This is a genomic window from Burkholderia latens (assembly GCF_001718795.1).
In the GTDB taxonomy this organism is placed as follows: Bacteria; Pseudomonadota; Gammaproteobacteria; order Burkholderiales; family Burkholderiaceae; genus Burkholderia; species Burkholderia latens_A.
Map to the genome: position 1 here is coordinate 342,991 of NZ_CP013437.1, position 57,671 is coordinate 400,661.

General features: G+C 67.9%; 44 protein-coding genes, 1 pseudogene and 2 riboswitches (2 of these 47 only partly in view). Of the genes and pseudogenes, 21 read left to right on the forward strand and 24 right to left on the reverse strand.

Going from position 1 to position 57,671, the window contains the following annotated elements:
- The 5 genes from WK25_RS17165 to WK25_RS31750 form a co-directional block, all read right to left on the reverse strand.
- Nucleotides 1-708: the 5' portion of a 3-hydroxybutyryl-CoA dehydrogenase gene (locus WK25_RS17165; RefSeq protein ID WP_059546007.1), read on the reverse strand. Its footprint begins 147 nt before the window's first position; only the first 708 of its 855 coding nucleotides appear in the window; its start codon is at nucleotides 706-708; its stop codon lies beyond the left edge, outside the window.
- Between the two features lie 38 nt (nucleotides 709-746).
- Nucleotides 747-1,940, reverse strand: a complete 1,194-nt coding sequence (bktB, locus tag WK25_RS17170; protein ID WP_038570730.1) for a beta-ketothiolase BktB — start codon at nucleotides 1,938-1,940, stop codon at nucleotides 747-749.
- Between the two features lie 48 nt (nucleotides 1,941-1,988).
- Nucleotides 1,989-3,617 carry an electron transfer flavoprotein-ubiquinone oxidoreductase gene (locus WK25_RS17175; protein WP_413169633.1) on the reverse strand — a complete coding sequence of 543 codons (1,629 nt, stop codon included), beginning with the start codon at nucleotides 3,615-3,617 and terminating at the stop codon, nucleotides 1,989-1,991.
- Nucleotides 3,618-3,696: 79 nt separating this feature from the next.
- The gene (locus tag WK25_RS17180; RefSeq protein WP_069242190.1) at nucleotides 3,697-5,487 is read right to left on the reverse strand and encodes an acyl-CoA dehydrogenase; all 1,791 of its coding nucleotides are present in this window, start codon (nucleotides 5,485-5,487) and stop codon (nucleotides 3,697-3,699) included.
- On the reverse strand, nucleotides 5,477-5,695 hold the full coding sequence (locus tag WK25_RS31750; RefSeq protein WP_144245301.1) for a hypothetical protein: 219 nt from the start codon (nucleotides 5,693-5,695) through the stop codon (nucleotides 5,477-5,479). The genes WK25_RS17180 and WK25_RS31750 overlap by 11 nt, the downstream gene beginning before the upstream one ends.
- A 446-nt stretch (nucleotides 5,696-6,141) precedes the next feature.
- Here WK25_RS31750 and WK25_RS17190 point away from each other — a divergent pair, with 446 nt between their 5' ends.
- Both WK25_RS17190 and pntB read left to right on the forward strand, forming a co-directional pair.
- Nucleotides 6,142-7,743, forward strand: coding sequence for a Re/Si-specific NAD(P)(+) transhydrogenase subunit alpha (locus tag WK25_RS17190; protein WP_038570742.1), 1,602 nt, complete (start codon nucleotides 6,142-6,144; stop codon nucleotides 7,741-7,743).
- Nucleotides 7,744-7,756: 13 nt separating this feature from the next.
- On the forward strand, nucleotides 7,757-9,169 hold the full coding sequence (gene pntB, locus WK25_RS17195; RefSeq protein WP_038570745.1) for a Re/Si-specific NAD(P)(+) transhydrogenase subunit beta: 1,413 nt from the start codon (nucleotides 7,757-7,759) through the stop codon (nucleotides 9,167-9,169).
- 435 nt (nucleotides 9,170-9,604) lie between these two features.
- Here pntB and WK25_RS17200 read toward each other — a convergent pair whose 3' ends face one another.
- The gene (locus WK25_RS17200; protein WP_226209381.1) at nucleotides 9,605-10,795 is read right to left on the reverse strand and encodes an AraC family transcriptional regulator; all 1,191 of its coding nucleotides are present in this window, start codon (nucleotides 10,793-10,795) and stop codon (nucleotides 9,605-9,607) included.
- 72 nt (nucleotides 10,796-10,867) lie between these two features.
- On the opposite strand from WK25_RS17200, the pseudogene WK25_RS31325 reads away from it, so the two are divergent.
- Nucleotides 10,868-11,175: pseudogene (locus tag WK25_RS31325) on the forward strand (helix-turn-helix domain-containing protein); the annotation flags it as partial.
- Nucleotides 11,176-11,243: 68 nt separating this feature from the next.
- On the opposite strand, the gene WK25_RS17205 reads toward WK25_RS31325, so the two are convergent.
- From WK25_RS17205 to WK25_RS17215, 3 genes are all read right to left on the reverse strand, one after another.
- A complete protein-coding gene (locus WK25_RS17205; RefSeq protein ID WP_069242192.1) occupies nucleotides 11,244-12,737 on the reverse strand; it encodes a sensor histidine kinase in 1,494 nt (497 codons plus the stop codon).
- Nucleotides 12,737-13,456 carry a response regulator transcription factor gene (locus WK25_RS17210; protein ID WP_038570751.1) on the reverse strand — a complete coding sequence of 240 codons (720 nt, stop codon included), beginning with the start codon at nucleotides 13,454-13,456 and terminating at the stop codon, nucleotides 12,737-12,739. Before WK25_RS17210 ends, WK25_RS17205 begins: the two co-directional genes overlap by 1 nt.
- Nucleotides 13,457-13,712: 256 nt before the next feature.
- A complete protein-coding gene (locus tag WK25_RS17215) occupies nucleotides 13,713-15,059 on the reverse strand; it encodes an MFS transporter (protein WP_069242193.1) in 1,347 nt (448 codons plus the stop codon).
- A 300-nt stretch (nucleotides 15,060-15,359) separates the two neighbouring features.
- Between WK25_RS17215 and WK25_RS17220 the strand changes: the two genes are divergently transcribed.
- The 3 genes from WK25_RS17220 (at nucleotide 15,360) to WK25_RS17230 (ending at nucleotide 19,715) form a co-directional block, all read left to right on the forward strand.
- Nucleotides 15,360-16,397, forward strand: a complete 1,038-nt coding sequence (locus tag WK25_RS17220) for a LacI family DNA-binding transcriptional regulator (protein ID WP_080294420.1) — start codon at nucleotides 15,360-15,362, stop codon at nucleotides 16,395-16,397.
- A gap of 321 nt (nucleotides 16,398-16,718) precedes the next feature.
- Nucleotides 16,719-18,500 carry an IlvD/Edd family dehydratase gene (locus WK25_RS17225; RefSeq protein ID WP_038570759.1) on the forward strand — a complete coding sequence of 594 codons (1,782 nt, stop codon included), beginning with the start codon at nucleotides 16,719-16,721 and terminating at the stop codon, nucleotides 18,498-18,500.
- Between the two features lie 33 nt (nucleotides 18,501-18,533).
- Nucleotides 18,534-19,715 carry a fumarylacetoacetate hydrolase family protein gene (locus WK25_RS17230; RefSeq protein ID WP_069242194.1) on the forward strand — a complete coding sequence of 394 codons (1,182 nt, stop codon included), beginning with the start codon at nucleotides 18,534-18,536 and terminating at the stop codon, nucleotides 19,713-19,715.
- Between the two features lie 9 nt (nucleotides 19,716-19,724).
- Here WK25_RS17230 and hutC read toward each other — a convergent pair whose 3' ends face one another.
- From hutC to WK25_RS17295, 13 genes are all read right to left on the reverse strand, one after another.
- Nucleotides 19,725-20,480 carry a histidine utilization repressor gene (gene hutC, locus WK25_RS17235; protein ID WP_038570764.1) on the reverse strand — a complete coding sequence of 252 codons (756 nt, stop codon included), beginning with the start codon at nucleotides 20,478-20,480 and terminating at the stop codon, nucleotides 19,725-19,727.
- A gap of 40 nt (nucleotides 20,481-20,520) precedes the next feature.
- Nucleotides 20,521-22,014, reverse strand: coding sequence for an HAL/PAL/TAL family ammonia-lyase (locus tag WK25_RS17240; protein WP_059545783.1), 1,494 nt, complete (start codon nucleotides 22,012-22,014; stop codon nucleotides 20,521-20,523).
- A gap of 7 nt (nucleotides 22,015-22,021) precedes the next feature.
- A complete protein-coding gene (locus WK25_RS17245) occupies nucleotides 22,022-22,813 on the reverse strand; it encodes an ABC transporter ATP-binding protein (RefSeq protein WP_069242195.1) in 792 nt (263 codons plus the stop codon).
- 28 nt (nucleotides 22,814-22,841) lie between these two features.
- Nucleotides 22,842-23,588, reverse strand: coding sequence for an ABC transporter permease (locus tag WK25_RS17250; RefSeq protein ID WP_038570773.1), 747 nt, complete (start codon nucleotides 23,586-23,588; stop codon nucleotides 22,842-22,844).
- Between the two features lie 12 nt (nucleotides 23,589-23,600).
- Nucleotides 23,601-24,323 carry an ABC transporter permease gene (locus tag WK25_RS17255; protein ID WP_069242196.1) on the reverse strand — a complete coding sequence of 241 codons (723 nt, stop codon included), beginning with the start codon at nucleotides 24,321-24,323 and terminating at the stop codon, nucleotides 23,601-23,603.
- Between the two features lie 89 nt (nucleotides 24,324-24,412).
- Nucleotides 24,413-25,303, reverse strand: coding sequence for a transporter substrate-binding domain-containing protein (locus WK25_RS17260; RefSeq protein WP_264162697.1), 891 nt, complete (start codon nucleotides 25,301-25,303; stop codon nucleotides 24,413-24,415).
- A 147-nt stretch (nucleotides 25,304-25,450) separates the two neighbouring features.
- Nucleotides 25,451-25,717: a hypothetical protein gene (locus WK25_RS31330; protein ID WP_156789055.1), complete on the reverse strand. Its 267-nt coding sequence runs from the start codon at nucleotides 25,715-25,717 to the stop codon at nucleotides 25,451-25,453.
- 274 nt (nucleotides 25,718-25,991) lie between these two features.
- Entirely contained in the window at nucleotides 25,992-26,903 is a 912-nt protein-coding gene (locus WK25_RS17270) for an ABC transporter ATP-binding protein (protein WP_069242197.1), read from the reverse strand.
- A 45-nt stretch (nucleotides 26,904-26,948) separates the two neighbouring features.
- Entirely contained in the window at nucleotides 26,949-27,923 is a 975-nt protein-coding gene (locus tag WK25_RS17275; protein ID WP_069242451.1) for an ABC transporter permease, read from the reverse strand.
- Between the two features lie 62 nt (nucleotides 27,924-27,985).
- Nucleotides 27,986-29,857 (reverse strand): allophanate hydrolase, encoded by a 1,872-nt coding sequence (gene atzF, locus WK25_RS17280; protein ID WP_069242198.1) that lies wholly within the window; start codon nucleotides 29,855-29,857, stop codon nucleotides 27,986-27,988.
- A complete protein-coding gene (gene uca, locus WK25_RS17285) occupies nucleotides 29,854-33,456 on the reverse strand; it encodes an urea carboxylase (RefSeq protein WP_069242199.1) in 3,603 nt (1,200 codons plus the stop codon). The genes atzF and uca overlap by 4 nt, the downstream gene beginning before the upstream one ends.
- A 79-nt stretch (nucleotides 33,457-33,535) precedes the next feature.
- The gene (locus WK25_RS17290) at nucleotides 33,536-34,192 is read right to left on the reverse strand and encodes an urea amidolyase associated protein UAAP2 (RefSeq protein ID WP_006413541.1); all 657 of its coding nucleotides are present in this window, start codon (nucleotides 34,190-34,192) and stop codon (nucleotides 33,536-33,538) included.
- Between the two features lie 11 nt (nucleotides 34,193-34,203).
- Nucleotides 34,204-34,959, reverse strand: a complete 756-nt coding sequence (locus WK25_RS17295; RefSeq protein ID WP_038570788.1) for an urea amidolyase associated protein UAAP1 — start codon at nucleotides 34,957-34,959, stop codon at nucleotides 34,204-34,206.
- A 57-nt stretch (nucleotides 34,960-35,016) separates the two neighbouring features.
- Nucleotides 35,017-35,148, reverse strand: a riboswitch (guanidine-I (ykkC/yxkD leader).
- Nucleotides 35,149-35,581: 433 nt separating this feature from the next.
- Nucleotides 35,582-35,703: riboswitch (guanidine-I (ykkC/yxkD leader) on the forward strand.
- Nucleotides 35,704-35,844: 141 nt separating this feature from the next.
- Between WK25_RS17295 and WK25_RS17305 the strand changes: the two genes are divergently transcribed.
- Nucleotides 35,845-36,867: an ABC transporter substrate-binding protein gene (locus tag WK25_RS17305; protein WP_038570797.1), complete on the forward strand. Its 1,023-nt coding sequence runs from the start codon at nucleotides 35,845-35,847 to the stop codon at nucleotides 36,865-36,867.
- Between the two features lie 146 nt (nucleotides 36,868-37,013).
- Here WK25_RS17305 and WK25_RS17310 read toward each other — a convergent pair whose 3' ends face one another.
- Nucleotides 37,014-37,655: a TetR/AcrR family transcriptional regulator gene (locus tag WK25_RS17310; RefSeq protein ID WP_156432159.1), complete on the reverse strand. Its 642-nt coding sequence runs from the start codon at nucleotides 37,653-37,655 to the stop codon at nucleotides 37,014-37,016.
- A 494-nt stretch (nucleotides 37,656-38,149) separates the two neighbouring features.
- Between WK25_RS17310 and WK25_RS17315 the strand changes: the two genes are divergently transcribed.
- The 6 genes from WK25_RS17315 to WK25_RS17340 all read left to right on the forward strand — a co-directional run bounded on the left by WK25_RS17315 (nucleotide 38,150) and on the right by WK25_RS17340 (nucleotide 47,764).
- On the forward strand, nucleotides 38,150-39,316 hold the full coding sequence (locus tag WK25_RS17315; protein WP_054315819.1) for an efflux RND transporter periplasmic adaptor subunit: 1,167 nt from the start codon (nucleotides 38,150-38,152) through the stop codon (nucleotides 39,314-39,316).
- Nucleotides 39,313-42,483, forward strand: a complete 3,171-nt coding sequence (locus WK25_RS17320; RefSeq protein WP_069242201.1) for an efflux RND transporter permease subunit — start codon at nucleotides 39,313-39,315, stop codon at nucleotides 42,481-42,483. The genes WK25_RS17315 and WK25_RS17320 overlap by 4 nt, the downstream gene beginning before the upstream one ends.
- A complete protein-coding gene (locus tag WK25_RS17325; RefSeq protein WP_069242453.1) occupies nucleotides 42,483-43,949 on the forward strand; it encodes an efflux transporter outer membrane subunit in 1,467 nt (488 codons plus the stop codon). Before WK25_RS17320 ends, WK25_RS17325 begins: the two co-directional genes overlap by 1 nt.
- Before the next feature lie 134 nt (nucleotides 43,950-44,083).
- Nucleotides 44,084-45,421 (forward strand): PqiA/YebS family transporter subunit, encoded by a 1,338-nt coding sequence (locus WK25_RS17330; RefSeq protein WP_069242202.1) that lies wholly within the window; start codon nucleotides 44,084-44,086, stop codon nucleotides 45,419-45,421.
- A 40-nt stretch (nucleotides 45,422-45,461) separates the two neighbouring features.
- Entirely contained in the window at nucleotides 45,462-47,057 is a 1,596-nt protein-coding gene (locus tag WK25_RS17335) for an intermembrane transport protein PqiB (protein WP_069242203.1), read from the forward strand.
- Complete coding sequence (locus WK25_RS17340) at nucleotides 47,054-47,764, forward strand: PqiC family protein (RefSeq protein ID WP_069242204.1); 711 nt, start codon at nucleotides 47,054-47,056, stop codon at nucleotides 47,762-47,764. The genes WK25_RS17335 and WK25_RS17340 overlap by 4 nt, the downstream gene beginning before the upstream one ends.
- A gap of 63 nt (nucleotides 47,765-47,827) precedes the next feature.
- Here WK25_RS17340 and WK25_RS17345 read toward each other — a convergent pair whose 3' ends face one another.
- Complete coding sequence (locus tag WK25_RS17345; protein WP_038570824.1) at nucleotides 47,828-48,592, reverse strand: TetR/AcrR family transcriptional regulator; 765 nt, start codon at nucleotides 48,590-48,592, stop codon at nucleotides 47,828-47,830.
- Between the two features lie 179 nt (nucleotides 48,593-48,771).
- Here WK25_RS17345 and WK25_RS17350 point away from each other — a divergent pair, with 179 nt between their 5' ends.
- From WK25_RS17350 to WK25_RS17385, 8 genes are all read left to right on the forward strand, one after another.
- The gene (locus WK25_RS17350; RefSeq protein WP_012218165.1) at nucleotides 48,772-50,415 is read left to right on the forward strand and encodes a bifunctional 3-(3-hydroxy-phenyl)propionate/3-hydroxycinnamic acid hydroxylase; all 1,644 of its coding nucleotides are present in this window, start codon (nucleotides 48,772-48,774) and stop codon (nucleotides 50,413-50,415) included.
- Between the two features lie 13 nt (nucleotides 50,416-50,428).
- Nucleotides 50,429-51,499 carry a VOC family protein gene (locus tag WK25_RS17355; RefSeq protein WP_059545764.1) on the forward strand — a complete coding sequence of 357 codons (1,071 nt, stop codon included), beginning with the start codon at nucleotides 50,429-50,431 and terminating at the stop codon, nucleotides 51,497-51,499.
- Nucleotides 51,500-51,531: 32 nt separating this feature from the next.
- Nucleotides 51,532-52,488 carry a fumarylacetoacetate hydrolase family protein gene (locus WK25_RS17360; protein ID WP_069242205.1) on the forward strand — a complete coding sequence of 319 codons (957 nt, stop codon included), beginning with the start codon at nucleotides 51,532-51,534 and terminating at the stop codon, nucleotides 52,486-52,488.
- On the forward strand, nucleotides 52,485-54,437 hold the full coding sequence (locus tag WK25_RS17365; protein WP_069242206.1) for an acyl-CoA synthetase: 1,953 nt from the start codon (nucleotides 52,485-52,487) through the stop codon (nucleotides 54,435-54,437). The genes WK25_RS17360 and WK25_RS17365 overlap by 4 nt, the downstream gene beginning before the upstream one ends.
- Nucleotides 54,438-54,629: 192 nt before the next feature.
- Entirely contained in the window at nucleotides 54,630-55,376 is a 747-nt protein-coding gene (locus WK25_RS17370; protein ID WP_069242207.1) for an OmpW/AlkL family protein, read from the forward strand.
- An 82-nt stretch (nucleotides 55,377-55,458) separates the two neighbouring features.
- A complete protein-coding gene (locus WK25_RS17375; RefSeq protein ID WP_069242208.1) occupies nucleotides 55,459-56,025 on the forward strand; it encodes a TetR/AcrR family transcriptional regulator in 567 nt (188 codons plus the stop codon).
- 32 nt (nucleotides 56,026-56,057) lie between these two features.
- On the forward strand, nucleotides 56,058-56,819 hold the full coding sequence (locus WK25_RS17380; protein ID WP_054316319.1) for a response regulator: 762 nt from the start codon (nucleotides 56,058-56,060) through the stop codon (nucleotides 56,817-56,819).
- 134 nt (nucleotides 56,820-56,953) lie between these two features.
- Nucleotides 56,954-57,671 carry the 5' end (the start) of an ATP-binding protein gene (locus WK25_RS17385; protein ID WP_083253037.1) on the forward strand. It continues 1,034 nt past the right edge of the window, so only the first 718 of its 1,752 coding nucleotides appear in the window; its start codon is at nucleotides 56,954-56,956; the stop codon falls past the right edge of the window.

Here is a 57,671-nt window from a genome sequence, read left to right on the forward strand (position 1 = left end):
CCCGACGAGGTCGGCCAGCGCGAGCGGCCCGATCGGATGGTTCGCGCCGAGCTTCATCCCCGCGTCGATCTCCTCGGCCGACGCGATGCCTTCGGCCAGCACGAAGAACGCTTCGTTGATCATCGGCACGAGGATCCGGTTCACGACGAAGCCCGGCGCATTGCGCACGCCGATCGGCGACTTGTCGAAACGCTCGGTCAGCGCACGCACCGCGGACGCGGTCGCGTCGCTCGTCTGCAGCCCGCGGATGATCTCGACGAGCGGCATCAGCGGCACCGGGTTGAAGAAGTGCATGCCGACGAAGCGCGACGGGTCGGCCAGCAGCGCAGCGAGCGCGGTGATCGAGATCGACGACGTGTTGGTCGCGATGATCGCGTCAGGTCGCGCGACCGACTCGATCTGCTTCAGGATGCGGCTTTTCAGCTCGACGTTTTCGGTCGCGGCTTCGATCACGATATCGACCGTGGCGAGCGTTGCGTAATCGGTCGACGTCGCGATGCGCGCAAGCGCGGCATCGCGTGCATCGGCCGCGAGCTTGTCCTTCGACACGAGCCGCTCGAGGCTGCCCTTCAGTGCGGCGACGCCCTTGTCGAGCGCCGCGTCGCTGACGTCGATCATCACGACGTTCAGTCCTGCAACGGCGGCGGTTTGCGCAATGCCGTTGCCCATGGTTCCGGCGCCCACGACGCCGACGGTTTCGATGGCCATGACGATTCCTGTGTATGCGGATACTGAGCGGTCGATTATCAGATGTTCTCGAAGATCGCCGCAATGCCCTGGCCGCCGCCGATACACATCGTCACGAGCGCGTAACGCCCGCCAATGCGCTTCAGCTCGTACAGCGCCTTGACCGTAATCAGTGCGCCCGTCGCGCCGATCGGGTGACCGAGCGAAATGCCGGAGCCGTTCGGATTGACCTTGGCCGGATCGAGGCCGAGTTCCTGCGTGACCGCGCATGCCTGCGCCGCGAACGCCTCGTTCGCCTCGATCACGTCGAGATCCGCGACCTTCAGGCCGGCGCGCTCGAGCGCCTTCTGCGTGGCCGGCACCGGGCCGATGCCCATGTAGGCCGGATCGACGCCCGCATGCGCATACGCGACGAGACGCGCGAGCGGCTTCACGCCCTGCGCGCGCGCGGCATCCGCGCTCATCATCAGCACTGCAGCAGCTGCGTCGTTGATCCCCGACGCGTTGCCGGCCGTTACCGTGCCGTCTTCCTTCACGAACACCGGCTTCAGCTTCGAGAAGTCGTCGGGGCCCGCATCGTGACGCACGTGCTCGTCGGTGTCGAACGCGACCTCGCCCTTCTTCGTACGGATCGAGATCGGCAGGATCTGATCCTTGAAGCGGCCTTCGGCGATCGCGCGCGCCGCGCGACGATGCGATTCGAGCGCGAGCGCGTCCTGCGCGTCACGCGAAATGCCGTATTTCTTCGCGACGTTCTCGGCGGTCACGCCCATGTGGATCGTCTGAAACGGATCGTGCAGCGCGCCGAGCATCATGTCGACGAGCTTCGCGTCGCCCATGCGCTGGCCGAAACGCGCGGACGGCACGCTGTACGGCGCGCGGCTCATGCTCTCCGATCCGCCGCCGATCGCGACGTCGGCATCGCCGAGCATGATCGTCTGCGCGGCCGACACGATTGCCTGCAGGCCCGAGCCGCACAGGCGGTTCACGGTCAGCGCCGGCGTGTGCTGCGCGACGCCGCCGTTGATCGCCGCGACACGCGCTAGATACATGTCCTTCGGCTCGGTGTTCACGACGTGGCCGAACACGACATGACCGACCGCATCGCCCGGCACGTTCGCGCGCGACAACACTTCGCTGACGACCTTCGCCCCGAGATCGGTCGGCGAGAAATCCTTCAGGCTTCCGCCGAAATCGCCGATCGCGGTGCGGACACCGCTCACCACCACGACTTCCTTCGCTGCATTGCTCATCGTCTCACTCCGGTTCGTTCGCGCCCGCGGGCGCAGGATGCGTTTGCGTTACATGTTCGGGTAATTCGGCCCGCCGCCGCCTTCGGGCGTGACCCACACGATGTTCTGCGTCGGGTCCTTGATATCGCAGGTCTTGCAGTGCACGCAGTTCTGCGCGTTGATCACCAGCCGGTCGCTGCCGTCGTCGTTCTTCACGAACTCGTACACCGCCGCCGGGCAGAAGCGCGCCTCCGGCCCCGCGTACGTGCGCAGGTTCACGTTCACCGGCACGCTCGCGTCCTTCAGCGTCAGATGCGCGGGCTGGTTTTCCTCGTGGTTCGTGTTCGAGATGAACACCGACGACAGCCGGTCGAACGTCAGCTTGCCGTCCGGCTTCGGATACGCGATCGGCTCGCACTGCGACGCCGGCTTCAGCATCTCGTGATCCGCGTGCTTGTGGTGCAGCGTCCACGGCACGTTGCCGCCCATCACCTTCTGCTCGAGCCCGACCATCAGCGTGCCGAGATACAGGCCCTTCGCCATCCATTGCTTGAAGTTGCGTGCGCGGTACAGCTCCGTGTACAGCCACGATTGCTTGAATGCGTCGGGATACGCGTTCAGTTCGTCCGACTGGCGGCCGGCCTGCACCGCGTCGAACGCTGCATCGGCCGCGAGCATGCCGGTCTTGATCGCCGCGTGGCTGCCCTTGATCCGCGATGCGTTCAGGAAACCGGCGTCGTCGCCGATCAGCGCGCCGCCCGGGAACACCGTCTTCGGCAACGACAGCAGGCCGCCGGCCGTGATCGCGCGCGCGCCGTACGACACGCGCTTGCCGCCTTCAAGGAACGCGCGGATCGACGGATGCGTCTTGTAGCGCTGGAATTCCTCGAACGGCGACAGGTACGGGTTCGTGTAGCCGAGGCCCACCACGAAACCGACCACGACCTGGTTGTTGTCCATGTGGTACAGGAACGAGCCGCCGTACGTGTCCGACTTCAGCGGCCAGCCGGCCGTGTGGATCACGAGACCCGGCTTGTGCTTGGCCGGATCGATTTCCCACAGTTCCTTGATGCCGATCCCGTACGCCTGCGGATCGGCGTTCGCGTCGAGCTTGAACTTCGAAATCAATTGGCGGCCGAGGTGGCCGCGGCAGCCTTCGGCGAACAGCGTGTACTTCGCGTGCAGCTCCATGCCGAGCTGGAAGTTCTCGGTCGGCTCGCCGTCCTTGCCCACGCCCATGTTGCCCGTGGCGACGCCCTTCACCGAGCCGTCGTCGTTGTAGAGAATCTCCGCGGCCGGAAAGCCCGGGAAGATCTCCACGCCGAGCGCTTCGGCCTGCGCCCCGAGCCAGCGCGTGACGTTGCCCAGCGAGATCACGTAGTTGCCGTGATTCTTGAAGTTGTCGGGCAGCGCCCAGTTCGGCGTCTGCACCGCGCTCTTTTCGGACAGGAACAGGAAGCGGTCTTCCGTCACCTCGACGTTCAAAGGCGCGCCTCGTTCCTTCCAGTCGGGGAACAGCTCGGTGATCGCGCGCGGGTCCATCACCGCGCCCGACAGGATGTGCGCGCCGATCTCGGAACCCTTCTCGAGCACGCACACGCCGATCTCGGCGCCTTTCTCGGCGGCCAGCTGCTTGAGCCGGATCGCCGCCGACAGCCCGGCGGGGCCGCCGCCGACGATCACGACGTCGTATTCCATCGATTCGCGCGGGCCGTACTGCGCGAGCAAGTCCTGTGTGGTCAAAATCCTGTCTCCTCCTGCGCCCCGACCGTTACGGTCAGAACTGGTCTTCCGTCAATGCGAGCACGCTCTCGTTGCCCTTCGCGCCGACGATCGACGTTTCGAGCGCGCCTGCCTGCACAAGCACGTGCTCCGCATAGCATTGTGCGACTGCGATCTTCGCGTCGAAGAACGCCGTGTCGCTCGCGCGGTTCGCATGCGCGGCCAGCAGCGCGCGGGCCATCTGCCATCCGCACAGCACGACACCCGCGAGTTTCAGGTACGGCACGCTGCCCGCGAACACCGCGTTCGGATCCTGCTTCGCGTTTGCGAGCACGTAGTCGACCACCGTCGACAACGCGCGCGCACCGTTCTCGAGCTGCGTCTTCATCGATGCAGCCGCTGCGCCGTCGATCTTGCCGAGCGCCGCGACCGTATCGCCGATCTCCGCGATCAGCGCCTTCGCGACCGCGCCGCCGTCGCGCAGCGTCTTGCGGCCGACCAGATCGTTCGCCTGGATCGCGGTCGTGCCTTCGTAGATCGCAAGGATTCGCGCATCGCGGTAATACTGCGCGGCGCCGGTTTCCTCGATGAAGCCCATCCCGCCGTGCACCTGCACGCCGAGACTCGCCACGTCGTTCACCATCTCGGTGCTCCAGCCCTTCACGACCGGGACCAGATATTCATAAATTGCCTGATGACGCGCGCGCGTCGCGTTGTCCGAATGACGGTGTGCGATGTCGCTGTGCGCGGCGGCCACGTACGCGAGTGCGCGCGCGCCCTCGGTCAGCGCGCGCATCGTGCCGAGCATCCGGCGCACGTCCGGGTGATGGATGATGGTCACCGACTGCTTCGCCGATCCGTCGACCGGGCGGCTTTGTACACGCTCCTTCGCGAAAGCCGCGGCCTTCTGGTATGCACGGTCGGCGACGCCGATTCCCTGCATCCCGACACCGAAGCGCGCGGCGTTCATCATGATGAACATGTATTCGAGGCCGCGATTCTCTTCGCCGACCAGGTAACCGATCGCGCCGCCGTGGTCGCCGTATTGCAGCACCGCGGTCGGGCTCGCCTTGATCCCGAGCTTGTGCTCGATCGATACGCAGTGCACGTCGTTACGTGCGCCGAGCGAGCCGTCTTCGTTGACGAGGAACTTCGGGACGATGAACAGCGAAATGCCCTTTACGCCTTCCGGCGCATTCGGCGTGCGCGCCAGCACGAGATGGACGATGTTGTCCGCCATGTCGTGCTCGCCCCACGTGATGAAGATCTTGGTGCCGAACACCTTGTACGTGCCGTCGCCCTGCGGCTCGGCGCGCGAGCGCACCAGCGCGAGGTCCGAGCCGGCCTGCGGCTCGGTCAGGTTCATCGTGCCCGTCCATTCTCCCGAGATCAGCTTCGGCACGTAACGCTGCTTCTGTTCGTCGGTGCCGGCCGTCAGCAGGGCCTCGATCGCGCCGTCGGTGAGCAACGGACACAGCGCGAACGACAGGTTCGACGCGTTCAGCATCTCGATGCACGGCGTCGCGATCAGCTTCGGCAGCCCCTGGCCGTCGTACTCGACCGGATGCTGCAGGCCCTGCCAGCCGCCTTCGACGAACTGGCGGAACGCGGCGCCGAAGCCCGGCGTCGCGGTCACGACGCCGTCCTTCCAGCTGCTCGGGTTGCGGTCGCCTTCGACGTTCAGCGGCGCCAGCACTTCGCCACAGAACTTCGCGGATTCGTCGAGCACGGCCTGCGCGGTGTCGTAGCCGGCTTCCTCGAAGCCCGGCAGCTGCGCGACGGTGTCGATGCCCGCGAGTTCCTTCAGCACGAACAGCATGTCCTTGACAGGGGCGTTATAGCTCATGGTCGATGTTCCAAATCAGGCGGTGAATGAGGCGCGCGGCCCGGGCCGCTGCGGCAAAACCGGCCAGCGCCAGGCGACGTCGTAGCCCATCGTAATGCCGAACCGGCCGATTTCCATTGTCATATCCGGCCCAGATGGTGACAAAATCGGCCACCAGATGTGCGGGCGATCCGCCAAAAGCCCGGCCGGCTGCGGGTTTGGCCGTCACCGGTTTCGGCGAATGCGGCGGCAACCGCACGCACCGCGCGTACCGGCCGGCGCGGGCCGACGGCACTAACGCGCCGCCGGATCGCGCAATCGCGCCGGAACCGTTTCCAGCGCCCGGACGGCACGTTGAAGATACGCCGCCGGTTTCGCGCGGCGCCGCGCAGCGCGACCGGCCTGCACGCGCATGGTCAGCAACCGCTCGACAGGATGCTGCGTGCGCGTCGATAAAACACAACAGTGCAACGGAGGATGTGCTCGACGCGACCGCGTGCTGCCCTTCCCCGACACGCGCGCGCATCGCGGCGAAAGCATCATCCGCGCACTACGAACGACCGTGCATTTTTGTTATGCAATCATGCAGCCTGTGCACAAAACACCCGCATGATTCTGGTAACTTGACGCACCGGCCCGCGCGCTTCGCGATGGCCATCACCCATCTTTCATACTATGACATTACAGATTGGGATTCCTGTGGAGACAGCCACCGGCGAACGGCGCGTTGCGACCGTTCCCGAAGTGGTCGAGAAACTGATCAAGCTGGGGTTTGCGGTGGCCGTTCAAAGCGGCGCCGGTGCCGGCGCGAACTTTGACGACGACGCGTATCGCGCGGCCGGCGCCAGCATCGCCGCGACCGCGGCCGAGCTGTGGTCGGGCAGCGACATCGTGTTGAAGGTGCGCCCGCCGAGCAGCGACGAAGTCGCGCTGATGCGCGAAGGCGGCACGCTGATCGGCTTCGTGTGGCCCGCGCAGAATCCCGAACTGATGCAGCAGCTCGCGGCGAAGCGCGCGACCGTGCTCGCGATCGATTCTCTGCCGCGCACGCTGTCGCGCGCGCAGAAGATGGACGCGCTCACGTCGATGGCCGGTATCAGCGGCTATCGCGCGGTGATCGAGGCCGCGCATGCGTTCGGCCGCTTCCTCAACGGGCAGGTCACCGCGGCCGGCAAGATCCCGCCGGCCAAGGTGTTCATCGCCGGCGCCGGCGTGGCGGGGCTGGCCGCGATCGGCACGGCCGCAAGCCTCGGCGCGATCGTGCGCGCCAACGACACGCGTGCGGAAGTGGCCGATCAGGTCAAGTCGCTCGGCGGCGAATTCGTCAAGGTCGACTACGAAGAGGAAGGCTCGGGCGGCGGCGGTTATGCGAAGGTGATGAGCGAAGGCTTCCAGCAGGCGCAGCGCGCGATGTACGCGCAGCAGGCGAAGGACGCCGACATCATCATCACGACCGCGCTGATTCCCGGCAAGCCGGCGCCGAAGCTGATCACCGCCGACATGGTGCAGTCGATGAAGCCCGGCAGCGTGATCGTCGACATGGCCGCCGAACAGGGCGGCAACTGCGAGCTCACGGTTCCGGGCGAGGCCGTCGTGCGCCACGGCGTAACGATCGTCGGCTATACCGATCTCGCATCGCGTCTGTCGCGGCAGTCGTCGACGCTGTACGCGACGAACCTGCTGCGCGTGATCGAGGAGCTTTGCAAAGGCAAGGACGGCACGATCAACGTCGATTTCGACGACGACGCGATCCGCGGCCTCACCGTAATCAAGGAAGGCAGCGTCACGTGGCCGCCGCCGCCGCTCAAGCAGCCGGCCGTCGCGCCCAAACCGGCCGCGGCCGCACCCGCGGCAGCCGCGCCGGCGAAGTCGAAAGGTCACGGCCACAGCGGCGAGCCGATGTCGGCGAAGGCGCTCGCGATCGTGTTCGCGATCGGCGCAGTCGCATTCCTGCTGGTCGGCCAGTTCGCACCGGCCAGCTTCCTGTCGCACTTCACGGTGTTCGTGCTCGCGTGCTTCGTCGGCTACATGGTCATCTGGAACGTCACGCCGTCGCTGCACACGCCGCTGATGAGCGTGACCAACGCGATCTCGTCGATCATCGCGATCGGCGCGCTCGTGCAGGTCGCACCGCCGCTCGGCGAGCTGGCTAATGCCGGCGATCGTCCGTCGGGGCTGATCCTCGGCCTCGCGGTCGGCGCGCTGACGCTCACGGCCGTCAACATGTTCGGCGGCTTCGCGGTCACGCGCCGCATGCTGGCGATGTTCCGCAAATAAGGGGACGACAATAATGACTTCCAACCTGACTACCGTCTCCTATATCGGCGCCGCGATCCTGTTCATCCTGAGCCTCGGCGGCCTCGCGAACCCCGAAACCGCGCGCCGCGGCAACCTGCTCGGCATGATCGGCATGCTGATCGCCGTGCTGGCGACGGTCGCCGGCCCGCGCGTGTCGGCCGCCGGCATTCCGTACGTGGTCGCCGCGCTGGTCGTCGGCGGCGCGATCGGCCTCTACGCCGCAAAGAAGGTGCAGATGACGCAGATGCCCGAACTGGTCGCGCTGATGCACAGCCTCGTCGGTCTCGCGGCGTGCCTCGTCGGTTTCGCGAGCTACATCGACACGTCATTGCCTTTCACCGGCGCGGAGAAGGCCATTCACGAGGTCGAGATTTATGTCGGCATCCTGATCGGTGCCGTGACGTTCGCGGGCTCGATCATCGCGTTCGGCAAGCTGTCGGGCAAGATCGGCGGCAAGCCGCTGCTGCTGCCCGCACGGCACTGGCTGAATCTCGCCGCGCTGCTGATCGTGCTGTACTTCGGCCGCGCGTTCCTGCATGCGGAGACGATCCAGGACGGCATGCTGCCGCTCGTCGTGATGACCGTGATCTCGCTGCTGTTCGGCGTGCACATGGTGATGGCGATCGGCGGCGCGGACATGCCCGTCGTCGTGTCGATGCTCAACAGCTACTCGGGGTGGGCCGCGGCCGCGACCGGCTTCATGCTCGGCAACGACCTGCTGATCGTGATCGGCGCGCTGGTCGGCTCGTCCGGTGCGATCCTGTCGTACATCATGTGCCGCGCGATGAACCGCAATTTCATCAGCGTGATCGCGGGCGGCTTCGGCAGCGGCGCCGGCGCGCCGGCGGCTGCCGGCGGCGGTGCGCAACCGGCCGGCGAAGCGGTCGCGGTCAGCGCGGCGGAGACGGCCGAGCTGCTGCGCGAGGCGAAGCGCGTAATCATCGTACCCGGCTATGGGATGGCCGTTGCGCAGGCCCAGCACACGGTATTCGAACTGACGAAGCTGCTGCGCGAGAAAGGCGTGGACGTGCGCTTCGCGATCCATCCGGTCGCGGGCCGCATGCCCGGCCACATGAACGTGCTGCTGGCCGAAGCGAAGGTGCCGTACGACATCGTGATGGAGATGGACGAGATCAACGACGACTTTCCCGAAGCCGACGTGTCGATGGTGATCGGCGCGAACGACATCGTGAACCCGGCCGCGCAGGACGACCCGTCGAGCCCGATCGCCGGGATGCCGGTGCTGGAAGTGTGGAAGGCGAAGACGTCGATCGTGATGAAGCGCAGCATGGCGTCCGGCTACGCGGGCGTCGACAATCCGCTGTTCTACAAGGACAACAACCGGATGCTGTTCGGCGACGCGAAATCGATGCTGGACGAGATCTTCGGTGCGCTGAAGGCCTGAATCCGGCCGCGCGCGGGAGCCGGCCGCCAAGCCGCTCCGGCGCCGCGCACGCGCCGAACCATCATCGCGGATGCCCGGGCCGGACGCGTTGTCCGCACCCGGCATCCACCCGTCTGCGTCGCACGTCGTAGCAACCCTCTCCCACCCTCGCCGCACCGCCGCACGCGGACGATAAACGCGGCGGCGCACGTTCACATCGGTTGGCGCGGTGGGCGCGCTACCGGCTTCGAGAAAGCCGAACGACGATGATCGACGAACCGCTTCGTGATTTCTCCGCGCCTGCGCATCATGCTGGCTGCTCGCGGCGTGCGCGTCGCCGAACGCCGGTGCGCGCCGTGCATTGACGAGCGGCCCCGACGGGAGCCATCCATGGGAGCGCGCGAAGGATGCCGGTTATGGGAACAAGTTCGACGCGGGCAGATTCCGCCCGCCGCGTTACGCACGCCGCCGGTAAGTCCCCGGCGTACTGCCCGTCCAGTGCCGGAATGCGCGATGAAACGCGCTCGGATCGTCGAAGCCGATATCTGCGCCGATCGCCGCGATCGTGTCGAGTGTGTCGGTCAGCCGCTGGATCGCGATGTCGCGCCGCAGTTCGTCCTTGAGCGCCTGGAACGTCGTGCCTTCCGCGGCGAGGTGACGACTCAGCGTGCGCACCGAGCAATGCAGGTGCTCGGCGGCCTGATCGATCACCGGCAGGTCGGGCAGCGCCGCCGACAGGTACTGCCGCACGCGATGACACACGAGCTGCTCGCTGAACGATTCGAAGATCCAGTCGCCCGGCGCGCGTGCGAGAAACTTGCGCAGGTTTCGCTTGCTCTGCCGGATCGGCGCGTCGAGGTAGTCGGCGCTGAAGCGCATCAGCGTACGTTCGCAGTCGAACTGCACGGCCCCCGTGAAGAAGTACAGGTGCTCGACCGCGTGGCGCGGCCGCGGACACGCGAGCTCGATCTTCAGCAGCGGAATCTTCTGCCCGATCAGCCACGAGCACACGCCGTGCACGAGCTTGAGCATCAGCTCCTGGCCGAGCGCGCCGATCGGGCCGACGGCCGGGTTCGGGCGCAGCAGCACCTGCGCGACCAGACCGTCGCGCTTCGATTCGACGAAGAAGTCGTCGAGCAGGATATGGAAGAACTGGCCGAAACGATGCAGCGCCGTTTCGAGGTTGCGCGCATCGAGCAGGCTCAGGCACAGATACTTCAGCGTGCCGCCGCGCAGCGGGCGCGAGAAGATGCCCGGCATCTCGTCGTCGAGATCGATCGCGAGCGTGCGATACAGCGTCGAGAACTGCTCTTCCGTCACGCGTGCATGCGGCTCGCCGAGCAGCTCGAGCGGGATGGCGGCGCCGCGCAGGTAGCGCTCGACCACGTCGCGTTGCACGCCCGCGCTCGCGAGAAACCCGTTCACGAGCGAGATCGGCACCGTCGCGCTCGGCGAAGGCAGCGCTCGCCCGGGCCGGGCGGCAGGTGAGTCTGAACCGGTCATCGCATCCCCGTCGATCGAACCGCTCGCATTGTACTTGAGCGGCCGATGCAGGGCTGTCGGTGCGCTCGCGGCTGCGGCCGAGGCTTTACCGGTTGTCCGCGCATCGGCCCGCGCGCCGGTGAGCACCCGGCGCTTCGGCGCCATCAGTCGACGCGGCCGGGCTCGCGGCGCAGGATCTCGCCGACCATCGACTTCGGCAGACGACGCTCGACCGCGCGGCGGCGCGTGTATCAGGAACTGACTCGCACGCTGGGGCCATTCGCCCACATCGACGCCATCGCCGACACGCTGCGCATGACGTCGCGCCCGCTGCGCCGCAAGCTCGACGCCGGAGGCACGTCGTACAGCGAGTTGTGGACGAGCGTGCGCAGTCGCTCGCAATCGACTATCCGGGCACCACCACGCTCCGCACCGAGGACATCGCACTGACGCCCGGCTTCAGCGACACGGTCGGATTCCGCCATGCGTTCAAGCGCTGGACCGGCATGACGCCGAGCGACGCGCGGCGCAGGCGCGGCGGGTAGTTCGCCGCGCGTTGAGCTTTGAGCTTTGAGCTGGGAGGGAGCTGGCAGCCGGGAACCCGCGCGCAGTTTCACCGCCCCTCGCCCGCCGCCGGCTGCGCGACCGGCAACGCGAACTCGAACACCGCACCGCGCCCGTCCCGCTCGACGAGCCGGATCGCGCTGCCGTTCAGCGCGAGCATCCGGTGCACGATCAGCAGGCCGAGGCCGCCGCTCGTCGCCGTGCCGACGTTCATCGGCCGCTGCGGACGCTGGAACAGCCCTTCGCGCCGCGCCGGCGGAATCCCTTCGCCGGTGTCGGACACGGTCACGACCACGCGATCGTCGCGCGGCGTCAGCGCGACTTCGACTTCGCCGTGTTGTGGCGTATGCCGCAACGCGTTGTCGAGCAGGTTCGTCAGCACGCGCTCGATCATCGCGAGATCGGCCGATACGGCCGGCACGCGCGACGGAATTCGCGCATGCAGTGCGATGCCGCGCGACTGTGCGGCCAGTTCGAACTTCTGGAATACGTCCTGCACGAGATCGACGAGCGAGAACGGCTCGCGCTCGGCCTGCACGCCGCCCGACTCGAGCCGCGCGAGCTCGAACAGCGCCTGCGCGAGCCGGCCGACCTTCGCGCTCTGCGCGAGCGCGATCGACAGATAGCGGCGGCGTTCGGCCTCGGCGAGCGTGTCGGACTTCAGCGACAACGTTTCCAGATAGCCGTGCAGCGACGTCAGCGGCGTGCGCAGATCGTGCGAGATGTTCGTGATCAGTTCGCGGCGCTGCTGGTCCTGGCGCGTCAATGCGCGCCACTGGTCGCCGATCCGGTCGGCCATCTGCGCGAACGCGGATTCGAGCACCGCGATGTCGTCGCCGCGCCGCCCTGGCGGCGAACGCGGCACCGGCGGCTGCGTGTCGGGCGCACCGTCCGCGTCGAAGCGGCGCATCGCGTCGGTCAGCCGGCGCAGCGGGCGCGTAATGAAGCTGAACGCGGTCAGGCCCGCGAGCAGCCCGAGCAACGCGACGACCGCCATCGACCATAGCGTCGTGCGCAACACGTTGCCGGCGTCGAAGCGCGCGGCCAGCCGGTCGTGCGCTTCGCCGAGCAGCACCACGTAGATATAGCCCGAAGGCGGCTGCCCTGCACGCTGCAGCGGCGCGGCGCTGAACACCTTGCGTGCGTCCGGGCTGCGCGGATCGTCGCCGAGGATCGGCAGCGGGTCGCCCGCGATGAAGCGCTGCACCGGAGCGAGATCGACACGGTCGCGCTTCACGTGGCCCGGCGGCGCGTCGTCGCCCTTGATGCGCCCCGCGTTGTCGAGCAGGTACACCTCCACGCTCGGGTTCACGCCCATCAACTGGCCGAACAGCGTGCGCACGGCGTCCGGGCGCAGCCCGTTCGCGTCCATCAGCGGCGTGCTGCCCGCGATATGCGCGGCGAGATCGCGCGACAGGTTCTGCACGACTTCCTTCTCGCGCATGTCGTTCGCACGAATCTGCAGCCACGCGGACGCGCCCGAACATGCGAGGAGCAGCACCGCGAACACGCACGACACCCGCTGGGTGAGAGTCAGTTTCATCACCCGTCCCGCTGGCCCGGCGCGGCGAGCTTGTAGCCGCGGCCCCATACGGTGAGGATCCGCACCGGCTCGGCCGGATCGGCCTCGATCTTCGCGCGCAGCCGGTTGATGTGGGTGTTCACCGTGTGTTCGTAGCCTTCGTGCTGGTAACCCCACACGGCGTTCAGCAGGTCCATCCGCGAGAACACCTTGCCCGGGTGCCGCGCGAAGAAATACAGCAGGTCGAATTCGCGGGGCGTGAGGTCGATGCGCGTGCCGTCGACGCTCGCTTCCCGCGCGATCGGGTCGATCGACAGGCCCGCGACGTCGAGCGTGCCCGCATCGATCCGCGAGTCGCGCGCGAGCGCGTCGACACGCCGCAACAGCGCCTTCACCCGAGCGACGAGTTCGAGCACCGAGAACGGCTTCGCGAGGTAGTCGTCGGCGCCGAGCTCGAGCCCGAGGATCCGGTGCACCTCGCTCGAGCGTGCGCTGGTGATGATGATCGGCGTGTAGCGCGCCATCGCGCGGGCCCGACGGCAGATTTCGAGGCCGTCGACGCCCGGCAGCATCAGGTCGAGGATCAGCGCGTCCCAGTTGCCCTGTTCGAGCAGGCGCAGGCCTTCGGTGCCGTCCGCGCTATGCACGACCTCGTAGCGCTCGTCGCGCAGGTGCAGGCTGAGCACATCGGCGATGTCCGCGTCGTCTTCGACGATCAGGATGCGTTTGGGGTGGTCCATGGTGGCGGCAAGTCGTGCGGCGGTACGGTCTGGGAAGCCGGAAGGCAGTTCCGGACGGCCCGGCGCCGATTACCGACGACCGGGGACGAATCGCGGCAGCCACGCCGCGTTACCGCCATTGTGCGGAATTTCGCGCCGGAAAGGGATCACGTTTCGTTTAAGTTTTGGATCGCGCAATTCGCCGTTTTCCCTGCGGCTTCCCCGCTGCCGCGAGCTCGTGCGGGCTCTTCCCGGCGGCCGGCACGTTCGCTTCCTGCTACCGGTCGGCCGGCGGCCGCAGGATGCTGCGCGGAATCGACAGGATCAGCACGCAGCTGACCAGCAGGCAGGCGCCGAGCGCATAGGTGCCGTTGTTGATGTTGCCGGTCATTTCCTTCGCGATGCCGGTGATCATCGAACCCGTGAAGCCGGACAGGTTGCCCACCGAGTTGATCAGCGCAATGCCCGCAGCTGCTGCCGTGCCCGACAGGATCTGGCCGGGGAACGTCCAGTAGATCGGCATCAGCGCGAGGATCCCGCAAGTGGCGACGGTCAGGAACACGATCGACAGTGCGACGTTCTGCGCGCACGCCGCGCTCAGGATCAGCCCGACACCGCCGATCAGCGCGGGAATCGCCGCGTGCAGGCGGCGCTCGCCGGTCTTGCGCGCGTGCGATGCATTCCACACCATCGCGAAAATGGCCGTGAGGTACGGAATCGCGGTCAGCAGGCCGATATGCACCGGGCTCTTCACGCCCGACGCGCGAATGATCGACGGCAGCCAGAACGCGAGCCCGTAGAAGCCGGTATTGAACGTGAGCAGGATGAAGGTGAGCAGCCATACGCGCGGGCTGCGCAGCGCGGCGCCGGCGCTGTGCGACTTGTGCGTGGCCTCGCGTTCGAGATTGCGCGACAGCACCGCCTTCTCGTCGGCCGACAGCCACTTCGCCGATTGCGGACCGTCGCCGAGGCAGGCGAGCACGATGAACGCCACCACGATCGACGGCAGCCCTTCGAGCAGCAACATCCATTGCCAGCCGCTCATGCCCGACAGCCCGTGCGTCTGTTCCATCAGCCAACCTGAAACCACGCTGCCGAGCGTGAGACTCAACGGGATCGCCACCAGGAACCCCGACATGGCCACGCTCTGGCGCCGCGCAGGGAACCAGTAGTTCATGTACAGGATCACGCCCGGAAAGAAGCCGGCTTCGCACAGGCCGAGCAGGAAGCGCAGCGTGTAGAACATGGTGGACGTCTGCACGTGGAAGAACTGCGCAAGCGGCACGATGAAGGCCATCGACGACGACACGATCCCCCACGTGATCATGATCCGCGCGATCCAGAAGCGGGCGCCGTAGCGGTGCAGCAGCAGGTTGCTCGGCATCTCGAACAGAAAATAGCCCCAGAAGAAAATGCTCGCGCCGAGCGCGTAGACGCCGTCGCTCAACCGCAGATCGTCGAGCATTTGCAGCTTCGCGAAACCCACGTTGACGCGGTCCAGATACGCGACGACGTAACAGAGCAGCAGCAACGGCAGGATGCGCCGCATCACCTTCCGGTAAAGGGCGTCCTCGGACGGGTCGGCCGCGGCCGACGCGGCAGCGGTCTGGGCAATGGATGGCATCGGTGTCGTCTCCTGATCGTATAGGTCTTCTTCGTACCGGCGGGTTCGGTCATGCGCATATGTTACCGATAACATTCCGACGCGAAAAAAAACCGCCGACGGGACGACGGGAGCAACCGGCGCTCTGATACCGATAACATCAATCAAGGTAGCATGCCGGGACGGACGCGTACAAGGCCTGCAACCCGCGTGGTTTCCCTAGTGCAAGGGTCGCGGCAGCGGACGGGCGGCAGCCGGCCTGCGCGGCATCGGGCGCCGGTATGATGTAGCCTTCCCGGCTTTCTCCCGATTGCGATTCCGATGCCCAGTCCTACCGCCGTCCGGCCCGCCGGACCGCCCCGCATGTCCGACGTAGCGCGCCTGGCCGGCGTATCGAAGATGACGGTGTCGCGCGTGCTTGCCGGCCACAGCGTGGCCGCCGACACGCGGGAACGCGTGTGCCGGGCCATCGATCAGCTCGGCTACGTGGCCGACGCCGCGGCGGGCGCCCTGTCGTCGGGGCGCTCCGAATTCGTCGCGGTGCTGGTGCCGTCGCTGTCGAGCTCGAACTTCTCCGACACGGTGCGCGGCCTGACCGACGCGCTGGAGCCGCACGGCCTGCAACTGCTGCTCGGCGACACCGACTACGACCTCGAACGCGAAGAACGGCTGGTGCGGTCGATGTTGCGTCACCAGCCGCGCTGCGTCGCGTTGACCGGCGCGCAGCATACCGATGCAACGCGCAAGTTGCTCGCTCGCTCGTCCATTCCGGTGGTCGAGATGTGGGATCTGCCCACGCGTCCGATCGATACCGCCGTGGGTTTTTCCAACGTGCGCGCCGCGCGTGCGATGGTGCGGCACCTCGCCGAGCGCGGTTACCGGCGCATCGGCTTTCTCGGCGGCGCCAGCGAACTGGACCGCCGCGGCCTGGACCGGCTCAAGGGATACCAGGCGGAGATCAAGGCACTCGGACTGGGCGCGCCGCGCGTCGTGCGGCTTGGCGATTCGCCGATCACGATGAGCCACGGCGGCCCCGCCATGGCAGCCATGCTCGAGCAGTGGCCGGACATCGACGCGGTGATGTGCGTGAGCGACATGTCGGCGTTCGGCGCGATCATGGAATGCCACCGGCGCGGGCTGTCGGTGCCGACGGACGTGGCCGTGGCCGGCTTCGGCAACTTCGAGGTCGCGAGCTGCTGCCACCCGACCATCACAACCGTGTCGGTCGATGCCTATGGCATCGGCCGACACACGGGCGAGGCGCTGCTGGCCGCGCTGCAGGCGCGCGATGACGGTGAGCCGTTTGACTCGCGCAGCATCCGCATCGATTACACGATCGTCGCGCGGGAAAGCGCCTGAGCCACTGAATTCCTGCTGCCGGATGGAGCGTTAACGGCCGCGTGCCGGCGCGCGGCGTGCGCGCGTTCACGGGCGCGCATCGCGTCGCTCCGCCCCTCCGACACACGCACGCACGAACGGCGCGCCGCGCATGTGGATCCGGCCGGTTCGATGTCATGCGAACCGGCGCATGGATGCGGCACGCGCTCGCGCCCCAGGCAGCACGCGTACGCAAAATCGTCCTTCCTCGACGCGAAATCTCCGTGCTAACATCGACCCGTATGTTACCGGTAACTATCCGGTACGAAAAATCGGCCACGGCCCCATTCGGAGACAGCCCCCATGTCACAAACCGCTCGCCGCCTGCGCAGCCAGGAATGGTTCGACGATCCCGCGCACGCCGACATGACCGCGCTTTATGTCGAGCGCTTCATGAACTACGGCCTCACGCGCGAAGAACTGCAGTCCGGGCGTCCGGTCATCGGCATCGCGCAGACGGGCAGCGATCTGGCGCCATGCAACCGCCACCATATCGAACTGGCGGAGCGCACCAAGGCAGGCATCCGCGACGCGGGCGGCATTCCGATGGAGTTCCCCGTGCATCCGCTCGCCGAGCAGAGCCGCCGGCCTACGGCCGCGCTCGATCGCAATCTCGCGTACCTCGGGCTCGTCGAAGTGCTCCATGGTTTTCCGCTGGACGGTGTGGTGCTCACCACCGGCTGCGACAAGACCACGCCCGCGTGCCTGATGGCCGCGGCCACGGTCGACATGCCAGCCATCGTGCTGTCGGGCGGCCCGATGCTCGACGGCTGGCACGAGGGCAAGCGCGTCGGCTCGGGCACGGTGATCTGGCATGCCCGCAACCTGCTGGCGGCCGGCGACATCGACTACGAAGGCTTCATGCAGCTGACCACCGCATCGTCGCCGTCGATCGGCCACTGCAATACCATGGGCACCGCATTGTCGATGAACAGCCTGGCGGAAGCGCTCGGCATGTCGCTGCCGGGCTGCGCGAGCATTCCCGCCGCGTACCGCGAGCGCGGCCAGATGGCGTACGCGACGGGCAAGCGCGCAGTCGAACTGGTTCGCGACGACGTGCGCCCGTCGAAGATCATGACGCGTGCGGCGTTCGAGAACGCGATCGTCGTCGCGTCCGCGCTCGGCGCATCGACGAACTGCCCGCCGCACCTGATTGCGATCGCGCGCCACATGGGCGTCGAACTGAGCCTGGACGACTGGCAGCGTTTCGGCGAAGCCGTGCCGCTGCTCGTCAATTGCATGCCGGCCGGCGAATACCTTGGCGAGAGCTTCCACCGCGCGGGCGGCGTGCCCGCCGTGCTGCGCCAGCTCGATGCGGCCGGCCTGCTGCGGCGCGACTGCCTGACGGTATCCGGCCGCGCGATCGGCGAGATCGCCGACGCCGCGCCGGACGCCGACCGCGACGTGATTCGCACCCCCGACGAACCGCTCAAGCATGGCGCGGGCTTCATGGTGCTGTCGGGCAACTTCTTCGACAGCGCGATCATGAAGATGTCGGTGGTCGGCGACGCTTTTCGCCGGACCTACCTCGCCGAGCCCGGTGCGGAGAATACGTTCGAGGCGCGCGCGATCGTGTTCGACGGCCCCGAGGATTACCATGCCCGCATCAACGATCCCGCGTTGCAGATCGACGAACGCTGCATCCTGGTGATCCGCGGCTGCGGCACGGTCGGCTACCCGGGCAGCTCGGAGGTCGTCAACATGGCGCCGCCGGCCGAGCTCGTGAAGCGCGGCGTGACGTCGCTGCCGTGCCTGGGCGACGGGCGCCAGAGCGGCACGTCGGCGAGTCCGTCGATCCTGAACGTGTCGCCGGAAGCCGCGGTGGGCGGCGGCCTTGCGCTGCTGCGCACGAACGATCGCATCCGCGTCGACCTGAATCGCCGCAGCGTGGACGTGCTCGTCGATGCAGACGAGCTCGCACGCCGACGCGACACGGCAAGCTACGCCGTGCCGCAGGCGCAAACGCCGTGGCAGGAGCTTTATCGCCGTTTCGTCGGCCAGTTGTCCACCGGCGGCTGTCTCGAACCGGCCACGCTGTACCTGAAGGTGATCGAGCAGCGCGGCAACCCGCGCCACTCGCACTGACCGAACCGCCCCACGACCCTTGCCGAGCTGACCATGCGTAATCTATCCGCTTCCGATTGCCTGCCGCACGACCTCGCCCAAGCGCTGCTGATCGGCCGCGTCTGGCGACACGACGGCGCTCATGCGGGCCCGAGCGTCGTCGCCGTGCGCGACGGCGAGCTGTTCGACATCACCCGCACCGTGCCGACCACCGCTGATCTGTTCGACCGCCCCGATGCGGTCGAAATCGCGCGTGCGGCGCCGGGCGAACCGCTCGGCCGCGTCGAGCCGCTGCTGCAGGCGGCGCTCGACGGCACGCCTGGCGCCATGCATCTGCTCGCGCCATCCGACGTGCAGGCGATCAAGGCGTGCGGCGTCACGTTTGCGGTCAGCCTGATCGAACGCGTGATCGAGGAACAGGCCGGCGGCGATCCGGCCAAAGCGCGCGCCGTGCGCGAAACGATTGCCGCGACGATCGGCACCGATTTGTCGAAAATCGTTCCCGGCTCGGAAGCGGCGATGCGCCTGAAGGCCGAGCTCGAGCGCCGCGGCGCGTGGTCGCAATACATGGAGGTCGGCATCGGCCCCGATGCGGAGGTGTTCTCGAAATCTCAGCCGATGTCGGCGGTCGGCTTTGGCGCGGACGTCGGGTTGCTGCCGGCATCCGTGTGGAACAACCCGGAACCGGAGATCGTGCTGGCCGTCAGCAGCGACGGCCGGCCGGTGGGCGCGGCGCTCGGCAACGACGTGAACCTGCGCGATATCGAAGGCCGCTCCGCGTTGCTGCTTGGCAAATGCAAGGACAACAACGGCTCGTGCGCGATCGGTCCGTTCGTGCGGCTGTTCGGCGACGGTTTCACGCTGGACAGCGTGCGGCAGGCGAGCGTATCGCTGCGCGTCGAAGGCGCGGACGACGGCTTCGTGCTCGACGGCGTCAGCCACATGCGCGAGATCAGCCGCGACCCGGCCGAGCTCGTCGCGCAGACCTGCGGCGCGCATCATCAGTACCCGGACGGCTTCATGCTCTTTCTCGGCACGATGTTCTCGCCGATCCAGGATCGCGACACGCCCGGCGGCGGCTTCACGCATCACCTCGGCGATCGCGTGACCATCTCCACGCCCGCGCTCGGCGCGCTCGTCAATACCGTGCGGCTGTGCACGGAGATCGCGCCGTGGACTTTCGGCGTGCGCGCGTTGTATGCGAATCTGGCGGTGCGGGGGCTGCTGCGCGCGTGATGCGGGGCGCTACATCGTCCCTGCCAGATGAAACCGCGACGCCGGATGCCACAGCCGGACCGACGTCGCGACGTGCTCGCCGACCCACGTGCGGCGCGTCAGCACCAGGCATGGTTCGCCGATTTCCATCACGAGATGGCGGCGCACCTGCGCATTGGGTTTCTCCGCGTAGATCCGGAACTCCGCGCGCTGGATCGGCGCGAGCCGCACCATGTAGTGGTTCGGGGTCTCGACCGTGAAGTCCTGCTCCAGATAGTCGGGAAACAATGCCGGATTGACGTAGCGATCCTCGAACTGGATCGGCTCGTCTTCCTCGAAATGCACGATGCGCGAGTGAAACACGGGCCCGGAACGCAGTCCGAGCGCTTCGATCGCTTCCGCGTCGACGCTGCGCTCGATCAGCAAGACGCGCGCACTGTGCCGATGACCGCGCTCGGCGATCTCGTCGGCGATATTGCGGATTTCCAGTACCGTCGATTCGTAATGCCGGCGCTCGACGAACGTGCCGGCGCCCTGGATGCGGGTCAGTACGCGTTCGGCTGTCAGTTCGCGCAGCGCGCGCGACACCGTCATCCGCGCGACGCCGAATTCCTTGACCAGCTCGGCCTCGGTCGGGATCGCGCCGCCCGGCTTCCAGTCGCCCTTCGCGATCCGTTCGACGACGTAGCGCTTGATCTGTTGATAGGCTGGCAGTGCGCGCGCCGGCACGGCATCGGCCGATGCGATCGCCGGCCGGGCGGAATGTCGTCGTTCCGTTTCGTTCATGCGCCCTCGACCGAATGAATGATGGATGAGCCGCCCGCCGTCACTGCAACGGCGGCGCTTCGCCCGCGACGATGCGCGACGCGACCGCGATGTCGTCCGCAAGCGGCCGGTCGTCGCGATACACCGGCACGCGTTCGCGGACATGCCGCCACAACGCGTCGGTCGATGCGGCCCTGCCCGCTGCATTCGTCTGCAGATCGTAGGCCTGCGCGGCGGCAAGCAGCTCGATCGCGAGCACACGCGTCGCATTTTCGATGATGTCGAGCGCCTTCAGCGCGGCCGGCGTCGCGTGACACAGATGGTCTTCCTGCAGCCCGGACGTGATACCGCCGTCGAGGCTCGCGGGCGCCGCGAGCCGCTGGTTCTGCGCGACCAGCGCAACCGCCGTGTACTGCGCGATCATGAACCCCGAGCACGTGCCGCCCGGCGCCGCAAGGAACGCGGGCAGCCCGCTCACGAGCGGATTGACGAGACGGTCGAGCCGCCGCTCGGCGATGGCCGCAACCTGCGCCATCGCGGCGGCGAGACTGTCCATCGCCAGCGCGATGCCGGCGCCGACCGCGTGCGCCTGTGAATAAACGACCGGCGCGTCGCGCGTGCCGGCCACGATCGGGTTGTCGGTCACGGATGCAAGCTCGCGATCGACGACCTCCGCCGTAACCGCGAACACGTCGCGGGCCGCGCCATGCACGTGCGGAATCGTGCGCAGGCTGAGCGGATCCTGCGTATGCCGGCCGTTGGCCGCGGCAAGCATCGGGCTGTCGGCGAGCATCGTCCGCAAGCGCGCACCGACGTGCGCGATACCCGGCGAAATCCGCAGCGCGAGCGATGCCGGGTCGAACGCGGCAAGCTGCCCGCCAAGATTCTCGAAGCTGGCCGCCGCGATCCAGTCGGCCCAGTCGAGCAGCCGTTCCGCGCGGGCGAGCGCGAGTGCCGCGAGCCCGGTCACGCAGGGCGTGCCGTTGACCAGGCTCAATCCCTCCTTCGCGCCGAGCGCGAGCGGTTCGCGGCCGATGCGCCGCAGCGCCTCGTCGCCGCAAATGCGTTCGCCGCGATGGCGCGCATGGCCATGCCCGATGCAAACGAGCGCGACGTGCGCCATGTGGGTCAGATAGCCGACCGAGCCATGCGCGGGCACCTCCGGCAGGCAATCGTGGTCGAGCAGCGCGACGAGCTGGTCAACCACGTCGGCTCGCACGCCCGAATGTCCGTGCGCGTAATTGTTGATCGCCGCCGCGATGATCGCGCGCGTTTCGGCCGCGCCGAGCGGCATGCCGACGCCGACCGCATGGCTCATCAGGATGCTGCGCGACAACGCGCTCTGCTGCGCCGGCGACACGATGACGTCGCACAGCGCACCGACGCCGGTATTGACGCCGTACGCGCGAATCCCGCGCGCGACGATCGCGTCGACGAGTTCGCGAGCGGCAACGACGCGCTTGCGCGTGTCGTCCGACAGTTGCAACGGCTCGCCGGCCGCCACTGTCGCCACCTGTCGCCAATCGAGCGGCCGGGTTGCACGGAATACGGTCATCGCGGCCTCAGTTCGTGGTGCGGTCGTGGTGGCTCGACACGAATTGCCGGAAGCGCTCGGAGGTGTGGCCGCCGAACACGTCGTCCGGCGTTCCGTCCGTGTCGACCTCGCCCTGATGCAGGAACATCACGCGATTCGACACGTGACGTGCAAAACCCATCTCGTGCGTGACGACCAGCATCGTGCGCCCTTCTTCCGCGAGCGAGCGCATCACGCGCAGCACCTCGCCGACCAGCTCGGGGTCGAGCGCGGACGTCGGTTCGTCGAACAGCATCACCTTCGGATGCATCGCGAGCGCGCGGGCAATCGCGACGCGCTGCTGCTGGCCGCCCGACAGATGAGCCGGATAGTAGCCGCGCTTGTCGGCGAGGCCGACGCGCGCGAGCAGCGCCTCGGCCTCCTCGACCGCTTCCGCGCGGCTGCGCTTCTGCACGCGCAGCGGCCCCTCGACGAGATTGTCGAGCACGGTCATGTGCGACCAGAGGTTGAAGTTCTGGAACACCATCCCGAGCTGGGAGCGGATCCGGTCGACCTGGCGCCGATCGCTCGGATGCAGCTTGCCGTCGCGCGCGCGCTTCATCGCCAGCTCCTCTCCGCCGAGCGCGACGGAGCCGTCGTCGGGCGTCTCGAGCAGATTCAGGCAGCGCAGGAACGTGCTTTTTCCCGATCCGCTCGCGCCGAGAATCGAGATGACGTCACCCTCGTGCGCGTCGAGCGAAATGCCCTTCAGAACGTGGTGATCGCCGAACGACTTGTGAATGTTCCTGACCGACAGCGCAACGGGAGCAGCGGTGTTCATCGGATTCTCCTGGAAAGAACGGGCGCGCTCATGGCGCGACGCGTTGAGGATTGCGCGTCGCCGCGGCCGGCGCACCGGATGGCTTCGGCGCACGCAGGTGGCCGGATAGTCGCCATTCGAGCGCGCCGAGCACGCGCACGACGATGAAGTTCAGGCCGAGATAGATGAGGGCCGCGCAGATGAACACCTCGGTCGTCCGATACGTTTGCTGGATGATCTGCTGCGCGACGCCCGTCACTTCCCATACGGTGACGAGGCTGGCCAGCGCGGTCGACTTGACGAGCAGCACGGCTTCGGTCGAATACGCGGGCAGGCACTGGCGCAACGCGATCGGACCGATCACGCGACGCAGCAGCGCCAAGCCCGACAGCCCGATCGAATATCCGGCCTCGATCTGGCCAACCGGCACGGCCATCAACCCGCCGCGCAGAATCTCGGCCGTGTAGCCCGCCGTGCACAGCGCGAGCGAGAGCACCGCGCACACGTACGGCTCGCGCAGCAGCGGCCACATGAAGCTCTCGCGGATCACGCCGAACTGACCGAGCCCGTAATACACGAGGAACATCTGGATCAGCAGCGGCGAGCCGCGAAACACGAGGATGTAGGCCCGCGCAAAGCGGTTCGGCAACCAATGCGGCGACACGCGCATCGCGACGATCACGAGCGACAGCAGGCCGCCGAGTACGAGCGATGCGGAGAACAGGCCAAGCGTGGTGGGCACGGCCGCGAGGAGCTGGCGCAGCGTATCGACGAGAAAGGCGAAATCGATGGACATGCTGGTTCTCCGTCAATTGCGCGCGAAATTGCGGCGAAACGATCGGCCGACGATCGCCTCGGCCCGGTTGAACACGCGGTTCGACAGCCCCGTCATCAGCAGATACAACGCACCGCCCGCGACGAAGAACACGAAATACTGGTGCGTCGAATTCGCGGCGATCTGGCTCGTGCGCAGCAACTCGGCGAGGCCGGTGACCGAGATCAATGCCGAGTCCTTCAGGCTCAGTTGCCACACGTTGCCGACACCCGGCAATGCGAAGCGCAGCACCTGCGGAATCAGGATGCGGCGCAGCACCATGCTGCGCGGCATGCCGATCGAGCGCGCCGCTTCCAGCTCACCCTTCGAAACCGCGAGCACGGCCGCGCGATACACCTCCGCCTGGTACGCACCGGAGATCATGCCGACCGCGAGCGCGCCGATCACGAACGGCGGCACGCCGATGAAGCCTTCCGCACCGAACCATTGGCCGACGGCCGTAACGAGCGTCGAGCCGCCGAAATAGAACAGGTAGATGACGAGCAATTCGGGCACGCCGCGAAACACGGTCGTGTACAGGTCGCCGAGCACGCGCGCGCTGTGGTAGCGCGACAGCTTCGCCGCCGCGATCGCCGCGCCGATGACGGCGCCGACCGCCAGCGCGGCCAGCGTCAGCGCGACGGTCATCAGCGCGGCGAGCAGCAGCACGCCACCCCAGCCTTCGGCGCCGAAGCCGAGCATTTCGAGAATCGCCATGCGTGCCTCCTGCAAGCGTTGAATGAATCGTCAGGCGCATGCCGCCGCGCGCGTGCGAGCCGCTTGCGCGGCGGCGGCAGATCACCCGCTTACGGCGTGACGTCGGTCTTGAACCATTTGTCGGCCAGTTTCTTCACCGTGCCGTCCGCGAGTGCCGCGCCGATCGCCGTATCGAACTTCGTCTTCAGGTCGGCATCCTGCTTGCGGAACGCGAGCCCTTCGCCGGGCCCCCAGATCGGTCCGCCGAGCTTCGGCCCCGCGAGTACGATCGATGCGTTGTCCTTCTTCGCATTGTTCGCCGCGTAGTACGTGACATCGTCGAACGACGCATCGATACGCCCCGCGACGAGGTCGAGATCCCGCTCGGGCGACGTCTTGTACACGCGGATCGACGCGATGTCCTTGAAGCTGTCGTTGATGAACTTCGTATAGACCGTGCCCGACTGGATGCCGATCGTCTTGCCCTTCAGCTGCTTGCGCAGCGCGTCGACGGTCGGCTTGTCGGCGTTCGCATCGCCGGTCAGCTTGACGATCGGGGCGCCGGGCGCCGCCTTCGGCAGGATCTTCGTATCGGTGACGGCGAAGGTCGCCGGCGTCGCCGCATACGGACGCGAGAACAGCAGGATCTTCTCGCGCTCCGGCGTGATCGAGATCGCGTCCATCAGGATGTCGAACTTCCCGGCCTGCAGGCCGGGAATCATCCCGTCCCAGTCCTGCGCGACCATGTTGCACTGCACCTTGATCCGCTCGCACACATTGGCAAGCAGCTCCGGTTCGAAGCCGCCCAGCTTGCCGCCCGGCAGCGTGAGGTTCCACGGCGCGTAGCCGCCTTCGAGCGCGACCGTGACGGTCTTCCACTCCTTCGCCTGTACCGGTGCAGCAAGTGTTGCCGCCGCAGCCGCGACGAAGCCGATCGTCCTGATTGCCCAGTTGATGCGCTTGCCGTTCACGAGATTTCTCCTTGCGTTGAAGTTCGCCATCCCTTCGGAGCAGCAAGCTGCCTCAGGAATTTGTCTATACAAGCATGCAAGAAGAAAAACGGCCCGACAAGCAGTGATCAAAAAAAACCGGCAAAGCGCGGGAAATCCCCTAATTTCGGGGCGCAGCAGCGCGTCTCGGCAGCGAATTCAGGCACGGAGTTGGTGCACGCCGAGCGATCGAATCCGCAGGATGACTAGACAAATCCGGGATTCGATCAGACGCGAGAGGATGCCGGGTGTCTGCTCGCGTGCGGCTTCCTGTCCGAAACAGACGTGCAGCAGGTGCCGGCGCCGGTGGAAGCCGAACGGATCGACGTCCAGCGCAAGATGCAACTGGACCTGCGGGCGCGCTTCTCGCGCGTGACGCCGCCGCATCGGAGGCCGCTCGGATACGCTGCCGCTGTCGCGGCGCATCGCGCTGCTCGACTGGAACGACAAGACGTCGGCCGGTTCGTCGAAGACGACTTCGACAGCGGGTAGCGCTATCTCGACCGCCCGCTGCCGGCGTTGAAAAATCTCGAGCGGCGCGATCGCGTGATCGCGTGATCTATTCCAGCGCGCTACAGCAAGGCGATGTGTCCGGGTTTGCGGCTCGCATGCGCGGTCGTGCCGCAGCGCACGGCAGAGTGCGTCGAGCGCGTCGCGTGCGGTATGAACCCCGGCGCTGCACGCTCCAAGCTACACGCCGCTATTCGACGTTATCCGCAACGTCCGTCATCCGGATCATGTGCGGCTTGATCCCGTCATCTTCGACCGGCGCGGCCTCCTTCGGATGAATCAGCGCTTCGAGTCGCGCCTTCGTCGCGATGAATTCCGGCGTATTGACCTGCGAATAATCGCGCGGCCGCGGCACCGGCACCTCGATCAGTTCCTGCACGCCGCCCGGATTCGCCTTCAGCACCAGGATCCGGTCGGCCAGAAAGATCGCCTCGTCGAGGTCGTGCGTGATGAACAGGATCGTCACGTCGATGTTGCGCCAGATGTCGAGCAGATGTGTCTGCATCTTCGCACGCGTTTGCGCATCCAGCGCGCCGAACGGTTCGTCCATCAGCAGGATGCGCGGACGGTTCGCGAGCGCGCGCGCGATCGCCACGCGCTGCTTCATGCCGCCCGACAACTGGTGCGGATACACGTCGGCGAAGCGCGTCAGCCCGACGAGATCGAGCCACTGCAGCGCCTCGCGCTCGGCCACGCTGCTGCTGCTGCCGTTCATGCGAAGCCCGAACATTACGTTCTTCTTCACCGTGAGCCACGGAAACAGCGTATACCCCTGGAACACCATCCCGCGATCGGCGCCCGGCCCGTCCACCGGCTTGCCGTCCAGCAGCACCTCGCCGCTCGTCTGCGCATCGAGTCCGGCCAGGATCCGGATCAACGTCGACTTGCCGCAGCCGGACGGGCCGATCACGCACACGAACTCGCGCCGGTGCGTGCGGAAACTGATGTCGTCGAGCGCGACGCATTCGCCCTGCGGCGTCGTGAAGGGTTTGCCGACGTGCCGCACGTCGAGTATCACTTCGCGGGCCTTCAGCCGTGTGAAGCGCTCGCGCACCGCGTCGGATTGAATCAGGTAATCGGGAATGGCTTGCGGGTTCTGCATGATGCCCTCTGCTCAAATCGGTCGTTGGGTGCGTGCGGACGGCGTTCACGCTTTCAGCGTGCGGTCCCACGGAAAAAGCCGGCGGCCGAGCAGCCCGAGCACGATGTCGGTGCCGAGGCCGATGATCCCGATCATCAGGATCGCCGCGTACACGTTGTCGAAATGCTGGTAGCGCGCCTGCTGGCTGATGTACCACGTGATGCCCGAGCTCGTGCCGACGAGCTCAGCGACGATCAGGTAAGTCCAGGCCCAGCCGAGCAGGATCCGCTGATCGCGATACAGGTCCGGCAGCACGCCCGGAATCACGACGTGGGTAAGCAGCTTCAGTTTCTTCGTGCCGAGCGTCATCGCGGCTTCGAACAGCCCGTATTCGAGCTTGCGCGTGGTGTTCGCGATGATCAGCACTTGCTGGAACAGCGTTCCGATCACGATGATCGCGATCTTCGGCGCGTCATAGATGCCGAGAATCGCGACCATCAGCGCGCCGAACGCGGGCGCCGGCAAATAGCGGAAGAACTCCAGGAAAGGCTCCTGCAGCCGCGCGAGCGCGCTGAAGGTGCCGCAGACGATGCCGAGCGGCACGCCGATCGCGGACGAAATCACGAAGCCCCAGAAGATGATGCGGATGCTGTGCCACAGGCTTTCGTGCAGCCATACACAGTCGCGCGACGCGGGCGGCGTCGTGAACGCCGTGTAGAACGCACGCAGCACCTGATGCGGCGCCGGCAGGTAGACCGGATTCGCGCGCTCGCCTTCGGGCACCGCCGTGTGCGCGGCCCGCGCATGCGCAAGCTCGTCGTCGAACACGTCGCGCTCGACCTGCATGCCGGCCTGGAAATAGTCGACGCTGCCGGGATTCGTGATGCGCACCTGCGGGTGCCATACGAACGGGACGTAGCTGATCAGGCACCAGACGGCGAACGGCAGCAGGAAGGACGCCAGCCCGAGCGTCCATTTTCCGCGCGTCGTCAGCTCGCGCCGCACGGCGAGCCATCCGTTCGTGTTGCGGGTCGTTGTCATCGGATTCTCCGTATCGTTTCGGGTGCCGGCCGCGGATGCACGGGCATCGCGCGACCGTGCGTTCATTGGAGTGCGCCGCCGCCGGCTTGCGCGCGATAAGCGCGCCAGCCGCCGAACCGCGTGATGTCCTGCGCATCGTCGAGCGCTACGCTCTCGCACAGGAAGCCCTGCACCCGCGAGCCGTCGGCGAGTGTCAGCGTGCCGATGCCGAGCGGCGCCGCGATGCCGGCGACGAAGCTGCCATACGCGTCGACCGGCATCTCCCAGACCTCGACCGCGATCGGCGCGCCGCCTTCCGGCACGCGCACGAGGCCCGGTTTGGCGACGCCGCCGCTCGCGGCGGCGGACAGCGCGTAGAGCCGATAGGCCGGCGCGGTCGTCGTCGCGGCGACGAACCGCGCGCCGCGCTGCGTGAGCTGCCAGTTCAACGGTTCGCCGCGCAAATGCGCACCGACGACGGCCACCCGCACGACACCCGCGGCTGCTTCACGCGCCGACGTCGCTGCCGCAGACGGCCGAACGTCGGCGACCGCGGCAGCGCCGTCGCCCCACGCATGCGCGAGATCGAGCAGACGCGCGTCGTCGTGCGCGCGGCCGACGAACGTGATCCCGAACGGCAAGCCCGCATGCGGTCCGGTTGCGCACGTGCCGGCAGGCACCGCGATCGCCGACAGGTCGAGCAGGTTCACGAAGTTCGTGTAGTAGCCGAAGCGGGAATTGATCGCGATCGGATCGGCTTCCAGCGCATCGACGGTCGCGGTCGTCGCCGAAGTCGGCATCACGATCGCGTCGACGCCGTCCCATGCGCGGGCCGCGTCGACGCGCAGCGCCGCGAGCCGGTCGAAGGCGGCGAAGGCATCGGCGGCGCTGAAGCGCGCCGCGCCGCCGACGATTTCACGAATCACCGGATGCAGCGCATCGGGCTCGCGCGCGGCAAACGCGCCGATCGCCGCGAGCCGCTCGGCGACCCACGGGCCTTCGTACAGCAGCCGGGCGGCGGCGAGGAACGGGCCGAAGTCGATCTCGACGAGCCGTGCGCCGGTCGCGCGCAACCGTTCGAGCGCCGCGCCCCAGGCCGCGCGGTACGAATCGTCGCCGAAGAATTCGAGCTGATCGGCACGCGGCATGCCGAAACGCGATTGCGCGAGCGGGCGTGCCGGCTGCGCACGCAACCCGTCCGCACCCAACAGCGGCTGCCAGGCGCGTGCGTACGGATCGCCTTCCGTCACGCCGTGCGCGGCGGCGAACACGGTGCGCGCGTCGTCGGCCGAACGCGCGAACACCGACATGCAATCGAGCGACCGGCAGGCCGGCACGACGCCGAGCGTGCTGAGCACGCCGCGCGTCGGCTTGAGCCCGACGAGCCCGTGGAACGCGGCGGGCACGCGCCCGGAGCCGGCGGTGTCGGTGCCGAGCGAGAACGTCGCGACGCCGAGCGCCACCGCCACCGCCGAGCCGGAACTCGAGCCGCCCGACGCGTAGCGCGGGTCGAGCGCGTTGCGGCACGCGCCGTAAGGCGAGCGCTGCCCCGAGAGACCGGTCGCGAACTGGTCGAGATTCGTCTTGCCGACCGGAATCGCGCCGGCCGCGATCAACCGCTCGACCACCGGCGCGCTGCGCGCCGGCGTGTACGCATAGGCGGGGCAGGCCGCCGTCGTCGGGATGCCGGCGAGGTCGATGTTGTCCTTGATCGCGAACGGCACGCCGTACAACGGCAACGATGCGATGTCGCGTGCGGCCAGCGCGTCGGCGTACGCCATCATCTCGTCGCGCGTGAGCGGCCGGATCCACGCATGGTGCGGGTCGCCCTCGTCGAAGTGCGCGGCGATCGCGTCGACGAGCGCATGCGGCGTCAGGTCGCCCGCCGCGTAGCGCGCGCGCAGCGCGGCAATCGAGTGCAAGCCGGGCAGGATCGAGCGTTCGGCCGTGCTCATGCGACCTCCTCGGCGGCGCCCGCCTTCATCACCATCAGCCGCTGGCCGGCCACCACCGCCGTGCCGGGCGCGCAATCGATCGTCTCGATCGTGCCGTCTTCCGTTGCCGTCACCGCCACCTCCATCTTCATCGACTCGACGATCGCGACGACCTGCCCTTCGGTCACGCGTTCGCCGGGTTCGACCAGCACCTTCCACACGCTGCCCGACACGTCCGCGGCAATCGCGCGCTGCGCGTCGTCGAGTGCGCCCTCTACCCGGTCCGCTTGCGCGTCGCCGTGCTCCGCGTCGCCGACGTATTCCGCATGGCCGGCCGCGCGCCAGCGTTCGCGTTCCGCGTCGAATGCGGCCTGCTGCGTCGCCTTGAACGCGGCGATCGAATCCGCTTCATCGCGCAGGAAGCGGTTGTACGCGCGCAGGTCGAACACCGATTCCTCGATCTTCAGCGTCGCGCGGCCCGCGATGAAATCCGCACGCAACGCGCTCAGCTCGGCCTCGCTGACCTCATAGAACCGGATCTCGTCGAAGAAACGCAGCAGCCACGGCTTGCCGGCCTCGAATTCGCGCGTCGTGCGATGGCGATTCCACATCTGCACGGTGCGGCCGACGAACTGATAGCCGCCGGGCCCTTCCATCCCGTACACGCACAGATACGCGCCGCCGATCCCGACCGCATTCTCCGGCGTCCAGGTGCGCGCGGGGTTGTACTTCGTCGTCACGAGCCGGTGCCGCGGATCGATCGGCGTCGCGACGGGCGCACCGAGATAGACGTCGCCGAGCCCCATCACCAGGTAGCGCGCGTCGAATACGATGCGCTTCACGTCGTCGATGCTCGCGAGGCCGTTGATGCGCCGGATGAACTCGATATTGCTCGGGCACCACGGCGCATCGGGCCGCACCGACTGCATGTAGCGCTCGATCGCCACGCGCGTCGACGGGTCGTCCCACGACAGCGGCAGATGGACGATGCGATTCGGCACGCGCATGTCGGTTACGTCGGGCAGTTCGCGCTCGGCAGCTTGCAGATGCGCGAGCAGCCGGGCAAGCGGCAGCGTCCGCGCGTCGAACTGCACCTGAAGCGAGCGGATGCCGGGCGTCAGGTCGAGCATGCCGGGCAGCCGGTGCGCGTCGAGCCAGCACATCAATGCGTGCACGCGAAAGCGCAGGTTCAGGTCGAGCACGAGCGGCCCGTATTCGACGAGCACGTTGCAGTCGCCCGAGCGCCGGTAGACGACGCCGATGCCGCCGCCGGCCGACGGGTCGCGGTAAAGCACGCAGTCGTCGGACGATCCGGATGCTACGGCGGCGACCTCACGCGTCGACTGCGCCGCGGCATCCGGCGGCATCCCCGCGCCCGCGCGTACGAACTGCACGGTATCGCCGGGCCGCAACTGCCCGAGCTTCCACAGCTCGTCGCGCACGACCGTCACCGGACACACGAAGCCGCCGAGGCTCGGCCCGTCCGGGCCGAGAATCACGGGCATGTCGCCGGTGAAATCGACGGCGCCGATCGCATACGCGTTGTCGTGGATATTCGACGGATGCAGCCCCGCCTCGCCGCCGTCCGCACGCGCCCATTGCGGCTTCGGGCCGATCAGCCGCACGCCGGTTCGGCTGGAGTTGTAGTGGACGGTCCACTGCGTGCCGTACAGCATCGCGATGTCGTCCGGCGTGAAGAAGTCGGGCGCGCCATGCGGACCGTCGAGCACGCCGAGCGTCCACGCATGCGTCAGCGCGGGAACGTCGGCTGCGGCCAGCGTCGCGCCGGCGTCGCCACGCCCGGCGTCCGCGTGCAGATGCAGCACGTCGCCCTTGCGCAGCGCGCGGCCGGCGTGGCCGCCGAACTGGCCCAGCGTAAAGGTCGCCTTGCTGCCGAGATAGTCGGGCACCTGCAGCCCGCCCTTCACTGCGAGACACGCGCGCACGCCCGCGCCCGTCACGCCGCCCAGTTTCAATACCGCGCCCGCGCGCGCACGCACGACCTGCCAGAACGGCACGGGTTCACCATCGAGCGTGGCCGCGAACGGTGCGCCGCCGAGCGCGAAGAGCGTCGCGGTATTGAAGCGCAGCGTCGCGCCGACCATCGTGAATTCGAGCCCGGCCGCGTCGCGCGCGTTGCCGAGCAGCGCGTTCGCGAGGTCGAATGCGCGATCGTCCATCGGTCCTGACGGCGGCACGCCGACGCTCCAGTAGCCGACGCGCCCCGGCGCCTGCTGCACGGTGGTCTGCACGCCGCCGTCGAGCACGTCGAGCGTGTGCGGCGCGAACGCGAAGCGCGACAGGAAGGCCGTCGTCGGTGCGCCGCGCGCGAACGTGTCGGAGCCGACGACAGCGCGCAGATAGTCGAGATTGGTCTCGATCCCGTACAGCTCGGTATCGTCGAGCGCGGCCCGCAGTGCGGCCAGCGCATCGCGCCGCGTGTCGCCGCGCACGATCAGCTTCGCGAGCAGCGGATCGTAGTGCGCGCTGATCTCCGTGCCCGCGTCGATCCAGCCGTCCACGCGAACGTTCTGCGGAAACGATACGTGCGTGAGCAGCCCTGCGCTGGGCTGGAACTGCTTGTGCGGATCCTCCGCATAGAGCCGCACCTGGATGCTCGCACCGCGCGGCGCAACGGCAAGCGTGTCGAGCGGCGGCAGGTCGCCTTCGGCCTGCAGGATCATCCATTCCACGAGATCGACGCCGGTCACTTCCTCGGTCACGCAATGTTCGACCTGCAGCCGCGTGTTCACCTCGAGGAAATAGAACCGCCGAGCGGTCGCATCGAACACGAATTCGACCGTACCGGCCGAGGCGTAACCCACCGCGCGCGCGAGCCGCACCGCGCTCGCGTGCAATGCGTCGCGTTCCGCGCCGGTCAGATCGGGCGCGGGCGTTTCCTCGATCACCTTCTGGTTGCGGCGCTGCACCGAGCAATCGCGTTCGCCGAGCGCGATCGCGCCGCCTCGGCCGTCGCCGAAGATCTGCACTTCGATGTGCCGCGCGTGTTCGACGAACTTCTCCAGATAGACGCCTGCATGCGCGAAGTTCGCGGTGCCGAGTCGCACGACGGATTCGAAAGCCGCACCGAGCTGCGCGGCATCGCGGCACAGCGACATGCCGATGCCGCCGCCGCCCGCGGTGCTCTTGAGCATCACCGGATAGCCGATCGCGTCCGCCTCGGCGAGCGCCGTCTCGACATCGCCGAGCAGCCCGGTGCCGGGCAGCAGCGCGACGCCGTGCGCGGCGGCGAGTTCACGCGCGGTGTGCTTGAGGCCGAACGCGCGCATGTGATCGCCGCTCGGCCCGATGAAGCGCAGGCCCGCCGCTTCGCACGCATCGGCAAAGCCGGCGTGCTCGGACAGGAAGCCGTAGCCAGGGTGCACGGCCTGCGCACCGGTGTCGCGCGCGGCGGCGAGAATCGCCGCGACGTTCAGATAGCTGTCGGCCGCGGGTGCGGGGCCGACACGCACCGCTTCATCGGCGAGCGCCACGTGGCGCGCGTCGCGATCGGCATCCGAATAGATCGCGACCGACGCGACGCCCAGGCGCTTCAGCGTGCGGATCACGCGGCAGGCAATTTCGCCGCGGTTCGCAACGAGGACTTTCGCGAATCTCATGTTGCCTCCCGCGGCTTCGTCCCAACGGACGCGACTGCCCCGTTGGCGGGAAGCAAACGATAGTGAGCGTGGCGGCCGTTCATTCCGCCTCCCACACGATCAGGCGCACAGGCGTCGGGTTGTAGCCGTTGCACGGATTGTTCAGTTGCGGGCAGTTCGAGATCAGCACCGTGACGTCCATCTCCGCACGCATCTCGACATACTTGCCGGGCGCGGAGATACCGTCCTCGAACGTGAGGCCGCCGAGCGGCGTGACCGGCACGTTCATGAAGAAGTTGACGTTGCCGACCAGGTCGCGCTTGGTGAGCCGCGCGCCGGCGCCGCATGTGCAGTGCGCGATCGCGTTGAGGAAACTGTCGCGGCAGTTGTGCATGTAGCGCTTGTCGAGCGCATAGCGCACCGTGTTGCTCTCGGCCGCGCACGCGCCGCCGAGCGTGTCGTGTCGGCCGCACGTATCGGCGACGATCGTCGCCATCGGGTTGCCGCGGTTCGACACGAGCACGCTGCCCGCGCTCAGGTACAGGTTGCGCTGCGCGCGAATCGTGTCCTGCGCGCTGTAGCGCTCCTCGGGGTCGTCGCTGCGGTAGAACAGCGTGTCGACGGCCTGGTTGCCTTCCAGGTCGAGAATGCGGAACGTCTGCCCGCGCTTGAGGTCGTGCAGCCACGGGTCGCCCGCGTTCAGCGTGACATCGTGAATCGCGTTGCGCGGATCGAGTCGGCTTTCGATGATCGGCATGGTCTCGCTCCTCATGCAAACAGACGGTCGGTGTTGGTGAAGCCGCGCGCGTTCTCCGCGCATGCGCGCCGGCACAGGTCGTCGTCGGGGGCCGCGCCGTCGGCCGGATACGCGCGATATGCGATCAGCTTCACGGGTTTCGGCGCATAGTCGGGCCGCGGGTCGAGCGGATGCGGTGCGGTCGAGAACGCCGCGAGCGTATTCATCTCGAAGCGCAAGTCGAACGCGCTGCCGGCAGGCGAATGTCCGGCGACGAATTCGAGCGCGCCGTCGTCGCGTGTGGCCAGCTTGCTGAAGAAATTGACGTTCGCGGCGAGATCGCGCGCCGACAGTCCGTACTTCGCGAGCTCGAGCACGAGGCTGTCGCGGCCGTTGCGGATCATCCCGTTGCGATCGGCCTGATACGACGACGTGCCGTACTTCTGCGCGAACAGCCGCGCATCGCCGACGCCGCCGAGCGGATCGTGCCAGCCGAGCGTATCGGCCGTGATCGATGCGATCACGCGCCCCATGTCGGTGTACAGCGCATGGCCGCGCGTCAGATGCGCGGTGTGTTGCGCCTTCAGCGTGTCGGCCATGTTGTAGCGTTCGAGCAGGTCTTCCTGACGATGAAAGACGGCGGACAGGTTCGCGCCGCCGTCGACGTCGACGATGCGCAGCGCGAGACCGCGGCGCAGGATGCCGGACCAGTGGGTTCCGGCGGGAATCAGCATTTCCCACGCGACGTGTGGCGGCGGGGCGAGGACGGCTTGGGGGCTCGGCGACATGGCGGCTCCGTGGTCGGTTGGACAAAGGGCGTGAGAGGGCGACAGAACGACATCGCGACCTCCCGGGCTTTTATCCCTCCGTGGAGCCTCGCCGTTTCCTCGGATCGAGGCGAAGGCAAGACCGGATTGCTCTCGGACCAGGCATCGCGCGGCGCACGCCGCACGACCGGAACCCTAGCGATCCTGAAGATGATGCAAATTGCTTCGCACCTCTCGGGCGTCGAATAAGCGAGTTGCGTGCCAGCCGCGGCGCGATCACCACGCAACGCGGCCCGGCGGCGCGATGCCGTGCGACATCCGATGCGCCGCCGCATGCGCGTGCCCTCGCAGCGGGCGCGCAGCGCACCATGCGCACGCCGTCGCGCACCGGCGCAGTGCGCACCACGCGCTCGCGCAACGGCCGCGCCGCGATGGCATGGGCATTGCTGAAAGTGGCGCACCGTCACTCGATGCGCGATCCTTCATGAACAAGCTCGACCTGCTCCGGCGCGCACTGAGCGCGCTGTTCGCCGCCCGCTTCATCGAACTTCAGCGCACCATGCGCCGCCGTTGACGCGCGGTGGCGCGCGCCGTTGGCACGCTTCTCGCTCGGCATGGTGCCGAGAGGTGCGGCGGAGTCGCATCTTAGGGGTGCTAGGGTTCCGGTTCATCGAACGTCTGGTCCGAGAGCAGCCCGGCGCGGGTTCGTCCGATCGCGAGACCGGATGCACGCGTGCTACACGGCGGGACAAAAGCCCGGGAGATTGGCGATGGCAACGGCCGTCGCGCCTCTCCGTGGCCGCTTCGTTCGTTCCGCATCCGCAGGAACCGGTCACGCAGCCGGAACGTGTGCTCGCGCACGCTCCGTATCGACGATCCCCGAACCCGGTCTCCTGGAGAACAACGATGACCCGTCCCGCCGCGGCGCTGCGCCGCCTCCCGTCCCTCCGTTTCATCCGTCATGCCTTCGGCGCCGCCGTCGCGGCTGCCGCGCTATGGGCGGCGCCCGCCGCGCAGGCGGCGGCCCCGCTCAAGATCGGCTACAGCGACTGGCCGGGCTGGGTCGCATTCCAGGTCGCGCTCGACAAGGGCTGGTTCAAGGAGGCCGGCGTCGACGTCGATTTCGAATGGTTCGATTATTCGGCGTCGCTCGACGCGTTTTCGGCCGGCAAGCTGGACGCGGTCGCGGCGACCAACGGCGATGCGCTCGTGACGGGTGCATCCGGCGCGAAGAACGTGATGATCCTGCTGACCGACTATTCGGCCGGCAACGACATGATCGTCGCGAAGCCGCCGCTGCGCACCGTCGAGGCGCTGAAGGGCAAGAAGGTGGGCGTCGAGCTCGGCCTCGTCGATCATCTGCTGCTCGAGACCGCGCTGCAGAAGCACGGGCTCAAGGACGGCGACGTCACGCTCGTGAACGCGAAAACCAACGAGTTGCCGCAGGTGCTCGGTTCGTCGGCCGACATCGCCGCAGTAGCCGCATGGCAACCCAACGCCGGCGAGGCGTTGAAGCGTGCGCCCGGCGCACGCGCGATCTTCACGTCGGCGGATGCGCCCGGGCTGATCTACGATGCGATCACGGTCGCACCGGCGAGCCTCGCCGCGCGCCGCGCGGACTGGGCGAAGGTCGTCAAGGTCTGGTATCGCTGCGTCGCGTACATCAACGATCCGAAGACGCAGGCCGATGCGGTCAAGATCATGTCGGCGCGCGTCGGGCTCGCGCCGGCGCAATATCTGCCGCTGCTGAAGGGCACGCACCTGCTCGACGAGGCGGCCGCGAAGCGCGCGTTCCGCAAGGGCGACGGCCTCGATTCGATCTACGGCTCGACGCGCAACGCGAATGCGTTCAACGTGCGTAACGCCGTGTACAAGCAGTCGCAGGACGTCGACGCGTATATCGATCCGCGATTCGTCGACGCGCATTGACGGCAGCACGCACACCGGCGCAGTGACGCACCGCGCCGCGCCGGTAGCAGCCGCGATCTATTCGGACGCATGCAACGATGCCCGGCCGATCGCCGTGACGGTTGGGCGGCCGGGCCGACGCGACCCTGCCGCGCGGCACCCGCCGGTCATCCGCTCGATGCGGCGGCGAAATCGCCCGGCGGCAGCGGCCGGTTCGCCACGTCCCGCGCCTCCGCCCACGTGAGGCCGAGCGTCTGCAATACGACCGCCGCCGCGCGCTCGGGGAGCCGGCTGTCGTGTCCGGACGGCGCCGCGGCGGCGCCCGCATCGGCCGAATCCGCTGCGTCGGCTGCATAGGCGTCGGCCGCGATCGCCGCGAGGATCGTGCCCGTCATCGCGAGCACGCTCATGAACGGATCGCCGACGACAAAGCGCCGCGCCGCGATTCCGCGCTCGCTGTCGCGTCTCAGCCGCTGGCCCAACCCGTGGTCGAGCGCGCGCGCCGACACACCTTCCCGCATCAGAAAGCGCCCCCAGAGCCGCTCGCGGCGCGCGCGCATCAGCGTATGACGCACGCACACGGAAACGACCTCGGCCGGATCGGACAACCCGCTCGCCAGCCGCTCGAGCCCGTCGGCAAAATCGTCGAACACCCACTGCGTCAGCGCGGCGAAGATGCCGTCCTTCGAATCGAAGTGGTAGTAAAACGAGCCGAACCCTACATCCGCCGTCTCGGTGATCTCGCTGATCGCCACGTTGTCCCGCCCTTTTTCCGCCATCAGCGCGAACGCAGCCTGCAACAGGCGCATGCGTGTCGCTTCCTTGCGCCGCGCCCCGCGCGGCTGACGCGGTGGCGCGTCGCCTGCTGACGTGCTCGAGCGGCGAGACCGGGCCGGTGTGTCGTCCATGAGCGCGCCTCCGTTGTTCGAAAGAATCTTCTGCATGGCGCAATTCTAGATTACTCACTCATACTTGACAACTTTATCAGTTATGAGTTTAATCTCGGAAATCGCAGAACCGGTTCCGGTCCAGCGCCGCGTCCGACGGGCATCCGACTCGCGCCGATGAACGATGGCGACGTGCGAACGGCCACGCCGACGCACGCTCGACCACCGCAGCGCGCGTCCAGCCGGATCGACACGCGCGATGAAACGGAATTGTCTGCACTTTGAACATCGGAGTACTGATTGATCGTCAGGCGTACGTCGGCGGAAACGCACGCGTCCGCCTGCATGAGGCGGGGCGACCTGCCGTCGTCGCCTAACCCTTTTTAAGTTGACCCCTCACTTGTCCTGGAAACATCGTGAAATCACCCGGTCTTGACGCGCGGACTTCGACGCGCCCGTTTCTGACACGCATCGCACTGCCGGTTCGGCGTGCCCCGATCGCGCTCGCGTGCTGTGCGATTCTGCTCACCGCCTGCCACTCGCACGAGGCCGCCGCGCCCGAGCCGCAATCCGTGGTCGCGCTGCCCGTCCATGCGTCCGACGGTTCGGCGCAGCGCGTACTGCCCGCGCAGGTTCAGGCGCGCTATTCGACGCCGCTGTCGTTCCGGGTCGGCGGCAAGATCGTCGAGCGGCGCGTGCGCCTCGGCGACACCGTCAAGGCCGGCCAGACCGTCGCGACCCTCGATCCGACGGATCTGCACAACACGCTGCTGAACGCGCGCGCCCAGCTCGATGCCGCCGAGCACCGCGTCGCGTATGCGAAGCAGCAGCTGGATCGCGATCGCGCACAGGCCCAGGCGAACCTGATCGCCCCTGCCCAGCTGGAAACGACCCAGGATGCGTATGCGTCGGCGGCGGCGCAACGCGATTCCGCGCTTGCGCAAATGGCGCTCGCGAGCGATCAGCTGCGCTACGCGACACTGGTTGCGGATCACGACGGCGTCATTACGTCGGAAGATGCCGATACCGGGCAGAACGTGCAGCCGGGGCAGGCGGTGTTTCATCTGGACTGGAGCGGCGACCTCGACATCGTCTGCGACGTCGCGGAGCGCGACCTGCCCGATCTCGCGGTAGGCCGCACTGCACACGTCAGCCTGACGGCACTGCCGGGCAAGGTGTACGACGCGCGCGTGCGGGAAGTCGCGGCGGCCGCGGATCCGCAAAGCCGCACCTGGCGCGTGAAGCTGACGCTGGTCGCGCCGGGGCCGGAGGTGCGCTCCGGGATGACCGCCAGCATCGCAATCGACGCCGCCGCCGACACCGGCGCGAACCACGCCGTGACGCTGCCCGCCACCGCGCTATTCCATCGCGGCGATGCGCCGGCCGTCTGGGTCGTTCGCAAAGGCAGCGACACGCTGGAGCTGCGCCCGGTGACGGTCGGTCGCTACGACGAGCGCACGGTCACGATCACCTCCGGTCTCGCGGAAAACGAGCGCGTGGTGATGCAAGGCGTTCACACGGTGAGCAACGGCCAGCACGTGCGCGTGGTACCGCCGCTGCATGCGGAGGACCTCACGTCATGAATGCTCCGGAACACCGCACGCCGGACAACGGCGGCCACGTCGCACACGCCGACGACGCAACGCGCGATGACAATCGCTTCAACCTCTCGGCCTGGGCGCTGAAACATCAGCAACTGGTGATTTTCCTGATCGGCCTCGCGACGATCTTCGGCGTGATCGGCTATACGCGCCTCGCGCAGTCGGAAGATCCGCCGTTCACGTTCCGCACGATGGTGATCCAGACCTACTGGCCCGGCGCGACCGCGCGCGAGGTGCAGGAACAGATCACCGACCGGATTGGCCGCCAGCTTCAGGCCGCGCCGTACGTCGACAACATCAAGAGCTACTCGCGCCCCGGCGAGTCGATGATCTTCTTCGCGATGAAGGATTCGGCGCCGGTCGACCAGGTGCCGGAAACCTGGTACCAAGTGCGCAAGAAGGTCGGCGACATACGCGCGACGCTGCCGAAGGGCACGGTCGGCCCGTTCTTCAACGACGAATTCGGCGACGTCTACACCAACATCTATGCGCTCGAAGGCGACGGCTATTCGCCCGCGCAACTGCACGACTATGCGGACAGGATACGCACGGCGCTGTTGCGCGTGCCGGGCGTCGCGAAGGTCGACAATTTTGGCGATCCGGCCCAGCACGTGTTCATCGAGATCTCGAATGCGCAGCTGACGCGCCTCGCGATCACGCCGCAGCAGCTCGCGCAAGCCATCGACGCGCAAAACGCCGTCGCGCCGGTGGGCACGATCACGACGGCCGACGATCGCGTGTTCGTCCGACCGACCGGTGCGTTCAAGGACACGCAGGCGCTCGCCGACATGCTGGTCACCGTGAACGGCCGCACCTTCCGCCTGGGCGACGTCGCGAAGATCACGCGCGGTTACGACGATCCGCCGGTCACGCAGATGCGCGCCAACGGCCATGCGGTGCTCGGCATCGGCGTCACGATGCAAAAAGGCGGCGACGTGATCGATCTCGGCAAGGCGCTCGACGCGAAGGCGGCCGAGCTGCAGCGCGGTTTGCCGGCCGGCCTGAAGCTGACCGCGGTGTCGAGCATGCCGCATGCGGTGAAGCATTCGGTGGACGACTTCGTCGAAGCGGTCGGTGAAGCCGTCGCGATCGTGCTCGTCGTGAGCCTGGTGTCGCTGGGCTTGCGCACCGGCATGGTCGTCGTCATCACGATTCCGATCGTGCTCGCCGTGACGGCATTGTGCATGCACGCGTTCGGCATCGGCCTCGACAAGGTGTCGCTCGGCACGCTCGTGCTCGCGCTCGGGCTGCTGGTGGACGACGCGATCATCGCGGTCGAAATGATGGCGGTGAAGCTCGAGCAAGGCTGGACCCGCGCACGCGCGGCAGCGTTCGCGTACACGAGCACGGCGTTTCCGATGCTGACCGGCACGCTGGTGACGGTATCGGGCTTCCTGCCGATCGCGCTCGCCAAGTCGAGCACCGGCGAATACACGCGCTCGATCTTCGAGGTGTCGGCGATCTCGCTGATCGTTTCGTGGTTCGCGGCCGTCGTGCTGGTGCCGCTGCTTGGCTATCACATGCTGCCCGAGCAACAGCATCACGGTGCGCATGCACATGATCACGATGTCTATGAGACCGGTTTTTACCGACGCCTGTCGGGCTGGATTTCGGCTTGCATCGAGCGCCGCTGGCTCGTGCTGGGCGTGACAGCCGTGCTGTTCGCGATTGCGATGGCGGCATTCACGCGCGTGCCGCAGCAGTTCTTCCCCAACTCGGAGCGCCCCGAACTGCTGGTCGACATGCGACTGCCCGAAGGCGCGTCGTTCGACGCGACGCTGCGCGAAGCTAAACGGCTCGAGAAGGTGCTGAACGGCCGCCCTGAAATCGACCACGTGATCGATTTCGTCGGCACCGGTGCGCCGCGCTTCTACCTGCCGCTCGACCAGCAACTCCAGCAACCGAACTTCGCCCAGTTCGTGATCACGGCCAAGGACATCGAAGCGCGCGATCGCCTGTCGCATTGGCTTGAATCGACGCTGGCAAACAGCTTCCCGACCGTGCGCACGCGCGTTGCCCGCCTCGAAAACGGTCCGCCCGTCGGCTTTCCGATCAAGTTCCGCGTGAGCGGCGACGACATCGCGACCGTACGCGGCATCGCGGAAAAGGTCGCGGACAAGGTGCGCGCCGACAGCCGCACGCGCAACGTGCAATTCGACTGGGACGAGCCGGCCGAGCGCTCGGTGTCGTTCGAGATCGACCAACTGAAGGCGCGCCAGCTCGGCGTGACGTCGGAGGACGTGTCGAGCTTCCTCGCGATGACGCTGTCGGGCTACACGGTCACGCAGTATCGCGAGCGCGACAAGCTGATCGACGTCGATCTGCGCGCGCCGAAGAGCGAGCGCGTCGATCCGTCGAAGCTCGCGGGCCTCGCGATCCCGACGCCGCACGGCCCGGTGCCGCTCTCCGCCATCGGCCACGTGCGCGACACGCTCGAATACGGCGTGATCTGGGAGCGCGACCGTCAGCCGACGGTCACCGTACAGGCCGACGTGCGCGGCGAAGCGCCGAGCATCGGCGTGACGCGCGACATCGACGCCGCGCTCGCACCGGTGCGCGCGACGCTGCCGGCCGGATACCGGATCGAGATCGGCGGTGCGGCCGAGGAAAGCGTGAAGGGCCAGACGTCGATCAACGCGCAGATGCCGCTGATGATCATCGCGGTGCTGACATTGCTGATGATCCAGCTGAAGCGCTTCTCGCGCACGTTCATCGTCGTGCTGACGGCGCCGCTCGGCCTGATCGGCGTGGTCGCCGCGCTGCTGCTGTTCGGCAAGCCGTTCGGCTTCGTCGCGCTGCTCGGCGTAATCGCGATGTTCGGGATCATCATGCGCAATTCGGTGATCCTGGTCGACCAGATCGACCAGGACATCGCGGCCGGCCAGCCCCGCTTCACCGCGATCGTCGGCGCGACGGTGCGCCGCTTCCGGCCGATCATGCTGACCGCCGCGGCCGCCGTGCTCGCGCTGATCCCGCTGTTGCGCTCCGGCTTCTTCGGCCCGATGGCAACCGCGCTGATGGGCGGCATCACGATCGCGACGGTGCTGACCATCTTCTTCCTGCCGGCGCTCTATGCGACCTGCTTCAAGGTGCGCGCCGACGAACGCGAGTCGCGCGCAACGGACATCGCGTCCACGGAGACATGCTGATGAAACTCTCTCGTATCACTACGGCGCTGGCCGCGACTGCCGCGCTGGGCCTGAGCGGCTGCGCGCTGGCCCCGAGCAGCACGCCGCCCGCCATGCCGTCGCCCGCGCATTACGGCGCAGAGCCGCAGGTGCGGCAGACGGTGGCTGCGCAAGGTGTCGCGCAGCAATTCGACGTCGGCGCCGCGCCCGTTCCGCAATGGTGGCGCCTGTATCGCTCCAGCGCGCTCGACGCGCTGGTCGACGAAGGCCTGCGCGCGAATCCGACACTGGCCGCGACGGAGAAAACGCTCGCCGCCGCACAGCAGGAACTGCGCGCGCAGATCGGCGCGTCGACGCTGCCGTCGCTCGACGCGAACGCGCAGGTTGCGCGCACGCGCACCCCGGACATCTCCGGCGCCGGGGCGCAAAGCCTGCGTTACAACGTATTCGTCGGACAGCTGCAGGCGCACTACACGTTCGACCTGTTCGGCGCGACGCGCTATGCGAATGCGGCCAGCGCCGCGCGCGTCGACGTGCGCGGTTGCGAGCTCGAAGCGGCGCGGCGTGCGCTGGCCGCCAACATCGTCGGCGCCGCGATCGGCGCGGCGGCGCTCGATCGCCAGATCCTGCTGACCGAGCGTCTGGTGGCGGTCGCGCAAGCATCCGCGGCCGAGGACCAGCAGCGCTACGCGCTCGGCGCGATGTCCCACGCGCAGGCGCTGGCGTCGACGCAAGGCGCAGCGTCGCTCGCGGCGACGCTGCCGGCGCTGCGCCAGCAACGCGCGAGCGCGGTCCACGCGCTGGCGATCCTGCTCGGCCGCACGCCGGACGCGCCGCCGCCGATCCCGGCTTTCACCGAGCTGTCGCTGCCGGAACACGTGCCGGTGGCCGTGCCTTCCGACCTGCTGAAAGCGCGCCCCGACATCCGCGCGGCCGAGGCCGCCGTGCGGGCCGCGGCGGCGGACGTCGGCGAGGCGACCGCGCAGATGTTCCCGAGCCTGTCGCTCACCGCGTCGATGGGGCGCGGCGGCTTCAGTTGGCCCGCGCTGCTGTCGGGTGCGGGCGGGCTGTGGGCGGTCGGCGCCGGGCTGTCGCAGCCGCTGTTCCACGGTGGCGCGCTGCTGGCTCACCGGCGCGCGTCGCGCGACCTGTACGACGCGGCCGTGCTGCAGTACAAGGCGGCGGTGCTGTCCGCGTTCGGGGACGTCGCCGATTCGCTCGCGGCGCTGGACAACGACGCGCAAGCGCTGGAGGCGAACGAACTCGCGGCACGTGCCGCGGGCGCGGCTTTCGACGAAACGGCGCAACGCCGCGCGCTGGGCGCGGTGCCCATGTCCGCGCAACAGGCGAGCGAGCAACGCTATCTGAGCGCGGAACTGGACGCGGTGCGTGCCGCGAGCCGCCGGATGACGGATACGGCCGCGCTGCTGCAGGCAATGGGCGAACTGCCGCCCGACGCCCACGCGACGATCGCGGCCCGGCAATAGCCGGCGCCTATCCCGACGCGCCCGGTCGCGCGCCTTTCGCGCCACGCCGGGCGAATTCATGGTTCCGAAGCCCGACGCGCGACGTGTCGCGTGTTGCGCGTCGCGCTTCCGTTACGCCGCCTGATGGATTCCCGATGAAACCCGACAACGTGATCGCATGCCACGAATGCGATCTGCTGCTCCAGCGTCCGCCGCGCCTGCGGGCGCTGGTCCCACACTGCCCCCGATGCGGCGCGCGCGTGAGCGGCGCGGCGCCCGGCCCCAAGACGCTCGACCGGATGTGCGCGCTGGCGCTTGCCGCGCTGCTCATGTACTGCGTCGCGCAAATCTTCCCGATCGTCGCGCTCGACGCGGCCGGCGTCGTCTCGCACGCGACGCTGGCCGACGCCGTTCGCGCGCTGTGGTCGAACGGCCAGCCGGTCGTGGCGGTGCTCGTGTTCGGCACGACGATGCTGTTTCCGCTGCTGGAGCTGGCCGCGTGGCTGTACCTGCTCGCGCCGTTGCGCGCAGCGCGCGTGCCGCGGCGCTTCGCGCCGGTCCTGCATGCCGTTCAGCGATTGCGGCCGTGGAGCATGGTGGAAGTGCTGATGCTCGGCGTGCTCGTCACGATGGTGAAGATGACGAGCGTGGCGCACGTGATCGCCGGGCCCGCGCTGTTCGCGTTCGCCGGCCTCGCCGGAATGCTCGCGTTCCTGTCGTCGATCGAGCCGGCCGGCCTGTGGAATGCGCGCGACGAACTCGTCGCGCTGCGGCCGTCCGACGCCGACGATCCGGTGCCGTCCGCAGGCGGCATCACGGTACCCGACGCACTTCCGGCTACCGGCGGCAGCAGCGGCTCGAGTGGCCTCACGGCCCACGCCGCCGGATTGATCGCGTGTCATCACTGCGCGCGCGTGCAGCCCGCGCCCGCGCACGGCCAGCGCTGCACGCGCTGCGGGTCGCCGCTGCACGCGCGGCGCCCGCGCAGCGTCGCGCGCACCGCCGCGCTCGCCGCCGCCGCCGCCCTGCTCTACATCCCGGCGAACCTGCTGCCCGTCATGCGCGCGACGTCGCTCGGCCGGGCCGAGGACGACACGATCCTCGGCGGTGTCGCGTACTTCTGGACGTCGGGCGACTGGGCGCTCGCCGTCGTCGTGTTCGTCGCCAGCGTGCTCGTGCCGATGCTCAAGCTCGCGATCCTCGCGTTGCAGGCGACGGCCGCGCATCGCGGCGCGCGATGGCGCCCGCGCGAACGCGCACGACTCCACAGGCTCGTCGAGTGCGTGGGCCGCTGGTCGATGCTCGACGTGTTCGTCGTCGCGCTGACGATTGCGCTCGTGCATTTCGGCACGTTCGCCGACATCACGCCCGGCCCCGGCGCGCTCGAGTTCGGCGCCGTGGTCGTGCTCACCATGTGCGCGTCGATGCAGTTCGATCCGCGGCTGATCTGGGACGGCGCGTGTGGCCCGACGGCCGCGCGTCGAACCTCGTGAACGGGCGCCAGCCCGCCGATTTCTTTCGAATTCCAAAACGATGCATCCGTTCGATTTACCTCAACCCGAGATCCGGCCGCGCAGCCGCTGGATTCCATCGCTCGTCTGGATCGTGCCGCTCGTATGCGCGCTGATCGGGCTGTCGCTCGTGATCCGGACCGTCGCCGCGACCGGCCCGACGATCACCGTCACGTTCGCCAACGCCGAAGGTCTCGAAGCCGGCAAGACCAAGGTCCGCTTCAAGGACGTCGATATCGGCTCCGTCCAGAGCATCACGCTCACCCCCGACTTCAAGCGCGTGGTCGTCGCGATTCAACTGACCCGCGATGCCGCGCGCTTCGCGAACCGCGGCACGCGCTTCTGGGTCGTCCGGCCGCGCATCGGCGCGACCGGAATTTCCGGGCTCGGCACGCTGCTCTCCGGCGCGTACATCGGCGCGGACCTCGGCCGCTCCCCGCAGAAGGAAACCGCGTTCACCGGCCTCGAAACGCCGCCCGCCGTCACCGCGGACCAGCAGGGCCGACGCTATCGGCTGCACGGCGACTCGCTCGGCTCGATCGACATCGGCTCGCCGGTGTTCTACCGGCATCTGCAGGTCGGTCAGGTGGTCGGCTTCTCGCTCGACGAAAAAGGTACAGGCGTCGACGTGCAGGTGTTCGTGAATGCCCCTTACGACAAATACGTCGACAACAACACGCGCTGGTGGCACGCAAGCGGCGTGGACCTGCGGCTCGACTCGAACGGCCTGAAACTGAACACGCAATCACTCGCGACGGTCGTCGTCGGCGGGCTCGCATTCCAGTCTCCGCCTGGCCAGCCGGACGCGCCGCAAGCCGCCGACAACGCATCGTTCCGGCTCGCGCCGGACGAAGCCGACGCGATGCGCGATCCGGACGGCACACCGCTGATGGTCGTGATGCGCTTCGACCAGTCGCTGCGCGGGTTGTCCGTCGGCGCGCCGGTCGACCTGCGCGGCATCGCACTCGGCCAGGTCACCAACATCGGCATCGAGTACAACGAACGCATGCGCAACTTCAGCATGAAGGTCACGATGGCGCTGTATCCATCGCGACTGAGCCGGCACAGCGACACGGCGCTCCCTGCACCGGACACGGCCGGCGGCCATGAACTGCTCGAGCACCTGGTGGTACAGGGGCTGCGCGGGCAGTTGCGCACCGGCAGCCTGCTGACCGGCCAGCTCTATGTCGCACTCGACATGTTCCCGAAAGCGCCGCGTGCGAGCGTCGACGTGCACCGCACGCCGGTGGAGCTGCCGACCGTGCCGAACACGCTCGACGAACTGCAGGTGCAGATCGCCGACATCGCGCGCAAGCTCGACCAGGTGCCGTTCGACCGTATCGGCAACAACCTGAACGGCGCGCTCGCGCATGCGAACGAATTGTTCGGCCATCTCGACCAGCAGGTCGTGCCGCAGGCGCACGACACGCTGGCGGCCGCACAACGCACGTTCGACGCGGCCGAGTCCACGCTGCGGCAGAATTCGCCGATGCAATCCGACGTGCACGAAGCGATGCAGTCGCTCACGCATACGCTGCAGTCGTTGAACGCGCTCGCGGATTATCTGGAGCGTCATCCGGAAGCGCTGCTGTTCGGCAAGAAGGGAGACCGGCAATGAACGCGCGCCTGTTTCGCCGCCTTCGCATGACCGCGCGGATCGCGACGTGCGCCGCGCTTGCCGTGCTGAGCGCATGCGCGTCGCCGCCCGTGCACTTTCACACGCTGTCGGCGCCGGCCGGCGCCGGCGGCGACCGCGCCGCCCATCCCGCATGGCTGATCGACATCCAGACCCTGCACGTCGCGGCGCCCGCCGACGGCACCCGGCTCGTCGTGCAGCGCGGCCCCGGCCTGGCCGACATCCTGGAGCAGGAACGCTGGGCCGCCCCGCTGGGCGACGAAATGCGCGACGGGCTGTCGACGCGCATCGCGTCCGGGCTGGGTGCGATCGACGTTCACCGCGTTGCCTATCCGGACGGCACGCCCGTCTACCGGATCGCCGTGGACGTCCAGCGGATCGAATCGTGGCCGGCGTCGCACGTGCTGCTCGACGCAACCTGGAGCGTCAGCGCCGCGGCGGCGGCCCCGCCCGCGCAACGGGCACTGACGTGCCGCAGCATCGTCCGAGTCGATGCGTCGGCGGGCTACGATGCGCTCGTCGATGCGCATCGCCGCGCGCTCGATGCGCTCGCGCACGCGATCGCGGCCGGCATTCGCGCGGTGGCCACGCACGCAGCGGCGCCCGCCGACTGTCGCGCGGGCGGACCCGACCCGACAGTCGCGCGTCGTGCCGCGGGCCGCGGCACGCCAGACACGTCCGACGATTGAGCCGGCGCCGCGGCAACGCGGCGAACCGGAACGGGCGGCCGGTATCGCGGCCGCCCGGCCGCATCACTGCGGCGCGTCGGCCGGCTCGACGACGGGCAGCGGGCGGCTCGCGATCTTCTCGGCTTCCGCGCGCTTGAGCCCCAGCGTCTGCAGCAGCGTGGCCGCGGTGCGTTCGGGAAAGTGCTCACCGCTGAAGCCCAGCTGCGCGAGCACGTCGGCGGCCGGCGCGCCGGGCGCAACGAAATTGAGTTCCGCGGCGATCGCGGTCAGCACCGTGCCGCCGACGGACAGGAAACCGATGAACGGATCGGCCACCACGAAGCGCTGCGCGGCGATGCCGCGCTCGATGTCGCGCAACAGCCGCTGGCCGAGGCCAAGCGTCAGCACGCGCGCCGAAAACCCCTCGCGGATCAGGAAATGGCCCCACACCGGCTCTCGCCGTGCGCGGATCAGCGTGTGCCGCACCGCAACCGCGACGACCTCGGCAGGATCGGACAAACCGTTCGCCAGGCGATCCAGCGAATCGGCGAATTCGCCGAATACCGTCTCCACGAGCGTCTCGTAGATCGCTTCCTTCGATTCGAAGTGGTTGTAGAACGACCCGAAGCCCACGTCGGCGGCCTCGGTGATCTCGTTGATGGCCACGCCTTCCATGCCTCTTTCGGCCATCAGCTTCAGCGCAGCGTCGAGCAGGCGCCCGCGGGTTTCACGCTTGCGCCGCGCGCCGCGCGGCTCGCGCTCTTCGGCGACGGGCGCGGCGACGTCGGCAGTAACGGAGGGTTCGGCGGCGGCACGTTTCGGCGTGCGCCGTTTCGGAGGGTTCGACATGACGGATCCGGTTCTGAGGTGCGTCGAAGTATAGATTCAAACGTCTACGTTGACAAAGTCATCATCTATGATTTTAATGTCATCGAACCCATCCCATCGCGTGCCACGGCCGCGATCGACAGACGAATGGAGACAAGGTGGAGACATTTGAAACGACAGGCGCGCACGCCGCAGGCGACATGCCGCCATCCGATGCGCGCGGGCTGCCGTCGGCGACCGACATCCTGATCGTCGGCTTCGGGCCGGTCGGCGCCGCGCTCGCGAACCTGCTGGCAGGCCACGGCGTGAACGTCGTGGCGATCGACAAGGCGTCCGACATCTTCATGGCACCACGGGCCATCGCACTCGACAACGACGCGCTGCGCATCCTGCAGATGGCCGGCGTCGACGAGCACGATTTCGATACGGTCGCGATTCCGTACGTCCGGATGCGCTCGCCGTCGCTCGGCGAATTCGGCCGGATCGACACGCTCGGCACGCTCGACGGCCACCCGAAACTCGTGACGTTTTACCAGCCCGACCTGGAGCGCTGCCTGCGCGCGCGACTGCGTGGCCGCGACAACGTGCACGTCGCGCTCGGCACGGCACTCGAGGGCTTCGTCGAGGAACAGGACGGCGTCGTCGCCGCGCTGCGCGACGAGCGCGGGAACACGCATTCGATACGCGCGCGCTACGTCGTCGGCGCGGACGGCGCGAGTTCGCTCGTACGCCAGTTGATCGGCCAGCAGTTCAACGGCAAGACCTACGCCGAAGACTGGCTCATCGTCGATGCGCGTCACGTGCCGCGGCCGATCGATCATGTCGAGTTCATTTGCGATCATCGCCGCCCGACGCCGCACATGGTCGCGCCCGGCGCGCGCGAACGCTGGGAATTCATGCTTCGTCCCGGCGAGCGCCGCGACGAGATGGAGTCCGATGCACGCATTCGCGAACTGCTCGCGCCGTGGGGCGACATCGACGACATCGCGATCGAACGCAAGGCCGTCTACCGCTTCCATGCGCGCACGGTCGACGCATTCGGCAAGGGCCGCGTGTTTCTCGCGGGAGATGCCGCGCACATCACGCCGCCGTTCGTCGGCCAGGGGCTCGTCGCGGGGCTGCGCGACGCGGCCAACCTCGGCTGGAAGCTCGCATGGGTCGTGCTCGGCCGCGCCGATCCGCGCATCCTCGATACGTATGACGCGGAGCGCCGGCCGCATGCGAAGTCGATGATCCGGCTCGCGAAATTCATGGGGCGCCTGGTGATGCCGCGCAACGCGGCGGTTGCGCTCGCGACGCACGGACTGATGCGTGCGATGCGGTGCGTGCCGGCGCTGCGCGCGCAATTCGACGAGTTGCGCATCAAGCCGAAGAACGCATTCCGCTCCGGACTGTTCGTGGGCGGCCGCTCCGGCGCCAGGCTCACCCGGGGCGCACTGCTTGCGCAAGGATGGCTGCGGGGCGCCGCCGGCGCGGCCCGGCTCAGCGACGACGTGCTCGGCAGCGGCTACACGCTGATCGGATTCGGCTGCGACCCGCGCGTCGGACTCGCGCCCGACGCGGCGGCCGCGCTCGCGCGGGCGGGCGGCACCATCGTGCGGATCGCGCATCGCGGGCAAAGACTGCATCCCGCCGGCGACGATTGCTGGGAAGACATCGACGGCACTTTCCTTCCGGGCGTGGCGCCCGTCGGCTGGGTGGCCGTCGTGCGCCCCGACAAAACCGTCGTCCACGACGGACCGGCGGCGCACGTGAGCCGCATCGTTTGCGACAGCCTGTCGCTGCTGGGCACCGCGCCGCGTGCGGTGCCGTCCGCCGCCGTATCTGCCATCCGACCCACCTGAACGCGCCATCGCCATGAAACTGACCACCGCCCAGCCCGCCCGTCACCCGCGTCCGACGACGAAAGCCGCCACGCTCGCCTATTTGATGTTCGAGCGCCCGAACCTCGACGACGCCGAGCATTTCCTCAACGACTTCGGGCTGCGAACCGCGTTGCGCGAGCCCGAGTTGCTGCTGTTGCGCGCCACGGATACGTCGCCGTTTTGCTACGTAGTTCGCCGCGCGCGCAAGGCGGCGTTCGTCGGCTTCGGGCTCGAGGTCGAAAGCCGGTCGGACCTCCACGCGCTGACCGGCGTACCCGGCGCATCCGGCATCGAACCGTCGGAATGGCCCGGCGGCGGCGATCGCGTCCGGCTCGTCGATCCGGCCGGCTTTCGCGTCGATGCGGTGACGGGCCGGACGCGCGTGCCGCCGCTCCCGCATCGCGCGCCGCTCGCGTTCAATTCCGTGGACATGCACCTGCGCATCAACGAGACGCAGCGGCCGCCCGCCGCGCCGCCGGAGATCGTCAGACTCGGTCACGTCGTGCTCGAGGTCGCCGATTTTCAAGCCACCTGCGCGTGGTACACGCGGCATTTCGGTTTCATCCCGAGCGATGTCCAGGTGCTGCCCGACGGCTCGCCGGCCGTGGCGTTCATGCGGCTCGACCGGGGCGACACGCCGGCCGACCATCACACGCTCGCGCTCGCGCAGGGCTTCGTGTCCACCTACAGCCACAGTGCGTTCGAGGTGGTCGATGCCGACGCGCTCGGCATGGGACAGCGGATGCTGCGCGACAACGGCTGGACCCACGCATGGGGCATCGGACGGCACATTCTCGGCAGCCAGATCTTCGATTACTGGCAGGATCCGTGGGGCGCCAAGCACGAACACTACTGCGACGGCGACCTGTTTACCGCGGACGAGCCGACGGGCATCCATCCGGTCAGCCGCGAAGCGATGGCGCAATGGGGGCCCGTCATGCCGCGCAGCTTCACGAAGCCGCGTTTCACGCCGTCCAGCGTCGCGGCACTGTTGCGCAATCTGCGCCGCAGCCCCGATCTGACGCTGAGCAAGCTCGTCACGCTCGCGAAGCTGTTCGCCTGATTTCACCGTTTACCGATTCACGAGAGACAACCATGCCACTGCACGTCCTGCACTTCCGGCACCGCGGCCGCGCCCAATGGGGCGTCGTCGCCAACGGCGCCGTCACGCCGATTCCCGGCGAATTCGCCACCACCGCGAGCTTCCTCGCCGCGAACCCGGTTGAACGGCTCGCGATGATCGACGGCCCGACCATTCCCGAAGCGGACGTGCAGTGGCTCCCGCCCGTGACCGCCAACCAGCAGTTCGTCTGCCAGGGTGCGAACTACCGGCGGCACATGATCGAGTCGGGCATGGACCCGGACGCGAAGCAGTTCAACATGATCTTCACGAAAGCGCCGAGCTGCATCGTCGCGGCCGATTCGCGCGTCGTGAAGCCGCGCCACGTGCGTTTTCTCGACTACGAGATCGAGCTGGGACTCGTGCTCAAGCGCGACATCACCCGCCATCAACCGGTGACCGACGCCAATCTGCACGAATACGTCGCGGGTATCGCGATCGTCAACGACTACTCCGCGCGCGACGTGCAGATCCCGCAAATGCAGTTCTACAAAGGCAAGAGCTTCCGCACGTTCGGGCCGGTCGGCCCGTATCTGTGCCTGCTCGAGCGGCACGATTTCCCGAAGCTGAAGACGCTCGAACTGACGTTGTCCGTCAACGGCACCGTCCGTCAGCAGGATTCGACGGCGAATCTCGTGTACGGCCCGGCCGAAACGCTCACGGAACTGTCGGGCGTGCACGATCTCGGCGCGGGCGACCTGCTCGCCACCGGCACGCCGGCCGGTTGCGCGCTCAGCATCCCGTCGCCGGCCAAGCAGCGCGTCGTCGCGCTGTTCCCCGAATCGGTCAAGTGGAAAATGTTCATGAAGGTGCAGGCGCACCGCACGCAATACCTGAAAGCCGGCGACATCGTCGAGGCCCGGATTGCGAGCCCGGACGGAACGATCGACCTGGGCGTGCAGCGCAACGAGATCATGGACGAAGCGGCATGAACGGCATCGCGACCCGCCACGATGTGGCCGCCATCGACGCGTGCGGCATGCCGCCCGACCTGCCGGCCAGCACCTACGCGATGATCCGCGCGGGGGCCGACATCGATCCGTGCGCCCCGGCATTGTCGTTCTTCGCCGACGCGCGCACGCACCGCGACGTGCGGCGCTGGACCTATCGCGAGCTGCTGCGCGACATCACCCGCACCGCGAATCTGTTCGTGCGGCTCGGCGTGCGCGCCGACTCGGTGATCGCCTACGTGCTGCCCAATCTTCCCGAAACGCACTTCGTGATCTGGGGCGGCCAGGCGGCGGGCATCGTGTGCGCGATCAACCCGCTGCTCGACGCGCGCGCGATCGCCGACTTGCTGAACGCATCGCGCGCGTCCGTGCTGGTCACGCTCGGGCCGTGTCCGGGGTTCGATCTCTGGGAGAAAGTGTCGAGCATCGTCGACGACGTCGAATCGCTCGCACATCTCGTTCAGGTGAATCCGGCGCGGGATGCGCGCGGCGGGCCGGGGAACGCTTCGGGCGCGCCCGCGTCGGCCGGTTCCGCCGGCGCGGCTATGGACGCGGCGCACGGCCGGTCGCGCATCGCGCTTCACGACTTCGACGCGGCGATCGCGTGCGAGTCGGGCACGGCGCTCGCGCAGCCCCGTACGTTCGCACCCGGCGACATGTCGTCGTTCTTCTGTACCGGCGGCACGACCGGTCTGCCGAAGATCGCGATGCGCAGTCACGGCAACGAAGTGGCGAATGCGTGGAGCGCCGCGCGATTTCTCGGCGACAGCATCGGCCCCGGCAAGACCATATTTTGCGGGCTGCCCCTCTTTCATGTGAACGCGGCGATGGTAACGGGGCTGCTGCCGTTCTCGCGCGGCGCGCACGTCGTGCTCGGTACGCCGCAAGGCTATCGCGGGGAAGGCGTCATCGGGCGATTCTGGGAGATCGTCGCGCACCATCGCATCAACTTCTTCAGTGCCGTCCCCACGCTGTACGCAGCGCTGCTCGACGTGCCGGTCGGCGACCATGCGATCGGCTCGCTCGAATACGGGCTGTGCGGTGCGGCGCCGCTGCCGGTCGAAGTATTGCGCGCGTTTCAGGAAAAGACGGGCATCCGCATTCTCGAAGGCTACGGCCTTACGGAAGCCACCTGCGTGAGCAGCGTCAATCCGCCGCTCGGCGAGCGCCGCGCCGGATCGATCGGACTGAGCGTGCCGCTCCAGACAATGAAGACCGTCGTGCTCGACGCCGCGGGACGCTACCTGCGCGACTGCGCGGCCGGCGGGGAAGGCTCGATCGTCATCGCCGGGCCGAACGTATTCGCCGGCTATACCGATGCCGCGCTGAACGAGCGTCTGTGGATCGATCTCGGCGACGGCAGACGCTGGCTCGACACCGGCGACCTCGGCCGCCAGGATGCCGACGGTTACTTTTGGCTGACGGGCCGGAGGAAGGACCTGATCATCCGCGGCGGCCACAACATCGACCCGGCGACCATCGAGGAGCCGCTGCATCGGCATCCGGCGGTGCAGCTGGCCGCAGCGATCGGCCGCCCCGACGCACACGCGGGCGAAGTGCCGATGGCCTACGTCCAGCTGAAACCCGGCGCACGGGCATCGGAGCAGGAACTGGAAGCGTTCGCGCGGCAACACATCGCCGAGCGCGCCGCGCAGCCAAAGCAGATTCGCATCGTCGACGCGATTCCGCTCACCGGTGTCGGCAAGATCTTCAAGCCCGAGCTCAAGCGCCGCGAAACCGGCGACGCACTGAGCGTCGCGCTTGCGGAAAACGGCGTGGCCGGCGCATCGGTCGACGTCCAGACCGGCGGCTCGGGCGGCATGACGGTGGTGGTCACGCTGCGCGACGCGCAGTTCGAGGCGGCGGCACACGCGGTGCTCGGTCGCTATCCGTTCACGTTCACGGTCGACGTCCAGCCGCAGGCGCACTGACGCGGGCGGGCGCCGCACCCGCCTCACCGGCGGGCGTGCATCGGTTTCGATGCTGCCCGCGCACGCACCATATATATCGTTGTGCGAATTATTCAGACGAAACATGCAATGGCGCACCGACCCATTCCCCTGTATCGGGAACGGCCGGTCCGTCGATCACGGGAACTATCCGTCGGACAATCAGGAGGAGACATGTGGAACGGCAAACGTACGACCCGCGCACTCGGCATGGCGACCGCCGTCGGGATCGGCATCGCGTCGCTCGCCGGCGACGCGCGCGCACAGGCGGCAGGCAGCGTGTCGCTCGGCGCCGGGTGGCTGCACATCATGCCGCAAAGCGGCTCCGGCGACCTGTTCGTGCAGAGCGTGGCCGGCGCGCCGGTGAATCGCGCGCTGCCCGATACGGGCGGCCACGTGGCGACGTCCAATGCGTTCAGCCTCATGGCGGAGTACCAGTTCACCGATCATGTCGGCATAGCGTTCCTCGCCGGCACGCCGTTCACCAGCGACCTGGTCGGCGACCGGTCGTTCGCCGGCTACGGCGTGCTCGGTCAGGCAAAGCCGCTCGCGCCGGTGCTCGCGCTGCGCTATCACTTTCTCGCCGCCGACGCCCGTTTCCGGCCGTTCGTCGGTCTGGGCGTGAATTACACGTGGTACGTCGACACGCACATCACCAATAAACAGTTTCTCGACGGATCGTGCGGCCCGGGCTGCACGACCCGGTCGTCGCTCAGTGCGTCATGGAATCCGACATTCGAAGCAGGCTTCAATGTCGCGCTGGGCAAGCACCTCGGCCTCAACGTGTCTGCGATGTACATCCCGATGTCGACCACGCTGACCACCGACGCGACAAACGCGGCGGGAACGCATGACGTGACGACACTGCACGTGCACACGAATCCGCTCATCACGCACGTGGATCTCGTCTATTCGTTCTAGTCGCCGGGGTCGAGCCGTTGCTTCGCGCGGCGCGGCGGTGCGCCGCGCCGGTCGTTACCACCGCATGAGAGATACACACGATATGGAACCCGCCCGCCTTACCCGTGCCCAACGCCGGCTCGGCACGCGCGAACGTCTCGTCGCTGCCGCGCGCGATTGCTTCGTCGCGCAAGGCTTCGCAGATACGACCGTCGAGCATATCGTCGAGCGGGCAGGTTACACACGCGGCGCGTTCTATGCGAACTTCAAGCATAAGCGCGAGTTGCTGGTTGAAATCCTGCGCCGCGACCGCCCGCAGTTGCTGGCCTGGATGCGGCCATGCGCGATGGACGATTGGCGTTTCCGCGCCGCCGATGCCGCGCAGATCGCCGCCGAATGGGAGTGCTTCCCGCTGTGGGTCGAGGTGCACCTGCACGCGCTGCGCGATGCGGCGACACGAGAGATGGTCGACACACTGCACGCGGAGCCGGCGCCGCCGGCCGCGGCAAGCGGTGCAGCGGATTTCGCGGAGCGCACGCCGTCGCCGGCGACGTGGGCGACCTTGCTCGGCGTTGCGTTGCTGCGTGCCGGTGCGCAGCACGCACTGCGCGGCGAGCCGGTGCAGGACGCGGCGCCGGAAGTGCCGTCCGGAGATGCGGGACGGCTATAATTCAAGCCGTTCCCCCGACGAATATCCGCGCAATGACGGACGCCAATCTTCCTCACGTGCTGGTGGTCGACGACGATCCGGCGATCCGCGAACTGTTGTCCGGCTATCTGTCCGACAACGATATCCGCGTGACGGTTGCCGCTTGCGGCCAGGATATGGCCCAAGCGCTGGAATCATTTGCAATCGATCTCGTGATTCTCGACCTGCGCATGCCGGGCGAAGACGGCGTCCAGATCGCCCGCGAGTTGCGCACGCGCTCGAACCTGCCGATCTTCATCGTCTCGGGAAAACGCGACGAAGCCGACCGCGTGATGGCGCTGGAGCTCGGCGCCGACGACTACCTGACCAAGCCGTTCAGCAATCGCGAACTGCTTGCGCGCGTCCGCGCCTTGCTCAGACGGGCCGGGGCGACGGCCCCCGCCACCGGGCGTGCCAACGACGCACGCGCATACCGGTTCAGCGGCTGGGAACTGAACGTTGGCACGCGGCGGCTCACCGATCCGGCGGGCACGCCGGTCGAGCTTACCAACGGCGAATTCTGTCTGCTCAATGCATTTCTGGCGGCGCCCGGGCGCGTGCTGTCCCGCGACCAGCTGCTCGAGTCCAGCCGGCTGTACGACGACGTGTACGACCGTTCGATCGACGTCCAGATCCTGCGCTTGCGCCGCAAGATCGAGCCTGACCCGTCGCATCCGGTCTTCATTCGTACCGTGCGCGGCGCGGGCTACGTGCTCGACGTGCCGGTCACCCGGTTGAGCGCGGCGGGCGGATGGACGAACGGAACGCCGGTGTGAGCGGGCACCTGCCGCGTGCGCGCACGGCCCGCGACGCAAGTAGCGCGACGCGATTGCCGACGCAGCGCGCAAGCCGCGCGGCTCGAGCGGCATCCGCGCGTGTCGCCGGACTGCCGCAGCAGGACTGAACGTCGATGCCGAACAACTCGCCCTATCACCGAACGCTGTGGCGCGCGAGACGCTACCGGGCCATGATGCTGGCTGCGTGTCTGGCCGTGCTCCTCGTTATGGTCGCCTTTGCGCACGACACGACGTTCCGCGTCGGCGCCGTGAGCCTGTGCGTGATTCTGCTGATGTATGTGCTGACCGCGTACATGCGGCGTCTCGAACACGCGAACCGGGCAATGCGCGCGAGCGAACAGCGCTGGCGCGCGGTGTTCGAGAACGCGCCGGTCGGAATCCTGGTGTTGCGTGCGCACGACCGCTACCTGATGGCGAACCCCGCGTTTCAGCAGATGGTCGGCTACAGCGATCGCGAACTTTCCGAGCGACGCGCATCGGACATCACGCACCCCGATGATCGGGCCCTCACGCAGGCGCACATCGACCAGTTGGTGCGCGGCCAGGACCGCGTCAGATTCCAAAAGCGCTACGTGCACCGCGACGGCCGCGTGGTGTGGACCGACATGAGCGTCGCGCGTGTGTTTTCGGCACATCAGCCGTCCGATACGGACGCGGAAGACCTGATCATCGCCACCGTCGAGGACATCACGCAGCGCCTGGCCGACGAAGAAGCGCGACACGGCCTGGAACGGCAACTGCGCCAGTCGCAGAAGCTCGAAGCGCTTGGCACGTTCGCCGGCGGCGTCGCGCACGACTTCAACAACATCCTCGCCGCGATTCTCGGATTCG

Excerpts from the sequence above, each read along its gene's own strand:
- WK25_RS17270 (WP_069242197.1), bottom strand. The coding sequence starts at position 26,903 with ATGCAGAACCCGCAAGCCATTCCCGATTACCTGATTCAATCCGACGCG.
- WK25_RS17175 (WP_413169633.1), bottom strand. The coding sequence starts at position 3,617 with ATGGAATACGACGTCGTGATCGTCGGCGGCGGCCCCGCCGGGCTGTCG.
- WK25_RS17275 (WP_069242451.1), bottom strand. The coding sequence starts at position 27,923 with ATGACAACGACCCGCAACACGAACGGATGGCTCGCCGTGCGGCGCGAG.
- WK25_RS17375 (WP_069242208.1), top strand. The coding sequence starts at position 55,459 with ATGGAACCCGCCCGCCTTACCCGTGCCCAACGCCGGCTCGGCACGCGC.
- WK25_RS17190 (WP_038570742.1), top strand. The coding sequence starts at position 6,142 with ATGACATTACAGATTGGGATTCCTGTGGAGACAGCCACCGGCGAACGG.
- WK25_RS17205 (WP_069242192.1), bottom strand. The coding sequence starts at position 12,737 with ATGAAACTGACTCTCACCCAGCGGGTGTCGTGCGTGTTCGCGGTGCTG.
- WK25_RS17380 (WP_054316319.1), top strand. The coding sequence starts at position 56,058 with ATGACGGACGCCAATCTTCCTCACGTGCTGGTGGTCGACGACGATCCG.
- WK25_RS17305 (WP_038570797.1), top strand. The coding sequence starts at position 35,845 with ATGACCCGTCCCGCCGCGGCGCTGCGCCGCCTCCCGTCCCTCCGTTTC.
- WK25_RS17355 (WP_059545764.1), top strand. The coding sequence starts at position 50,429 with ATGAAACTGACCACCGCCCAGCCCGCCCGTCACCCGCGTCCGACGACG.
- WK25_RS17240 (WP_059545783.1), bottom strand. The coding sequence starts at position 22,014 with ATGACCGTATTCCGTGCAACCCGGCCGCTCGATTGGCGACAGGTGGCG.
- WK25_RS17325 (WP_069242453.1), top strand. The coding sequence starts at position 42,483 with ATGAAACTCTCTCGTATCACTACGGCGCTGGCCGCGACTGCCGCGCTG.
- WK25_RS17330 (WP_069242202.1), top strand. The coding sequence starts at position 44,084 with ATGAAACCCGACAACGTGATCGCATGCCACGAATGCGATCTGCTGCTC.
- WK25_RS17220 (WP_080294420.1), top strand. The coding sequence starts at position 15,360 with ATGCCCAGTCCTACCGCCGTCCGGCCCGCCGGACCGCCCCGCATGTCC.
- uca (WP_069242199.1), bottom strand. The coding sequence starts at position 33,456 with ATGAGATTCGCGAAAGTCCTCGTTGCGAACCGCGGCGAAATTGCCTGC.
- WK25_RS17320 (WP_069242201.1), top strand. The coding sequence starts at position 39,313 with ATGAATGCTCCGGAACACCGCACGCCGGACAACGGCGGCCACGTCGCA.
- WK25_RS17360 (WP_069242205.1), top strand. The coding sequence starts at position 51,532 with ATGCCACTGCACGTCCTGCACTTCCGGCACCGCGGCCGCGCCCAATGG.
- WK25_RS17230 (WP_069242194.1), top strand. The coding sequence starts at position 18,534 with ATGCGTAATCTATCCGCTTCCGATTGCCTGCCGCACGACCTCGCCCAA.
- WK25_RS17295 (WP_038570788.1), bottom strand. The coding sequence starts at position 34,959 with ATGTCGCCGAGCCCCCAAGCCGTCCTCGCCCCGCCGCCACACGTCGCG.
- WK25_RS17215 (WP_069242193.1), bottom strand. The coding sequence starts at position 15,059 with ATGCCATCCATTGCCCAGACCGCTGCCGCGTCGGCCGCGGCCGACCCG.
- WK25_RS17350 (WP_012218165.1), top strand. The coding sequence starts at position 48,772 with ATGCCGCCATCCGATGCGCGCGGGCTGCCGTCGGCGACCGACATCCTG.
- WK25_RS17200 (WP_226209381.1), bottom strand. The coding sequence starts at position 10,795 with ATGGCGCCGAAGCGCCGGGTGCTCACCGGCGCGCGGGCCGATGCGCGG.
- pntB (WP_038570745.1), top strand. The coding sequence starts at position 7,757 with ATGACTTCCAACCTGACTACCGTCTCCTATATCGGCGCCGCGATCCTG.
- WK25_RS17340 (WP_069242204.1), top strand. The coding sequence starts at position 47,054 with ATGAACGCGCGCCTGTTTCGCCGCCTTCGCATGACCGCGCGGATCGCG.
- WK25_RS17290 (WP_006413541.1), bottom strand. The coding sequence starts at position 34,192 with ATGCCGATCATCGAAAGCCGACTCGATCCGCGCAACGCGATTCACGAT.
- WK25_RS17370 (WP_069242207.1), top strand. The coding sequence starts at position 54,630 with ATGTGGAACGGCAAACGTACGACCCGCGCACTCGGCATGGCGACCGCC.
- WK25_RS17345 (WP_038570824.1), bottom strand. The coding sequence starts at position 48,592 with ATGTCGAACCCTCCGAAACGGCGCACGCCGAAACGTGCCGCCGCCGAA.
- WK25_RS17255 (WP_069242196.1), bottom strand. The coding sequence starts at position 24,323 with ATGGCGATTCTCGAAATGCTCGGCTTCGGCGCCGAAGGCTGGGGTGGC.
- WK25_RS17245 (WP_069242195.1), bottom strand. The coding sequence starts at position 22,813 with ATGAACACCGCTGCTCCCGTTGCGCTGTCGGTCAGGAACATTCACAAG.
- bktB (WP_038570730.1), bottom strand. The coding sequence starts at position 1,940 with ATGAGCAATGCAGCGAAGGAAGTCGTGGTGGTGAGCGGTGTCCGCACC.
- atzF (WP_069242198.1), bottom strand. The coding sequence starts at position 29,857 with ATGAGCACGGCCGAACGCTCGATCCTGCCCGGCTTGCACTCGATTGCC.
- WK25_RS17180 (WP_069242190.1), bottom strand. The coding sequence starts at position 5,487 with ATGAGCTATAACGCCCCTGTCAAGGACATGCTGTTCGTGCTGAAGGAA.
- WK25_RS17250 (WP_038570773.1), bottom strand. The coding sequence starts at position 23,588 with ATGTCCATCGATTTCGCCTTTCTCGTCGATACGCTGCGCCAGCTCCTC.
- WK25_RS17260 (WP_264162697.1), bottom strand. The coding sequence starts at position 25,303 with ATGGCGAACTTCAACGCAAGGAGAAATCTCGTGAACGGCAAGCGCATC.
- WK25_RS17335 (WP_069242203.1), top strand. The coding sequence starts at position 45,462 with ATGCATCCGTTCGATTTACCTCAACCCGAGATCCGGCCGCGCAGCCGC.
- WK25_RS31330 (WP_156789055.1), bottom strand. The coding sequence starts at position 25,717 with ATGCGCCGCGACAGCGGCAGCGTATCCGAGCGGCCTCCGATGCGGCGG.
- WK25_RS17310 (WP_156432159.1), bottom strand. The coding sequence starts at position 37,655 with ATGCGCCTGTTGCAGGCTGCGTTCGCGCTGATGGCGGAAAAAGGGCGG.
- hutC (WP_038570764.1), bottom strand. The coding sequence starts at position 20,480 with ATGAACGAAACGGAACGACGACATTCCGCCCGGCCGGCGATCGCATCG.
- WK25_RS17210 (WP_038570751.1), bottom strand. The coding sequence starts at position 13,456 with ATGGACCACCCCAAACGCATCCTGATCGTCGAAGACGACGCGGACATC.
- WK25_RS17225 (WP_038570759.1), top strand. The coding sequence starts at position 16,719 with ATGTCACAAACCGCTCGCCGCCTGCGCAGCCAGGAATGGTTCGACGAT.
- WK25_RS17365 (WP_069242206.1), top strand. The coding sequence starts at position 52,485 with ATGAACGGCATCGCGACCCGCCACGATGTGGCCGCCATCGACGCGTGC.